The 56,215-nt window shown below is 73.0% G+C and carries 54 protein-coding genes, 1 tRNA gene and 4 pseudogenes (1 of these 59 cut by a window edge); 37 read left to right on the top strand and 22 right to left on the bottom strand.

The genetic code is table 11. From position 1 onward, the window contains the following. Positions 1-1,128, bottom strand: the 5' portion of a protein-coding gene (locus tag DEH69_RS05795; RefSeq protein WP_309302761.1) for a GDSL-type esterase/lipase family protein. Its footprint begins 225 nt before the window's first position; 1,128 of the gene's 1,353 nt are visible here — the first part of the coding sequence; it begins with the start codon at positions 1,126-1,128; the stop codon falls past the left edge of the window. A gap of 85 nt (positions 1,129-1,213) precedes the next feature. Between DEH69_RS05795 and DEH69_RS05790 the strand changes: the two genes are divergently transcribed. From DEH69_RS05790 to DEH69_RS05775, 4 genes are all read left to right on the top strand, one after another. Continuing rightward, positions 1,214-2,512, top strand: coding sequence for a DUF445 domain-containing protein (locus tag DEH69_RS05790; protein ID WP_113685788.1), 1,299 nt, complete (start codon positions 1,214-1,216; stop codon positions 2,510-2,512). Between the two features lie 42 nt (positions 2,513-2,554). After that, positions 2,555-2,638 (top strand) — tRNA-Leu (locus DEH69_RS05785). 121 nt (positions 2,639-2,759) lie between these two features. Continuing rightward, positions 2,760-3,188 (top strand): OsmC family protein, encoded by a 429-nt coding sequence (locus DEH69_RS05780; RefSeq protein ID WP_113685787.1) that lies wholly within the window; start codon positions 2,760-2,762, stop codon positions 3,186-3,188. Between the two features lie 239 nt (positions 3,189-3,427). Continuing rightward, positions 3,428-4,018: a DUF4185 domain-containing protein gene (locus DEH69_RS05775; RefSeq protein ID WP_258534465.1), complete on the top strand. Its 591-nt coding sequence runs from the start codon at positions 3,428-3,430 to the stop codon at positions 4,016-4,018. Positions 4,019-4,028: 10 nt separating this feature from the next. Here the strand turns inward: DEH69_RS05775 and DEH69_RS05770 are convergent, their stop codons facing one another. From DEH69_RS05770 to ehuB, 5 genes are all read right to left on the bottom strand, one after another. After that, positions 4,029-4,787, bottom strand: a complete 759-nt coding sequence (locus DEH69_RS05770; protein WP_113685785.1) for an IclR family transcriptional regulator — start codon at positions 4,785-4,787, stop codon at positions 4,029-4,031. Between the two features lie 139 nt (positions 4,788-4,926). After that, a complete protein-coding gene (gene ehuA / locus DEH69_RS05765) occupies positions 4,927-5,682 on the bottom strand; it encodes an ectoine/hydroxyectoine ABC transporter ATP-binding protein EhuA (protein ID WP_258534475.1) in 756 nt (251 codons plus the stop codon). 61 nt (positions 5,683-5,743) lie between these two features. Further along, positions 5,744-6,397, bottom strand: a complete 654-nt coding sequence (gene ehuD, locus DEH69_RS05760) for an ectoine/hydroxyectoine ABC transporter permease subunit EhuD (RefSeq protein WP_113685783.1) — start codon at positions 6,395-6,397, stop codon at positions 5,744-5,746. Further along, positions 6,394-7,137 carry an ectoine/hydroxyectoine ABC transporter permease subunit EhuC gene (gene ehuC / locus DEH69_RS05755; RefSeq protein WP_181727289.1) on the bottom strand — a complete coding sequence of 248 codons (744 nt, stop codon included), beginning with the start codon at positions 7,135-7,137 and terminating at the stop codon, positions 6,394-6,396. The genes ehuD and ehuC overlap by 4 nt, the downstream gene beginning before the upstream one ends. Positions 7,138-7,139: 2 nt before the next feature. Further along, positions 7,140-8,063 (bottom strand): ectoine/hydroxyectoine ABC transporter substrate-binding protein EhuB, encoded by a 924-nt coding sequence (gene ehuB, locus DEH69_RS05750; RefSeq protein WP_113685782.1) that lies wholly within the window; start codon positions 8,061-8,063, stop codon positions 7,140-7,142. Positions 8,064-8,372: 309 nt separating this feature from the next. Between ehuB and DEH69_RS05745 the strand changes: the two genes are divergently transcribed. Together DEH69_RS05745 and DEH69_RS05740 are read left to right on the top strand one after the other, a co-directional pair. After that, positions 8,373-10,598, top strand: coding sequence for an ATP-dependent RecD-like DNA helicase (locus DEH69_RS05745; RefSeq protein ID WP_113685781.1), 2,226 nt, complete (start codon positions 8,373-8,375; stop codon positions 10,596-10,598). A gap of 139 nt (positions 10,599-10,737) precedes the next feature. Then, positions 10,738-12,063 carry a citrate synthase gene (locus DEH69_RS05740; protein ID WP_113685780.1) on the top strand — a complete coding sequence of 442 codons (1,326 nt, stop codon included), beginning with the start codon at positions 10,738-10,740 and terminating at the stop codon, positions 12,061-12,063. Positions 12,064-12,366: 303 nt separating this feature from the next. On the opposite strand, the gene DEH69_RS05735 is transcribed toward DEH69_RS05740, so the two are convergent. Continuing rightward, a complete protein-coding gene (locus DEH69_RS05735) occupies positions 12,367-12,579 on the bottom strand; it encodes a heavy-metal-associated domain-containing protein (RefSeq protein WP_113685779.1) in 213 nt (70 codons plus the stop codon). Between the two features lie 248 nt (positions 12,580-12,827). Here DEH69_RS05735 and DEH69_RS05730 point away from each other — a divergent pair, with 248 nt between their 5' ends. Then, positions 12,828-13,454 carry a DedA family protein gene (locus DEH69_RS05730; RefSeq protein WP_113685778.1) on the top strand — a complete coding sequence of 209 codons (627 nt, stop codon included), beginning with the start codon at positions 12,828-12,830 and terminating at the stop codon, positions 13,452-13,454. 23 nt (positions 13,455-13,477) lie between these two features. On the opposite strand, the gene DEH69_RS05725 is transcribed toward DEH69_RS05730, so the two are convergent. From DEH69_RS05725 to iolC, 5 genes are all read right to left on the bottom strand, one after another. After that, positions 13,478-14,974 (bottom strand): CoA-acylating methylmalonate-semialdehyde dehydrogenase, encoded by a 1,497-nt coding sequence (locus tag DEH69_RS05725; protein ID WP_113685777.1) that lies wholly within the window; start codon positions 14,972-14,974, stop codon positions 13,478-13,480. 62 nt (positions 14,975-15,036) lie between these two features. Continuing rightward, entirely contained in the window at positions 15,037-16,953 is a 1,917-nt protein-coding gene (gene iolD / locus DEH69_RS05720; RefSeq protein WP_113685776.1) for a 3D-(3,5/4)-trihydroxycyclohexane-1,2-dione acylhydrolase (decyclizing), read from the bottom strand. Next, positions 16,950-17,843, bottom strand: coding sequence for a 5-deoxy-glucuronate isomerase (iolB, locus tag DEH69_RS05715; RefSeq protein ID WP_113685775.1), 894 nt, complete (start codon positions 17,841-17,843; stop codon positions 16,950-16,952). The genes iolD and iolB overlap by 4 nt, the downstream gene beginning before the upstream one ends. 85 nt (positions 17,844-17,928) lie before the next feature. Beyond that, the gene (locus tag DEH69_RS05710; protein ID WP_113685774.1) at positions 17,929-18,828 is read right to left on the bottom strand and encodes a deoxyribose-phosphate aldolase; all 900 of its coding nucleotides are present in this window, start codon (positions 18,826-18,828) and stop codon (positions 17,929-17,931) included. Then, positions 18,825-19,817, bottom strand: coding sequence for a 5-dehydro-2-deoxygluconokinase (iolC, locus tag DEH69_RS05705; protein ID WP_113685773.1), 993 nt, complete (start codon positions 19,815-19,817; stop codon positions 18,825-18,827). The genes DEH69_RS05710 and iolC overlap by 4 nt, the downstream gene beginning before the upstream one ends. 168 nt (positions 19,818-19,985) lie before the next feature. Here iolC and DEH69_RS05700 point away from each other — a divergent pair. The 6 genes and pseudogenes from DEH69_RS05700 to DEH69_RS05675 all read left to right on the top strand — a co-directional run. After that, positions 19,986-20,636, top strand: a pseudogene (locus DEH69_RS05700) (substrate-binding domain-containing protein); the annotation flags it as partial. Between the two features lie 97 nt (positions 20,637-20,733). Next, the gene (locus tag DEH69_RS05695; protein WP_113685771.1) at positions 20,734-21,621 is read left to right on the top strand and encodes a sugar phosphate isomerase/epimerase; all 888 of its coding nucleotides are present in this window, start codon (positions 20,734-20,736) and stop codon (positions 21,619-21,621) included. Positions 21,622-21,702: 81 nt separating this feature from the next. After that, positions 21,703-22,731 carry a Gfo/Idh/MocA family protein gene (locus DEH69_RS05690; protein ID WP_113685770.1) on the top strand — a complete coding sequence of 343 codons (1,029 nt, stop codon included), beginning with the start codon at positions 21,703-21,705 and terminating at the stop codon, positions 22,729-22,731. Between the two features lie 4 nt (positions 22,732-22,735). Further along, the gene (locus DEH69_RS05685; protein WP_113685769.1) at positions 22,736-23,479 is read left to right on the top strand and encodes a GntR family transcriptional regulator; all 744 of its coding nucleotides are present in this window, start codon (positions 22,736-22,738) and stop codon (positions 23,477-23,479) included. Between the two features lie 45 nt (positions 23,480-23,524). Then, the gene (locus tag DEH69_RS05680; RefSeq protein WP_113685768.1) at positions 23,525-23,779 is read left to right on the top strand and encodes a type II toxin-antitoxin system Phd/YefM family antitoxin; all 255 of its coding nucleotides are present in this window, start codon (positions 23,525-23,527) and stop codon (positions 23,777-23,779) included. Then, entirely contained in the window at positions 23,776-24,027 is a 252-nt protein-coding gene (locus DEH69_RS05675; protein WP_113685767.1) for a type II toxin-antitoxin system RelE/ParE family toxin, read from the top strand. Before DEH69_RS05680 ends, DEH69_RS05675 begins: the two co-directional genes overlap by 4 nt. Here DEH69_RS05675 and DEH69_RS32400 read toward each other — a convergent pair. Next, positions 23,990-24,268 (bottom strand): type II toxin-antitoxin system VapB family antitoxin, encoded by a 279-nt coding sequence (locus DEH69_RS32400; RefSeq protein ID WP_258534464.1) that lies wholly within the window; start codon positions 24,266-24,268, stop codon positions 23,990-23,992. The two genes, DEH69_RS05675 and DEH69_RS32400, sit on opposite strands and share 38 nt — an antisense overlap. A 208-nt stretch (positions 24,269-24,476) precedes the next feature. Between DEH69_RS32400 and DEH69_RS05665 the strand changes: the two genes are divergently transcribed. Beyond that, positions 24,477-24,731, top strand: a complete 255-nt coding sequence (locus DEH69_RS05665) for a TOBE domain-containing protein (protein ID WP_181727279.1) — start codon at positions 24,477-24,479, stop codon at positions 24,729-24,731. Here DEH69_RS05665 and nhaA read toward each other — a convergent pair. From nhaA to DEH69_RS05650, 3 genes are all read right to left on the bottom strand, one after another. Further along, the gene (gene nhaA / locus DEH69_RS05660; RefSeq protein ID WP_113685765.1) at positions 24,704-26,059 is read right to left on the bottom strand and encodes a Na+/H+ antiporter NhaA; all 1,356 of its coding nucleotides are present in this window, start codon (positions 26,057-26,059) and stop codon (positions 24,704-24,706) included. The genes DEH69_RS05665 and nhaA overlap by 28 nt on opposite strands. A gap of 152 nt (positions 26,060-26,211) precedes the next feature. Then, the gene (locus tag DEH69_RS05655) at positions 26,212-26,745 is read right to left on the bottom strand and encodes an NAD-binding protein (RefSeq protein WP_181727278.1); all 534 of its coding nucleotides are present in this window, start codon (positions 26,743-26,745) and stop codon (positions 26,212-26,214) included. A gap of 258 nt (positions 26,746-27,003) precedes the next feature. Beyond that, positions 27,004-27,303, bottom strand: coding sequence for a WXG100 family type VII secretion target (locus DEH69_RS05650; protein WP_113685763.1), 300 nt, complete (start codon positions 27,301-27,303; stop codon positions 27,004-27,006). Between the two features lie 303 nt (positions 27,304-27,606). Here DEH69_RS05650 and DEH69_RS05645 point away from each other — a divergent pair, with 303 nt between their 5' ends. The 14 genes from DEH69_RS05645 (at position 27,607) to DEH69_RS05585 (ending at position 43,956) form a co-directional block, all read left to right on the top strand. Next, positions 27,607-32,139, top strand: a complete 4,533-nt coding sequence (locus tag DEH69_RS05645; protein WP_113685762.1) for an FtsK/SpoIIIE domain-containing protein — start codon at positions 27,607-27,609, stop codon at positions 32,137-32,139. Between the two features lie 192 nt (positions 32,140-32,331). Further along, entirely contained in the window at positions 32,332-32,724 is a 393-nt protein-coding gene (locus tag DEH69_RS05640; RefSeq protein WP_113685761.1) for a helix-turn-helix transcriptional regulator, read from the top strand. A gap of 10 nt (positions 32,725-32,734) precedes the next feature. Beyond that, positions 32,735-33,145: a VOC family protein gene (locus tag DEH69_RS05635; protein WP_113685872.1), complete on the top strand. Its 411-nt coding sequence runs from the start codon at positions 32,735-32,737 to the stop codon at positions 33,143-33,145. Between the two features lie 232 nt (positions 33,146-33,377). Further along, a complete protein-coding gene (locus DEH69_RS05630; protein ID WP_147255445.1) occupies positions 33,378-34,316 on the top strand; it encodes a hypothetical protein in 939 nt (312 codons plus the stop codon). A gap of 180 nt (positions 34,317-34,496) precedes the next feature. Then, positions 34,497-35,189: a hypothetical protein gene (locus tag DEH69_RS05625; protein ID WP_309302760.1), complete on the top strand. Its 693-nt coding sequence runs from the start codon at positions 34,497-34,499 to the stop codon at positions 35,187-35,189. Between the two features lie 19 nt (positions 35,190-35,208). Further along, positions 35,209-36,234 carry a DUF3824 domain-containing protein gene (locus tag DEH69_RS05620; protein WP_258534463.1) on the top strand — a complete coding sequence of 342 codons (1,026 nt, stop codon included), beginning with the start codon at positions 35,209-35,211 and terminating at the stop codon, positions 36,232-36,234. Continuing rightward, positions 36,231-37,532 (top strand): CpaF family protein, encoded by a 1,302-nt coding sequence (locus tag DEH69_RS05615; protein WP_113685758.1) that lies wholly within the window; start codon positions 36,231-36,233, stop codon positions 37,530-37,532. The genes DEH69_RS05620 and DEH69_RS05615 overlap by 4 nt, the downstream gene beginning before the upstream one ends. Before the next feature lie 7 nt (positions 37,533-37,539). Continuing rightward, positions 37,540-38,496 carry a type II secretion system F family protein gene (locus DEH69_RS05610; RefSeq protein WP_113685757.1) on the top strand — a complete coding sequence of 319 codons (957 nt, stop codon included), beginning with the start codon at positions 37,540-37,542 and terminating at the stop codon, positions 38,494-38,496. Continuing rightward, positions 38,493-39,458, top strand: a complete 966-nt coding sequence (locus DEH69_RS05605; protein WP_113685756.1) for a type II secretion system F family protein — start codon at positions 38,493-38,495, stop codon at positions 39,456-39,458. The genes DEH69_RS05610 and DEH69_RS05605 overlap by 4 nt, the downstream gene beginning before the upstream one ends. A gap of 47 nt (positions 39,459-39,505) precedes the next feature. Further along, positions 39,506-39,739 carry a hypothetical protein gene (locus DEH69_RS32395; RefSeq protein WP_258534462.1) on the top strand — a complete coding sequence of 78 codons (234 nt, stop codon included), beginning with the start codon at positions 39,506-39,508 and terminating at the stop codon, positions 39,737-39,739. Positions 39,740-39,741: 2 nt separating this feature from the next. Continuing rightward, positions 39,742-40,179 carry a TadE family protein gene (locus DEH69_RS05600; protein ID WP_258534461.1) on the top strand — a complete coding sequence of 146 codons (438 nt, stop codon included), beginning with the start codon at positions 39,742-39,744 and terminating at the stop codon, positions 40,177-40,179. A 3-nt stretch (positions 40,180-40,182) separates the two neighbouring features. Further along, positions 40,183-40,608, top strand: a complete 426-nt coding sequence (locus DEH69_RS05595) for a TadE/TadG family type IV pilus assembly protein (RefSeq protein WP_113685754.1) — start codon at positions 40,183-40,185, stop codon at positions 40,606-40,608. Further along, on the top strand, positions 40,605-41,042 hold the full coding sequence (locus DEH69_RS05590) for a TadE/TadG family type IV pilus assembly protein (protein WP_113685753.1): 438 nt from the start codon (positions 40,605-40,607) through the stop codon (positions 41,040-41,042). The genes DEH69_RS05595 and DEH69_RS05590 overlap by 4 nt, the downstream gene beginning before the upstream one ends. Before the next feature lie 46 nt (positions 41,043-41,088). Further along, a complete protein-coding gene (locus tag DEH69_RS05585) occupies positions 41,089-43,956 on the top strand; it encodes a hypothetical protein (protein WP_113685752.1) in 2,868 nt (955 codons plus the stop codon). Positions 43,957-44,332: 376 nt separating this feature from the next. Here DEH69_RS05585 and DEH69_RS05580 read toward each other — a convergent pair whose 3' ends face one another. Next, a complete protein-coding gene (locus DEH69_RS05580; protein ID WP_113685751.1) occupies positions 44,333-46,081 on the bottom strand; it encodes an ABC transporter ATP-binding protein in 1,749 nt (582 codons plus the stop codon). A 190-nt stretch (positions 46,082-46,271) separates the two neighbouring features. Between DEH69_RS05580 and DEH69_RS05575 the strand changes: the two genes are divergently transcribed. Genes DEH69_RS05575 through DEH69_RS05550 form a run of 6 tightly spaced genes read left to right on the top strand, consistent with a single transcriptional unit; the run spans position 46,272 to position 51,614 of the window. Continuing rightward, a complete protein-coding gene (locus DEH69_RS05575; RefSeq protein ID WP_113685750.1) occupies positions 46,272-47,807 on the top strand; it encodes a sensor histidine kinase in 1,536 nt (511 codons plus the stop codon). Beyond that, complete coding sequence (locus DEH69_RS05570; protein ID WP_113685749.1) at positions 47,804-48,223, top strand: roadblock/LC7 domain-containing protein; 420 nt, start codon at positions 47,804-47,806, stop codon at positions 48,221-48,223. Before DEH69_RS05575 ends, DEH69_RS05570 begins: the two co-directional genes overlap by 4 nt. A 41-nt stretch (positions 48,224-48,264) precedes the next feature. Then, complete coding sequence (locus DEH69_RS05565) at positions 48,265-48,612, top strand: DUF742 domain-containing protein (protein WP_113685748.1); 348 nt, start codon at positions 48,265-48,267, stop codon at positions 48,610-48,612. Next, the gene (locus DEH69_RS05560; RefSeq protein ID WP_258534460.1) at positions 48,590-49,189 is read left to right on the top strand and encodes an ATP/GTP-binding protein; all 600 of its coding nucleotides are present in this window, start codon (positions 48,590-48,592) and stop codon (positions 49,187-49,189) included. Before DEH69_RS05565 ends, DEH69_RS05560 begins: the two co-directional genes overlap by 23 nt. Continuing rightward, a complete protein-coding gene (locus DEH69_RS05555; RefSeq protein ID WP_258534459.1) occupies positions 49,186-50,457 on the top strand; it encodes a cytochrome P450 in 1,272 nt (423 codons plus the stop codon). The genes DEH69_RS05560 and DEH69_RS05555 overlap by 4 nt, the downstream gene beginning before the upstream one ends. After that, on the top strand, positions 50,400-51,614 hold the full coding sequence (locus tag DEH69_RS05550) for a cytochrome P450 (protein ID WP_113685747.1): 1,215 nt from the start codon (positions 50,400-50,402) through the stop codon (positions 51,612-51,614). Before DEH69_RS05555 ends, DEH69_RS05550 begins: the two co-directional genes overlap by 58 nt. Here the strand turns inward: DEH69_RS05550 and DEH69_RS05545 are convergent. After that, on the bottom strand, positions 51,587-52,027 hold the full coding sequence (locus DEH69_RS05545; protein WP_258534458.1) for an MMPL family transporter: 441 nt from the start codon (positions 52,025-52,027) through the stop codon (positions 51,587-51,589). The two genes, DEH69_RS05550 and DEH69_RS05545, sit on opposite strands and share 28 nt — an antisense overlap. Positions 52,028-52,485: 458 nt before the next feature. Between DEH69_RS05545 and DEH69_RS05540 the strand changes: the two genes are divergently transcribed. Next, positions 52,486-53,268 (top strand): SGNH/GDSL hydrolase family protein, encoded by a 783-nt coding sequence (locus DEH69_RS05540; protein ID WP_113685746.1) that lies wholly within the window; start codon positions 52,486-52,488, stop codon positions 53,266-53,268. 51 nt (positions 53,269-53,319) lie between these two features. Here the strand turns inward: DEH69_RS05540 and DEH69_RS32390 are convergent. Together DEH69_RS32390 and DEH69_RS05530 are read right to left on the bottom strand one after the other, a co-directional pair. After that, a pseudogene (locus DEH69_RS32390) lies at positions 53,320-53,478 on the bottom strand (short-chain dehydrogenase); the annotation flags it as partial. Between the two features lie 360 nt (positions 53,479-53,838). After that, entirely contained in the window at positions 53,839-54,135 is a 297-nt protein-coding gene (locus DEH69_RS05530) for a hypothetical protein (protein WP_113685745.1), read from the bottom strand. A gap of 122 nt (positions 54,136-54,257) precedes the next feature. Between DEH69_RS05530 and DEH69_RS05525 the strand changes: the two are divergent. Both DEH69_RS05525 and DEH69_RS05520 read left to right on the top strand, forming a co-directional pair. Beyond that, a pseudogene (locus DEH69_RS05525) lies at positions 54,258-54,596 on the top strand (helix-turn-helix domain-containing protein); the annotation flags it as partial. Between the two features lie 52 nt (positions 54,597-54,648). After that, entirely contained in the window at positions 54,649-55,080 is a 432-nt protein-coding gene (locus DEH69_RS05520; protein ID WP_113685744.1) for a PPOX class F420-dependent oxidoreductase, read from the top strand. 20 nt (positions 55,081-55,100) lie between these two features. On the opposite strand, the gene DEH69_RS05515 is transcribed toward DEH69_RS05520, so the two are convergent. Together DEH69_RS05515 and DEH69_RS05510 are read right to left on the bottom strand one after the other, a co-directional pair. Continuing rightward, positions 55,101-55,655: an NUDIX hydrolase gene (locus DEH69_RS05515; protein WP_113685743.1), complete on the bottom strand. Its 555-nt coding sequence runs from the start codon at positions 55,653-55,655 to the stop codon at positions 55,101-55,103. Between the two features lie 49 nt (positions 55,656-55,704). After that, a pseudogene (locus tag DEH69_RS05510) lies at positions 55,705-56,215 on the bottom strand (transcriptional regulator); the annotation flags it as partial.

Here is a 56,215-nt window from a genome sequence, read left to right as displayed (position 1 = left end):
GCGGACCCGCTCGCGCCCCGGGTCGTCCGCCGCGTGGCCGCCGAACGGGCCGAGCGTGGCGCCCACCACCCGCAGGCCCGCCGCGCGCCCTCGCTCGGCCGCGGCACGCAGACCGGCGATCACGGCGTCGGGGCCGTCGCGCGGCTCGAACAGGATGTCGTTGATCCCCAGCTGGATCACCAGCGTCCCGGCGCCCGGCGCGGTCAGGGCGTCGTCGGGGAGCCTGCGCAGCCCGGCCGTGCCGTTGAACGAGCGGTCGGGCAGGGCGTCGCGCAGCAGGCGGTTCCCGCTGATCCCGAGGTTGAGGACGCCGAGGGCGGGCGCGCCCGGCTCGTCGCGCAGGCGGGTGGCCAGGGCGTCGGTCCAGCGGCGGTTCTCGCCGGGTGTGGAGAGCGCGCCGTCGGTGAGCGAGTCGCCCAGCACGGCCACGGCGCCATCGGCCGCGTCGGTGAGCACGTGCACGGCGGTCACATAGCGCCAGGAGTCGAACGGCTCGGTGAATGCCGCCCCCGAGGCCGAGGCCGCGTGGTTCCCGGCCGCGGCCCAGCTGGTCTGCTGCGCGAGCCGGTGGTGGGTCACGGGGCCCGATGGATCGGGCGTGTGGAACGACACCAGCAGGTCGGCCGCGGGCGGCACCGCGAGGGGCGCGGGGTCGCTGACGGCCGAGCCGCCCGGTGGCACGGTGACCGAGTCGCGCCCGTCGAACGTCAGCGCTCGAAGCGTTTCGGGGCGCGCGTCGGGGCCGCCGCGCGCCGAGAGCGCGACCGTGGCGTCCGTGAAGGTGACGGGCGCGGTGCCATAGCGGTTCGACAGCTCCACGCGCGTCTGCTCGCCGCCGATGGAGGTGCGGACGGCGTTCCGCAGCGAGCGGCCGGGGAGGCCGTCGCGCGTGCCGGGCTCGGGGCCGCTCGGCGCCGCCGACCACGTGCCCACCCAGAGGGGCCGCGCCGGGTCGTCGTCGGCCGGGCTGGCCTCGCTGGCCTCGTGCGCGGGCGCGTGCGTGGGCGGCGGGGGCACCGGCTCGCGCCGCGCCTCCCGCCCCGTCCCGATCCCGACCGCCACTCCGAGCAGCACGGCCAGCACGCCTGCCAGCAGGGCGAACGCCCGTTGGTGGCTCACCACTCCCACCCACTCATGATCCCACGATCGGATCAACGGGGCTCACCCGCCCGGCTCAGCCGGTGACCGCTGCGGGAACCGGGACAATGGACCCATGGCAGAAGCGACGCGGACGGCGCGGACGGCCGGGCCGGGCCTGCTCACCGAGGCGGACGCGGACAAGCTCCGCGGCCTGACCCGGATGAAGGCGCTGGCGACCGGGCTGCTGGTGTTCGTGGCGGTGGTGTACGCGCTGGCCACATGGGCCGAGCACGCGGGCGCGGGCGCCTGGGCCGGGTATGTGGCGGCGGCGGCCGAGGCGGGCATGGTGGGCGCGCTCGCGGACTGGTTCGCGGTCACGGCGCTCTTCCGCCGCCCGCTCGGCCTGCCCATCCCGCACACGGCGATCATCCCGACCAAGAAGGACCAGCTCGGCCAGTCGCTCGGCGACTTCGTGGGCGAGAACTTCCTGTCCGAGGACGTCGTGCGCCACAAGCTGCGCTCGGTCGGCCTCGGCGCCCGCGTCGGCGCGTGGCTCTCGCGCCCCGAGACCGCCGAACGCGTCACCGCCGAGCTGGCCACGGCCCTGCGCGGCGGGCTGACCGTGCTGCGGGACGCCGATGTGCAGGCCGTGCTCGCCGAGGCGATCACGCGCAGGGCGCGGGCGCAGGAGATCTCCCCCGCGCTCGGCAGGCTGCTGGAGAAGACGGTCGCGGACGGCGGGCACCGCCGCTTTGTCGACCTGATGTGCGCCCAGGCCGCCGAGTGGCTCGGCAAGCACAGGGACGCCGTGCTGGCCGCGGTCGAGGGCGGGGCGCCTGGCTGGACGCCGCGCTTCGTGGACCGCAGGGTCGGCGACCGGGTCCACCGCGAGCTGCTGCGCTTCGCCACCGAGATGCGCGACGCCCCCGACCACCCGGCGCGGGCCGCGCTCGACCGCTTCCTCACCGACTTCGCGGCCAAGCTCAAGGACGACGAGGAGACCAGGGCCCGCGTCGAGAGGCTCAAGACCGATGTCATCGGCCGCCCCGAGGTGCAGGAGCTGATCGCCTCCGCGTGGGGCGCGCTGCGGTCGATGATCGTCACCGCGGCCGATGACGAGCGCAGCGCGCTGCGCCGCCGCGCGTCCGAGGCGGTGCTCACGCTGGGCGCGCGCCTGTCGTCGGACGAGCGGCTGCGCGACAAGCTCGACGGCTGGGCGGCCGACGCGGCCGTGCATGTCGTCTCCGGATACCGCGCGGAGATCACGTCGCTGATCACGGACACGGTCGCCTCGTGGGACGCCCGCACGACGTCGCGGAAGATCGAGCTGCACATCGGGCGCGACCTCCAGTTCATCCGCCTCAACGGCACGGTGATCGGCTCCCTCGCGGGCCTGGTGATCCACGCCGTCACGGCGGCCGTGGGCGGCTGAGGCCCGGCCGGTCGGGCCCCGGCCGGTAGACTCGGACGGCGAGCGGCCGTGATGGAATTGGCAGTCATGCTGGGTTTAGGTCCCAGTGCGTTCACGCGCGTGAGGGTTCGAGTCCCTCCGGCCGCACCCCGATCCACGACGCCGGTCCGCGGCGGTCACACACCGCGCGCAGCGATAGCGTGTAGGCGTACGGCCCGTACGACCCGTACGTGACCTGCTGTTCATGTCCTCCAGGAGGATCGACCACATGGCAACCACACGCATCGCGACGACGAACTGGGAAGGCTCCCTCATGGAGGGCGCAGGGAACGTCTCCCTTGACTCCTCGGGGGTGGGCAAGTTCGACGTCACCTGGGCCTCGCGGGCCGAGGACCCCAACGGGCGGACCAGCCCGGAGGAGCTCATCGCCGCGGCGCACTCGTCGTGCTTCTCCATGGCGCTCTCGCACGGCCTCGCGGGCGCCGGGACGCCCCCCGAGTCGGTGCAGACGCAGGCCAGCGTGACGTTCCAGCCGGGCCAGGGCATCACCGGCATCGTGCTGAGCGTCAAGGCGCGCGTGCCGGGGCTCTCCTCGGAGGACTTCGCCGCCGCCGCGCAGACCGCCAAGGAGAACTGCCCGGTCAGCAAGGCCCTCGCGGGCGCGCCCATCTCGCTCGAGGCCGAGCTGCTCGACTGAGCGGGCCACCCCGTCCGGCCCCGTCGCGACGGCGGGGCCGGACGCGTTCAACGGGCGTGTGCCGACCGGGTATTGACCGACCGGGTATTGACCGACCGGGTGTTGACCGCCGCCGCGCCGTCCGTTGTCCTTGAGTCCATGTCGTCCCCCAAGCCGCCAAGGGGCCGCCGCCCGCCCCGCGTGTCCCGTTCCGCGTCCTGCGCGCCGCCGCCGGTGCCGCCCTCGGGGGCGGCCTCGCCGTGGGCGGCGCGACCGGCGCGCGGGCCGAGGGGGGCCGGGCCGCCGCGCTCGGCGTCACCAAGGTCCGCGACCTGACGGGCCCGGGGCTCACCACGGCGTTCCGGATGAACGACGGCTTCGTCTACGTGTATTCGACGGGCTTCCAGCGAAACAAGCCGATCATCCTGCACCGGGTCCGCGGCGACCGCCTCACCGACCTGGCCGCGTACGAGCCATGGGGCTGGCGCGACGGGGTGTGGGCGTGGGGCCACCCGCCCACGCCGATCCTGGAGGGCGCCTTCGGCGAGCTGTGCCTGCGGCCTCTGGGCGGCAAGTGGATCCTGACCTGGTTCAACGCGGGCGACTACCGCATCGACGCCATCGTGATGGACACCCCGACCTCCAACCTCTACACCGCGCACCGCCAGACGCTCATCTGGGGCGGGGCGTGGGGCCAGGAGGACGACAGCCATGTCGCGCAGCTCTACGGCGGCTTCATCATCCCCGGCTCGACGCTCAACGACCTCCATCTGTCGGTCAGTCAGTGGAACACCGAGGTGAACTGGCCCTACCGGGTGATGCAGCACCGCGTCACCGGGCTCTGGCCGTAACGCCCGCCGCTCAGAGGGCAAGTGACAGCAGCGCGGGCGCCGCGCGGCGGCCCAGGGACTCGGCCGTGCGGCGCAGCCGGTGCGCCTCGCTGATCGGCAGCGACAGCCCGAGCGCGCCCGCCGCCGAGCCCGCGGTCAGCGGCACCGCGGCGCACAGCGTGCCGACCGCGTACTCCTGGAGGTCGAGCACCGGCATGGTGGCGGGCTGCCGGTCGAGCGCGCCGAGCAGCGCCTGCTGGTCGGTGATCGTCCGCGACGTCAGCCGCGCGGCCCGGTGCCGGGTGAGGTGGTCGTGCCGCCCGTCGTGGTCGAGCTGGGACAGCAGGCACTTGCCGAGCGCGGTGGCGTGCGCGGCCGACCTGAAGTCCACCCACTCGTTGACCAGCGGGGTGCCGGGGGCGTCGGACGTGTGGGTCAGCTCCAGCTCCCCCTCGGTGTAGCGCGCCAGGTAGACGGCGGCGCCGAGCGCGTCGCGCAGCGCGTCGAGCGCGTCCTGGAGCCTGGAGTGCCGCAGCCGCCGCCGGTTGGCGTCCGAGCCGAGCACCAGCAGCGTCTCGCCCGCCGTGTACGCGCCGTCGGGCAGCCGCCGCAGATAGCCCTCGCGGCACAACATCCGCAGCAGCGGCGGGAGATGCAGCGGGGGCAGGCCCGTTCTCCTGGCGATGTCGGCCTCGCGCAGCCCCTCGGGGCGCCCGGCGACCGTCTCCAGCACGCGCAGGGCCTGACGCACCGACTGGTAGGGGGCGGTCCTGCCGGACGTGGTGGCCACGTGATCCTCCTGCGGGAGCGGATAGGACCAGCCTAGCCAGGAACGCGGCGTCGGCGGCGGGGCGTTGACATGGGGCTTGCGGGGCCCGGTGGGTTCGGCTAGCCGCGCCCACCGGGCCCCGCGAAGGCCGGTGGGCGCCTCACAGCACGGTGCTCAGGAACTCCCTGGTGCGCTCGTGCTCCGGCTCGCTGAACATCTTGTCGGGCGGCCCCGACTCGACGATCCGCCCCTGGTCGAACATCAGGACGGCGTCGGAGATGTCGCGCGCGAAGCTCATCTCGTGGGTGACGCACAGCATGGTGATGTCCGTCGTGTGGGCGATGTCCCGCAGGACGTCGAGCACCCCGGCGACCAGCTCGGGGTCGAGCGCCGATGTCACCTCGTCGAGGAGGAGCACCTGGGGGCGCATGGCCAGCGCGCGGGCGATCGCCACGCGCTGCTGCTGGCCGCCCGAGAGCTGGCTGGGGTACTTGTCGAGGTGGTCGGAGAGGCCGACCAGCTCGATCAGGCCCTTGGCGCGCTCGACCGCCTCGTCCTTGGGGAGGCCGAGCACATGGACCGGCGCCTCGGTGACGTTGCGCAGGACCTTCATGTTGGGGAAGAGGTTGAACTGCTGGAAGACCATTCCGATCTTCTTGCGGACCTCGCGCACATGCTTCTCGCCCGCCTTGACCAGCGTGCCGTCGCGCTCCTCGTGGTTGAGGTAGGCGCCGTCGACGGTGATGGTGCCCTCGTCGGGGGTGAGCAGCGTCATCAGCAGCCGCAGGATCGTGGTCTTGCCGGACCCGGACGGGCCGATCAGGGTGACGTGCTTCCCGGTGGCGACATGGAAGTCGAGTCGGTCGAGAACGGTCATATCGCCGAAGCGCTTGGTGACATTGTCGAAGCGGACCAGCTCCGAGCCGCCTGCCCGGGTGGTCTCTCTGGTCTCGGGGTCGGGGTTGGTCTGCGGGGTGTCAGCTGGTGAGGGCAAGGCGGCGCTCCAGAAGGCGAATCAGCAGAGAGGCGGGATAGGCGATGACGATGAAGGCGACGCCGACGATCGTGTAAGCCTCGGTCGTGAACGTTTCGTTGCTGAAGCCCTCGGCCTCTCCGAACATTTCCAGTGCCCCGATGACCGCGATCATCGGGGAGTCCTTCAGCATCGCGATGACGTAGTTCCCCAGGGCGGGCACCACCCTGCGGATGGCCTGCGGCAGGATCACGGCCGTCCAGGTGCGGGTGCGCGGCAGGTTGAGGGCGGTCGCCGCCTCCCACTGCCCCTGCGGGACGCCGCCGATCCCGGCCCGGTACACCTCGGCGGTGTACGTCGAGTAGTGCAGGCCGAGCCCGATGATGCCGGTGGTGAGGGGCGACATCGAGGGCCCCCACTCCGGCACCACATAGAACAGGAAGAACAGCTGGACCAGCAGCGGGGTGTTCCTGACGAACTCGGTGAACACCGTCACCGGCCAGCGGATCGCCTTGAGGTCCGAGCGCTGCGCCATGGCCCACACCAGGCCGAGGGTGAACGCGATCAGGCTGCCGAGCACGAGCGCCTGGAGGGTCAGGGCGAGCCCGTCCCAAAAGCGCGGCATAAAGTCGTCGACGACCTCCCAGTCCCAGCTCACCGGGCCGCACCCCCCGCCGTCAGGGCCCCCGAGCCCTCACCCGCGCTCTCGCGCAGCGCGAGCCGGGACCACAGGCCGCCGCGCGGCGGCGCCTGCCCGATCCCGGCCTTGGCGTAGCGCTCCACCACGCGCATGCCCCGGGTCAGGACGAAGGCCATCACGAAGTAGATGACCAGCAGCAGCGTGTAGACGGGCGCGCTCTCGTTGCTGCCGATGCGCACCAGGTTCCCGGCGTAGGTCATGTCCGCGACCATGATCGTGGAGACCAGCGCGGTGCCCTTGAGCAGCTCGATCAGCAGATTGTTGAACGGTGGGACCATCTCGGGCCACGCCTGCGGGAGTTCGATCCTCCGCAGCCGCTGGAACGGTGTGAAGCCCAGTGCGACCCCCGCCTCGCGCTGAGCCACCGGCACGGCGGCGAGCGCGCCGCGCACCACCTCGGAGCCATAGGCGCCATACGTCAGCCCCAGCGCCAGCACGCCCGCGTACATCGGAACGAACTGCCACCTGAACATCAGCGGCACCGCGAACACCAGCCAGAACATCAGGATCAGCGCCGACGTCCCGCGGAACAGCTCGAAGTAGACCCCCGCGACGAAGCGGACGATCCACAGCCGCGACGTGCGCAGCGTGCCGACGATCAGCGCGACCGCCGCGGCGAGCGCCGCGCTGAAGAGGGTGACCTGGACGGTGACCCAGACGCCGGGCAGGAAGTAGTTCTCGAACATCCCCTGCGTCATCATCAGCACAGCTCCTCTGCCGTCATGTCCGTCATCTCCGTCTCGGTGAACCCGTACGGGGCGACGATCTCCAGCAGCTCTCCGCTGTCCTTGAGCTTGTGCAGCTCCTCGTTGAAGGCGTTCCTGAAGTTCCGCTCGGAGAGCCGGAAGGCGAAGCCGCCCGCGCCGTACGCGGGCTCGCCCGCGAGCGTCGGCTGGAACGCCTCGATGGCCTCGACGCGGTCGTTGCCCTCGACGGCGGTCTTGACGGTGACATTGGTCCCGGCGAACGCGTCGGCGCGGCCCTGCTGCACCGCCTCGAGCCCGGCCACCTGGTCGGGCAGGATCAGCAGCCCCGTGACCCCGGCGTCCTCGGCGTAGGCGATCTCCGCGTACGCCTGGCCCGTGGCCAGCCGCAGGCCCTGCTCCGCTATCTGCTGGTAGGGGTTGACGCCCTCCTCGGTGCCGAGGCCGTGGGGGTTGCCACGGGGGACGATGAACGAGTCGAGCATCAGGTAGTCGGGGTCGGCGAAGAGGACCTGGGCGCACCGGTCGGGGTTGATGAACATCCCGGCCGAGACGACGTCGAACTGCCGCGCCTTGAGCCCGGGGATCAGCGCGCTGAACTCCACGGGCACGGGCGTGATGGTGTCGATGCCCAGCTCCCTGAAGATCACCTTGGCGATCGCGGGGGCCTGCCCGTCGGGCTCGCCCTCGTCGTTGATGTAGCCGAAGGGGATCTCGCTCGCGATGCCGATCTTGACGGAGCCGCTGTCCCTGAGCCGGTCGAGCAGGTCACCGCCCTCGACCGTGCCCTCGGCCGCGACCCGGCTGCACCCGGCCGCACCGGCCGCACCGAGCGCGGCGGCTCCGGCGAGGAGTGAGCGCCGACTGATCCCTCCCGTACTCCTGCTGGATGTCGCGTGTCTTCTCTGTGGTGGAGCCATGGGCGCGCGGCTACCCAGACTCGCCGGGTCCACACCTCCCCCGTGGCCCGACCGCAACCGTCCCGTGCCGCTCCCGTGACCGGATCGCGGCGCGTCATACAACCATCGCGGTGCGTCGCGGGTCTGGTGTGGGTGAGGAGGGCGCGAAGGGCCTGCGGGGGGCGGGCCCTTCGCCGTTCACGCCGGTGCCGAACGCCGGTGCCGAACGGTGCCGAACGACGGTGCCGAACGCCGTGGGGGCGCCCTGCCGAACGTCCCGCGGAGGCCGTGCCGTTCGTCCTGTCGGCGCCTGGCGCTACGGTCGGAGGCATGACGCAGCCCGCGGTGCTCGAAGCCGTTCTCGAGCGGATCACCTACGCCAACGCGGAGACCGGATACACCGTCGCCCGGGTGGACGCCGGGCGCGGCGGGGAGCTGCTGACGGTGGTGGGCGCGCTGCTGGGCGCGCAGGTGGGGGAGTCGCTGCGGATGACGGGCCGGTGGGGCTCGCACCCGCAGTACGGGCGCCAGTTCACCGTGGAGAACTACACGACCGTGCTGCCAGCCACCGTGCAGGGCATCCGCCGCTATCTGGGCTCGGGCCTGATCAAGGGCATCGGCCCGAAGATCGCCGAGCGCATCGTGGACCACTTCGGCGTGGAGACGCTCGACGTCATCGAGGCCGACCCCAAGCAGTTGATCAAGGTCCCTGGGCTCGGCCCCAAGCGCACCGCGCTCATCGCGGGCGCGTGGGAGGAGCAGAAGGCCATCAAGGAGGTGATGGTCTTCCTCCAGGGCGTCGAGGTCTCCACGTCCATCGCCGTGCGGATCTACAAGAAGTACGGCGACGCCTCGATCTCCGTCGTGAAGAACGAGCCCTACCGGCTGGCCGCCGAGGTGTGGGGCATCGGCTTCCTGACCGCCGACCGGATCGCGCGGGCCGTGGGCATCCCGCACGACAGCCCCGAGCGGGTCATGGCCGGGCTCCAGTACGCCCTGTCGCAGGCCACCGACCAGGGCCACTGCTATCTGCCCGAGGAGCGGCTGATCTCGGACGCGGTCAAGCTGCTCCAGGTGGACACGGGCCTGGTCATCGACTGCCTGGGCGAGCTGGCCGCGCGGCCCGAGGGCGTCGTGCGCGAGTCCGTTCCCGACCCGGAGGCCGCGCCCGGCTCGGGGGAGCGGGTGATGGCCGTCTACCTGGTGCCCTTCCACCGGGCGGAGCTGTCGCTCGCCGGGCAGGTGCGGCGGCTGCTCGACGGGCCCGACGACCGGCTGGCCGCGTTCGCCGACGTGGACTGGGACAGGGCGCTCGCCTGGCTGGCCCGGCGCACGGGCGCGGAGCTCGCGCCCGAGCAGCGCGAGGCGGTGCGGCTCGCGCTGACGTCCAAGGTGGCGGTGCTCACAGGCGGGCCCGGCTGCGGGAAGTCGTTCACCGTGCGCTCGGTGGTCGAGCTGGCGCGGGCCAAGGGCGCGGAGGTCGTGCTGGCCGCGCCGACCGGGCGCGCGGCCAAGCGGCTGGCCGAGCTGACCGGGGCCGAGGCGTCCACGGTGCACCGGCTGCTCGAGCTCAAGCCGGGCGGCGACGCGGCCTACGACCGCGACCGGCCGCTCAAGGCCGACCTCGTGGTGGTCGACGAGGCGTCGATGCTCGACCTCCTCCTGGCGAACAAGCTGGTCAAGGCCGTCGCCCCCGGCGCGCACCTGCTGCTGGTCGGCGACGTGGACCAGCTGCCGTCGGTGGGCGCGGGCGAGGTGCTGCGCGACCTGCTCGCACCGGGGGGCCCGGTGCCCGCGGTGCGGCTGACCAAGATCTTCCGGCAGGCGCAGCAGTCGGGCGTGGTGACCAACGCGCACCGGATCAACGCCGGGGCGCCGCCGATCACCCAGGGCCTGGACGACTTCTTCCTCTTCGTCGAGGACGACACCGAGGAGGCGGGCCGCCTGACCGTCGATGTCGCGGCACGGCGCATTCCGGCCAGATTCGGTCTCGATCCACGCCGGGATGTCCAGGTGTTGACCCCGATGCACCGGGGGCCCGCGGGCGCCGGGGTGCTCAACGGGCTGCTCCAGCAGGCCGTCACGCCCGCGCGCCCCGGCCTCGCGGAGAAGCGGTTCGGCGGAAGGGTCTTCCGGGTGGGTGACAAGGTCACTCAGATCCGCAACAACTACGACAAGGGGGCGAATGGAGTCTTTAACGGAACGGTCGGCGTCGTCACCGCCCTTGACCCGGTCGATCAGCGGCTCACCGTGCTGACCGACGAGGACGAGGAGGTCGCCTACGACTTCGGGGAGCTCGACGAGCTGGCCCACGCGTACGCGGTCACCATCCACCGCTCGCAGGGCAGCGAGTATCCGTGCGTGGTCGTCCCTGTCACCACGAGCGCCTGGATGATGCTCCAGCGAAACCTCCTGTACACGGCCGTGACACGGGCGAAACGGCTGGTGGTGCTCGTCGGCTCGCGGCGTGCGCTCGGCCAGGCGGTGCGCAGCGTCTCGGCGGGCCGCCGCTGCACCGCGCTCGACGTCAGGCTCGCCGGGGCGATAGCTCCCTGATGTCCGGAAAGGGGCGGCACCCGGTGCCAGAAAATGGCCCAATGGCCGACCCCGAGTGCACATTGTGGCCCCGGATGGGGGACAGTGGAGGGAGTCAGGGCACCTCGAAGAAGAGGCACAACCGTCGGTGAGGGATCACGTGAGCGAAAACCGCTACGGCGACAGCGCGGACAACAACGCAGACAACGCGGTGGTCGTGCGTTACGGCGACGACGAATACCGCTACCCCCTGGTCAACAGCACGGTCGGGGACCGGGGTTTCGACATCGGCAAGCTGAGGGCCCAGACCGGGCTGATCACCCTGGACTCGGGCTTCGGCAACACCGCGTCCACGACCTCGGCCATCACCTACCTGGACGGCGAGAAGGGCATCCTCCGCTACCGGGGCTATCCCATCGAACAGCTCGCGGAGCGGGGCTCGTTCCTGGAGACGGCGTATCTGCTGATCAACGGTGAGCTGCCCACCGTGGACGAGCTCGCGGGCTTCAGGGAGGAGATCTCCCAGCACACCCTGCTGCACGAGGACGTCAAGCGCTTCTTCGACGGGTTCCCCACGGACGCCCACCCGATGGCCATGCTGACGTCGGTCGTCAGCGCGCTCTCGACGTTCTACCAGGACAGCCACAACCCCTTCGACGAGCGCCAGCGGCACATCTCCACGATCCGGCTGCTCGCCAAGCTCCCCACGATCGCGGCCTACGCGTACAAGAAGGCGATGGGGCACCCGATCGTCTACCCGCGCAACGACCTGGGCTACGTGGAGAACTTCCTGCGGATGACGTTCTCCGTGCCCGCCGCGGACTACGACGTCGACCCCGTGGTGGCGAGCGCCCTGGACAAGCTGCTGATCCTGCACGCCGACCACGAGCAGAACTGTTCGGCGGCCACGGTCAGGATCGTGGGGTCGTCCCAGGCCAACCTGTTCGTCTCCATCTCCGCGGGCATCAATGCCCTGTGGGGGCCCCTGCACGGCGGCGCCAACGCCGCGGTGCTCGAGATGCTCGAGGCGATCCAGCGCGACGGCGGGGATGTCGACGCGTTCATCCGCCGGGTGAAGAACAAGGAGCAGGGCGTCCGGCTCATGGGCTTCGGGCACCGCGTCTACAAGAGCTTCGACCCCAGGGCGAAGATCATCAAGGCGGCGGCCCACGACGTGCTCTCCGCGCTCGGCAAGTCCGACGAGCTGCTGGACATCGCCCTGCGCCTTGAGGAGCACGCGCTCAGCGACGACTACTTCGTCTCGCGCAACCTCTATCCGAACGTCGACTTCTACACCGGCCTGATCTATCGGGCCATGGGCTTCCCGACCAGCATGTTCACCGTGCTGTTCGCGCTCGGCAGGCTGCCGGGCTGGATCGCCCAGTGGCACGAGATGATCACCGACCCGACCACCAGGATCGGCCGCCCGCGGCAGGTCTACACCGGCGTCGTGGAGCGGGACTACCTGCCGGTCGAGCAGCGCTGACGACACGCCCTACGGTGTGACGCAGGTCACGCCACGACGTGTGCAACCTTTGATGATCCCGTGGGTCTAACCGGTCGACGTTGGCGCGGATTCGGCTGGATCCACGCCGACGGCCGTCCAGCCGGGGTCCCGTGGGGGGACGCTCTGAGCGGGCGGCAGGAAGCGCCCCGCGCCGGGCCCTGTGGGGGGACCCGCCAGCGGGGCGCTTTTCCGTGTCCCTTTCCGTGTCCCTTTTCGTGTCCTGGGCGTTCTTCTTCGGGCGCCCGCGCGTGGTCGGCTTCAGTGCCCGCGCGCGGTCAACGCTCAGGCGCGGCCGACCAGTTCGTAGCCCGCCTCGTCCACGGCCGCGCGCACGGCCGCGTCGTCAGGCTGGCTCTCGGTGACCACGGTCACCAGGCCCGTCGCCGCCACGGCCTTCACCTCGGTGACGCCGGGGATCGCGCCGATCTCGGCCTTCACCGCGCCTTCGCAGTGCCCGCAGGTCATGCCCGTGACCTGGTAGGTGGTGGTGCTCATGCTGCTCTCCTTCCCTGGGGTGCGCCCCCGCGGCAGCAGCATACCCCATGGGGGTATCTTGAGCATGTCCTGGGCCCGCCCGCCGTGGGGTGGCCGGGAATCGCGCGGCGCGGCGTTCCGTTGCCCCCCCTAAGGGCTGTCCCGGGAATGCTCCTGACGCCCTTTCCCACGGGCCCTCAACATGTCAGGTTTGACTGACAGGTTGGGCCGACCGCGGGGTCTCGGCCCCGGGACGAAATGGATACGGCATGGACGGCGCACTGTGGATGTACGCCCTGCTCGCCCTGACCACCGCTCCCCCGCTGGTGCCCAACGCCGCCCTCATCGCCTCGGCGGGCGCCCTCGCCGAGCGCGGCGAGCTGAGCCTGCCCCTCGTCCTGCTGGTGATCGCCGGGAGCGCCCTCGCGGGGGACGCCGCGATCTACGGCATCGGCCGCATGGCCAGCGGGCGCGCCATCGGCTGGCTCTCCCGCACCGCCCGGCGCAAGGCCGCGCTCGCCTGGACCGGCGACCGCATGCACGCCCACGGCCTGCCGTTTGTCGTCGGCGTCCGCTTCCTGCCGAGCGGGCGGCTGATCGGGGGCCTGACCGCCGCCATCGTCCGCTATGGCTCGAAGCGTTACCTCCTGGGCGCCGGCATCGCCGAGGCCGTGTGGGCCTCCTACAGCGTCGCCCTCGGATACTGGGGCGGCTCCGCGCTCGACAGCACGTGGGGCGCGCTGGTGATCGGCACCGGGGTCTCGCTCGTGGTCGCCGCCGTCGCCCAGGTGCTCAGCAGATCCGGCCAGCGCGGATCCGGCTTGCGGGGCCCGCGCGCGTCGCTCGCCCCCGGGGCGAGCGACGCCCAGGGCGCCGAGCCGCCCGCCGCCGCGTGAACGCGCCCGCGCGCGGGGGGCGTTCAGCCGTTGCGCGGGAAGCCCAGGTCCACGCCCCGGTCGGCGGGGTCGGGCCAGCGCGTGGTGACGACCTTGCCGCGCGTGCAGAAGCGCACGCCGTCGGTGCCGTAGATGTGGTGGTCGCCGAAGAGCGAGTCCTTCCAGCCGCCGAACGAGTGGTACCCGACCGGGACGGGGATGGGCACGTTGACCCCCACCATCCCCGCGGCGACCTCGAGTTGGAAGCGGCGGGCCGCGCCGCCGTCCCGCGTGAAGACGGCCGCGCCGTTGCCCCAGGGCGAGGCGTTGATCAGCGTCAGCGCCTCGTCGTACGAGCCCGCGCGCACGACGCACAGCACCGGGCCGAAGATCTCGTCGCGGTAGGCGGCCATCCCCGGCGTCACGCGGTCGAGCAGCGAGACGCCAAGGAAGAAGCCGCCCTCGTGGCCCGCCACCGTGTACCCCGTGCCGTCGACCCGCACATCGGCGCCCTGCTCGCGCGCGCCGCGCACATACCCCGCGACGGAGTCCCTGTGCTCCGCGGTGATCAACGGGCCCATCTCGGACGCCGGGTCGGTCCCCGGGCCCACCCGCACCGCCGCCGCGCGCTCGGCGAGCCGCGCCACCAGCGCGTCGCCGGTCTCCTCGCCCACCGCCACCACGACCGAGACGGCCATGCACCGCTCGCCCGCCGAGCCATAGGCGGCGCTGATCGCGGCGTCGGCGGCCACGTCCAGGTCGGCGTCGGGGAGCACGAGCATGTGGTTCTTGGCGCCGCCGAGCGCCTGCACGCGCTTGCCGTGCTCGACCGCGGCCCGCTGGACCGCGCGCGCCACGGGCGTCGACCCGACAAAGCTCACCGCGGCCACGTCGGGGTGGGCGAGCAGCCGGTCGACGGCCTCGCGGTCGCCGTTGACGACGTTGAGCACGCCGTCGGGGAACCCGGCCTCGGCCGCGAGCTCGCCCAGGCGAAGGCCGGCCGATGGGTCCTTCTCGCTCGGCTTGAGCACGAACGCGTTCCCGCACGCGAGCGCCACGGGGAACATCCACAGCGGCACCATCGCGGGGAAGTTGAACGGCGTGATGCCCGCGACCACGCCGAGCGGCTGCCGGATCGAGGCCACGTCCACGCCCGTGGAGACCTCGGTCGACAGCTCGCCCTTGAGCTTTTCCGGGATGCCGCAGGCGAGTTCGACGATCTCGAGGCCGCGCGCCACCTCGCCGAGCGCGTCGCCGTGCACCTTGCCGTGCTCCGCGGTGATCAGAGCGGCGAGCTCGTCGCGGTGCGCGAGCAGCAGCTCGCGGTAGCGGAACAGCAGCGCGGTGCGGCGGGCGAGCGACGCGTGCGCCCACGTCCGCGCCGCCTCCCTCGCCGCCGCGACCGCGCGATCCACCTCGGCGGCGTCGGCCAGCGCCACGCGCGAGCGCTGCTCGCCGGTCGCCGGGTCCCACACCGGGCCGAACCGCCCGGAGGCGCCCTCGACGGCCTTGTTGTCGATGAAGTGGCCGATGGTCCTCATGTGAATGCTGACCTCTCTCGCGGTGGTGGGCTCGCGGTGTCGGACGTGGGCTCGCGGCCCGGTCACAGGTGGCGGCGGCGGCCCGCCGCGGCCCGCTCGTAGGCCGCGCGGGCCGTGCGCGCCTCCGGGCGGGTGGCGGTCTCGGCCACCGGCACGTCCCACCACGCGTGCGCGGGCGGGGCGGTCGGCGCCGGGTCGGTCTCAACGTAGACGCAACTGGGCCGTTCCTCCGCGCGCGCCGCCTCAAGCGCGGCGCGCAGGTCCGCCCATGTGCCGGCCCGGTGGACGGAGAGCCCGAGCGAGGCGGCGTTGGCGGCCAGGTCGACCGGGAGCGGGTCGCCCGTGTAGGAGCCGTCGGGCGCCCTGAACCGGTAGGCGGTGCCGAAGCCCTCCGCGCCCGTCTCGCGCGAAAGGCCGCCGATGGACGCATAGCCATGGTTCTGGACCAGGACCAGATTGATGTTGATCCCTTCCTGAACGGCCGTGACCAGTTCGGTGGGCATCATGAGATACGTGCCATCCCCGACGAGCGCCCACACGGTCCGGTCGGGCGCGGCGAGGCGCACGCCGATCGCGGCGGGGATCTCATAGCCCATGCACGAGTAGCCGTACTCCAGGTGGTACTGGCGCCGGGAGCGGGCGCGCCACAGCTTGTGCAGGTCGCCCGGCATCGACCCGGCCGCGTTGATCACCACGTCGTCGTCGCCGACGACCGCGTCGAGGGCGCCGATCACCTGCGTCTGCGTGGGCCGCGCCCCGGGGTCGCCTGGCACGAACGCGGCCGTGGTGACCCGTTCCCAGCTCTCCTTGCCCGCCCGGTAGCGCGCGGCGTACGCGGGGGCGACCCGGTGCCCCGCCAGCGCCTCCGCCAGCGCGTCAAGGCCCGCGCGGGCGTCGCAGAGCAGGGGCAGCGCGCCCATCTTGTGCGCGTCGCGCGCGGCGATCGACAGGCTGACGAACCGCACGCCGGGGTCGGCGAAGAGCGTGCCCGAGGCCGTGGTGAAGTCCGTGAAGCGCGTGCCCACGCCGATCACCAGGTCCGCCTCGCGGGCCAGATCGTCGGCCACGGCCGTCCCGGTGTGCCCGATGCCGCCGACCTCGCACGGGTGGTCGTGGCGCAGCGCGCCCTTGCCCGCCTGCGTGCAGGCGACCGGGATGCCGGTGGCCTCGGCGAGCGCGCGCAGCGACTCCTCCGCCTCGCTGTGGTGCACCCCGCCGCCCGCGACGATCAGCGGGCGGCGCGCGGCCCGCACCGCCTCGGCCGCGGCGGCGAGCGCGGCGGCGTCGGGCGCGGGGCGCGGCACGCGCCACACGCGGGGCGCGAGGAACGCCTCAGGCCAGTCGAACGCCTCAGCCTGCACGTCCTGCGGCAGCGCCAGCGTCACCGCGCCCGTCTCGGCCGGGTCGGCGAGCACGCGCATCGCCTCCAACGCGGCGGGGATCAGCGCCTCGGGCCGCGTGACGCGGTCGAACCAGCGGCTCACCGGGCGCAGCGCGTCGTTGACCGACACATCGCCCGCGCCCGGGTGTTCGAGCTGCTGGAGCACGGGGTCTGCGGGGCGGGTGGCGAACGTGTCGCCTGGCAGCAGCAGGACGGGCAGCCGGTTGACGGTCGCGAGCGCGGCGCCGGTGACGAGGTTGGTCGCGCCAGGGCCGATGGAGGTGGTGACGGCCTGGGCGCTCAGCCGGTCGCGCTGGCGGGCGAATCCGACGGCGGCGTGCACCATGGCCTGCTCGTTGCGGCCCTGGAGGAACGGCAGCTCGGCGCCCGGGCCCTGGCCCGCCTCGACCAGGGCCTGGCCGATCCCGGCGACGTTGCCATGGCCGAAGACGCCCCAGCACGCGTGGATCAGCCGGTGCCGCCGCCCGTCGCGCTCGGTGTACTGGCGGGCGAGGAAGCGGACCAGGGCCTGGGCGACGGTGAGTCGGGTGGCCGGATTCCTGCCCTGGGTCTGCGGCGTGTTCGGCGGAGTGGTCAACGCGGTACCTCCGGCGGGGAGTTGTACAGCGGAAGCCTGGGGTCGGCGCGCTCGTCGTCCCAACGGGCCCTGATCCAGGCGTGGTCGGGGTGGTCGGTGATGAGCCAGGCCCGGTCGGCGCCGGGCCCGGCCATCACATTGAGGTAGTACATGTCGTGCCCGGGCGCGGCGATGGACGGGCCGTGCCAGCCGTCGGGGATCACCACGGCGTCCCCCGTGCGGACTTCGGCGAGGAGCCCCTCTCCCGCGCCCGCCCTCGACGGGGTGACGCGTTGGTAACCGACGCCGTCCGCCGCGGGGTTGGCCTGGGCGCCCGCGATCTCGTAGTAGTAGATCTCCTCCAGGTCCGACTCCTCGCCGGGCCGCGCCTCGTCGTGCTTGTGCGGGGGATAGGAGGACCAGTTGCCGCCGGGGGTGAGCACCTCGACCGCGATGAGGCGGTCGGCGGCGAACGCGTCGGCGGCGGCGAAGTTGTTGACCTGCCGTGAGCACGAGCCCGCGCCGCGCAGCTCGACGCCGACGCCGGAGGCCGGGCCGTGGCGAGCCGCCAGGCGCGTGGTGCAGCGGGCGCCGCACAGCGCGAACCGCCCGCCTCCCTCGGACGCCACGGTGACCGTGGCGTCCCTCGGCACATAGGCGAAGTCGCTCACGCCCGTGAACACATCGGCGCGCCCGGCGAGTTGGAGCGTCGCCCCATCCACGGTCACGGCGCACGCCCCGGCCAGCGGCAGCACGATCCACTCGCTGTCGCCCGTGGCGAACGTGTGCCGCCCACCGGGCGAGAGCGGCAGCACGCGCAGCGAGGCGTGGTCCAAGGGGGCCCGCCCTGGGGAGATGTCAAGCGTGTAGGGGCCGTTGCCCGCGGTCCCCGCGGGGAGATGGGTGCTCACGATGCCCTGCCCTTCAGCGGTGGTCCCAGGGGTCGTCCCCGTGGTCGTCCCCCTGGTCGTTCCCGTGGTCGTTCCAGGGGGCATCTCAGGGGCCACCGATCAGTCCGACGGCGGCGTCCACGGCCTTTCTGACGTCGCCGTCCGCCGGGTAGAGCAGCGAGCGGCCCACCACGAGGCCCACGACGGTGGGGAGTTCGAGGGCGCGCCGCCAGCGGGCGAAGGTGGCGCCCTCGTCGCCGCGCACGTCGCCGCCCAGCAGCACGACGGGCAACGTCGTGGCGGCCAGGGCGCGTTCCATCGCGTCGGGGTCGGCGGTGACGGGCACCTTGAGCCACGTGTACGCGGACGTGCCGCCCAGGCCGGAGGCGATGGCGAGCGAGGTGGCCACCGCCTCGGGGCTCAGGTCGTTGACCAGCCGCCCTTCCACCCGGTGGCACAGGAACGGCTCGACGAAGACCGGGAGCCGGCGCGCGGCCATGTCGTCGATCGCGCGGGCGGCGGCGTGCAGCGTGGTGAGCGACCCCGGGTCGGAGCGGTCGATCCGCAGCAGCAGCTTGCCCGCGTCGAGGCCCCACCGTTCGATGTCCTGGGCGCGGTGGCCCGTGAAGCGGTCGTCCAGCTCGAACGCCGCTCCCGCGAGGCCGCCCCTGTTCATCGACCCGACCGCGACCCGGTCGTCCAACGCGCCGAGCAGCAGCAGGTCTTCGAGGATGTCCGCGGTGCCGAGCACCCCGTCGACGCCGGGCCGTGAGAGCGCGAGGGTGAGCCGCCCGAGCAGGTCGGCCCTGTCGCCCATGGCGAGGGGGTCGCCGCCCACGGCGAGCGCGCCGCGCGCGGGGTGGTCGGCGGCGATGATCAGCACCCGGCCGCCCGGACCCACCAGGGGCCTGCGCCGCCGCAGCGCCGCCGCCTCGGCGATGGCCTCGGGGCGCCGGGCGCGCGTCCCGGCGAGCCCCGCCGCGTCTATGCTCGGCGCCCGGCTCAACGCGCCACCCCCGCACCGCCGTCGGGGCCGCCCCGCGCGGCGAGCAGGGTCTCGACCTCGCTCGGGTAGGGCATCGCGGACGAGCAGGCGAGGCGGCCCGCGACCAGGGCACCCGCGGCGTTGGCGTACCGCATCGTGCGCCCAGGCGGCCAGCCCGCGAGCAGCCCGTGCACCAGCGCTCCGCCGAACGCGTCGCCCGCGCCGAGCCCGTTGACCACATCGACGGGGTGCGCCGGGACCTCGGCCGCCGTGCCGTCGCGGTGCAGCGCGAGCACGCCGTCCCCGCCCCGCTTGACGACGGCGAGATCGACCCCCGCGGCGAGCAACGCCTCGGCGCACGCCAGGGGTTCGCGTTCCCCGGTGGCGGCGGCGCACTCGTCGACGTTCCCGACCGCGACCGTGGCGTGGGCCAGCGCGGCCTCGTAGTGCGGGCGGGCCGCCTCGGGCGCGCCATCGGGCCAGAACATCGGCCGCCAGTCCAGGTCGAAGACCGTCACCGCGCCGCCGCCCCTGGGCCGCGCCGCGAGCGCGGCCAGCGTGGCGCTGCGGCTCGGCTCCTGGCACAGACCCGTCCCCGTCGCCCAGAAGACGCGCGAGGACGCGATCGCCGCCAGGTCCAACTCCTCGGTGCGGATGACCAGATCGGGCGCGGTGGGCAGCCGGTAGAAGTACAGCGGGAAGTGGTCGGGCGGGAACACCTCGCAGAAGGTGACGGGCGTCGGATACGCGGGCACCTCGCTCACCCAGCGGTCGTCCACGCCGAACTCCCGCAGCGCGTCATGGCAGTACACGCCGAACGGGTCGGCCCCCGTGCGGCTGATGACGGCCGCGCTGCGGCCCAACCTGGCCGCGGCGACGGCCACGTTGGTGGGTGAGCCGCCGAGGAATTTCCCGAATGTCTCCACGCGCGGCAGTGGCACACCGGTCTGGAGCGGGTAGATGTCAACGCCGATGCGTCCCATGGTGATCAGGTCCAGTGGTCCGGCCATACCTCACAGGTGTAGGCCCGGAGGGATCACCTGTCAATATATTGTCCTGACAAAGGATTGACACGTCGCGCGGCCGGGAGTTCGCTGCCGGTCAGCAGTGCCGCCCGGCCTCGACCCCCGATCTCTCACAGCCCCCCCGACTTCTCACAGCGAAGTGAGGTACCCGACGTGAAACGCGCCCATCGCACCGCCCTCGCGGCCCTGGTGGCCGCGGGCGCCCTGCTCACCGCCGGCTGCTCAAGCGACTCCGGGGGCAGGGCGGCCCAGGAACGCGCGGAGGAGGGCGAGGCCGGACAGGCCAGCACCCCCCGGATGACGGTCGCGCTGATCACCCATGGGGCGCCGGGCGACACCTTCTGGGACACCGTCCGCGAGGGCGCCGAGACGGCCGCGCACAAGAGCAACGCCGAGCTGATCTACGCGAGCGACCCCAGCGTCTCGGGCCAGGCCAACCTCGTCCAGAACGCCATCGACCAGGACGTGGGCGGCATAGCCGTCTCGCTGGCCAACCCCGAGGGGCTGTCGGGCGCGATCGCGCAGGCGCGGGAGGCCGGGATCCCGGTCGTCGGCCTCAACTCCGGCGTGGACGCCTGGCGCGGCCTCGACCTGCTGTCCTTCTTCGGCCAGGACGAGGTCGTCTCGGGCCGGGCGTTCGGCGAGCGGCTCAACGAGATCGGTGCCGAGCACACCGTGTGCGTCATCCACGAGCAGGGCAACGTCGGGCACGAGGCCCGCTGCGCCGGGGTCGCCGAGACCTTCCAAGGCGAGACCGAGGTGCTGTATGTCGAGGGCGCGGACATGCCGTCGGTCCGCTCCACGAATCGCCCTGGCGGCGATCCGCCTTTCCCCGCCCTGCTCCGCGGGAGCTTCGTTTCCTCCCCGGCCTGAAGGCCGGAGTATCCACGAAGGAGACCAGATGACGATCCGTGTCGGCTCAGCACCCGACTCCTGGGGTGTGTGGTTCCCCGACGACCCCCAGCAGGTCCCCTGGGAGCGCTTCCTCGACGAGGTCTCCGAGGCCGGGTACTCGTGGATCGAGCTCGGCCCCTACGGCTATCTGCCCACCGACCCCGCCCAGTTGGGCGCCGAGCTGGCCGCGAGGGGGCTGCGCGTCTCCGCTGGCACCGTCTTCACCGCCCTGCACCACGGGCCCGCGGTGTGGGAGTCCGCGTGGGAGCACGTCTCCCGCGTCGCCGCGCTCACGCGCGCCATGAACGCCGAACACCTCGTGGTCATACCCGAGTTCTGGCGCGACCCGGCGACGGGCGAGGAGACCGAGCCCGGGCACCTCGGGCCCACCCAGTTCGCCCACCTCGTCAGCGGCATGGACCGCCTCGGCCGCCGGCTGCGCGAGGAGCACGGCCTCACCATGGTCGTCCACCCGCACGCCGACACCCACATCGCCACCGAGGAGAACGTCGCCCGCTTCCTGCACGCCACCGACCCCGGGGCCGTCAGCCTGTGCCTCGACACCGGCCACTACGCCTACTGCGGCGGCGACAACCTCGAGCTCATCCAGAGCTTCGGCGAACGCATCGGCTATCTCCACCTCAAGCAGGTCGACCCCGCAGTCCTCGCCCAAGTCCACGAGCAGCGGCTGCCGTTCGGGCCCGCCGTGCGGCGCGGCGTGATGTGCGAGCCGCCCGAGGGGATCCCCGCGCTGCCGCCGATCCTGGACGCGGCCACATCGCTCGGCGTGGACCTCTTCGCCATCGTCGAGCAGGACATGTACCCCTGCCCGCCCGACCGCCCCCTGCCCATCGCCCGCCGCACCCGCCGCTTCCTGGCGTCCTGCGGCGCCTGACGCCCGCACGGGCACGCGAGCACCACGGGCACGCCAGCACCACACGTACCACGTACCACCGCACAGCGAGGAGTCGTATCCATGACCACCACAGCCGCCGCTGAGCTCGGCGTGGCCGTCATCGGCGCGGGCAGCATGGGCGCCGACCACGTCCGCCGCATCGACCGGCTGATCAGCGGCGCCAGGGTCGCCGCCGTCGCCGATGTCGATGGCGACCGCGCGGCGGCCCTGGCCGATGGCATCGACGGCTGCTCCGCGCACACGGACCCGGGCGCGGCCATCGCCGCGCCCGGGGTCGGTGCCGTCCTGATCGCCTCGCCCGGCCCCGCCCATGAGGAGACCCTGCTCATGGCGCTCGAACGCGATCTGCCGATCCTGTGCGAGAAGCCCATGACGCCGGACGCGGCGGGCGCCCTGCGGGTGGCCGAGGCCGAGGAGAAGCTGGGCCACCGGCGCGTGCAGGTCGGCTTCATGCGCCGCTACGACGCCGAGTACCTGCGTCTCGCCAGGCTGCTCGCCGACCGGGAGCTCGGCCGCCCGCTGCTGCTGCACTGCCGCCACCGCAACGTCTCCGTCCCGCCCTACTTCACCGACGCCCACCTCGTCAACGACTCCGTCTCCCACGAGTTCGACGCGGCCCGCTGGCTGCTCGGCCAGGAGATCACCGCGGTCCGCGTGCACAGGCCCGCGGCCGGGTCCGCCCCCGAAGGGGGCCTGAACGACCCGCAGTTGGTGGTCTTCGAGACCGACGGCGGCGTGCTCGTGGACGTCGAGATCTTCGGCAACTGCGGCTTTGGCTACCAGGTACAGGCCGAGGCCGTGTGCGAGCGCGGCACCGCGCGGATCGGCGAGGCGCACGGCCTGACGACCAACGCGGCCGGGCGCTGGGGCGGTTCGATCGACCAGGGCTATCTGAGCCGCTTCGCCGACGCCTACGACCGCGAGGTGCGGGCGTGGGTGGACGCGACGCGGCGCGGTCAGACCACGGGCCCCGGCGTGTGGGACGGCTACGCGGTGGCCGCGGCCTGCGAGGCGGGGGTGGAAGCGCAGCGCACCGGGCGGCGGGTGGCGGTGGAGATGGCGGAACGGCCGCCGTTCTACCGGCGATAGGGTCATGGCCGTGGACGCGCAGTTCAGCATCGACCGCACCAGCCCGGTGCCGTTGTACTTCCAGCTCTCTCAACAGCTCGAAGCGGCCATCGAACAGGGGGAGTTGCTGCCCGGCACGCTGCTGGTGAACGAGATCGACCTCGCGGGCCGCCTCGGGCTCTCGCGCCCGACGGTCCGTCAGGCGATCCAGGCGCTGGTGGATAAGGGGCTGCTGGTGAGGCGCCGCGGCGTGGGCACCCAGGTTGTGCACAGCCAGGTGCGGCGGCCGCTGGAGCTGAGCAGCCTCTACGACGACCTCGCGGCGGCCGGGCAGCGCCCCGGCACCCGCGTCATCGACCTCGGCACCGTCCCCGCGCCGCCCGAGGTGGCGGCGGCCCTCGGCGTCGGCGAGGGCAGCGAGGTCCAGCGCATCGAACGCCTGCGCCTCACCCATGGCGACCCGCTGGCGTTCCTGCGGAACTACCTCCCGCCGGGGCTCCCCGCCTTCACCCGCGCCGACCTGGAGTCCACGGGCCTCTACCGCCTTATCCGCGCGGGCGGCGTCACGCTGCACAGCGCGAGCCAGTCGATAGGCGCCCGCGCGGCCACCGCCGACGAGGCGACGCTGCTGTCCGAGCCCTCGGGCGCCCCCCTGCTGAGCATGCGCCGCACGGCGTTCGACGACACGGGCCGCGCGGTGGAATACGCCACCCACCTCTACCGCGCGTCGCGCTACACGTTCGAGCTGCGCCTGCTGATGCGCTCATGAGGCCTTGACCGCCTTGCGGCGGTACAGGAGTGTACAGTTCTCGACATGAGTGACATCTATGGGATGACCGAGGCCCGTGCGAAGTTCGGCACGTTGGTGCGGCGCGCCGCTCACTCTCACGAGCGCATCACCATCACGGACCATGGGCACCCGGCCGCCGTACTGATCAACGCGCAGGACCTCGCGGACCTGGAGGACGCCTTGGCCGTCGCCGAGTATCGGCAGCGGGTGGCGGACGGCACGGCCGTGTTCATCCCTCACGAGGAAGTCCGCAGGCGGCTCGGGCTGGAAGCCGGGTGAGCCACGAGATCATCTGGGAGGAAGCCGCACTCAATTCGGCGGCGGGCTTCCTCAAGACCGATCCGGACGAGCTGGCCCAACTCCTCGTCTCGGTCGACGCGCTCGCCGACGATCCGCGACCCCAGGGGAGCTTCCCGTATGGCTCGGAGGCATTGAGGCGCATGCGCGTCGGCAGGTTCCGCGTCCTCTACGAGGTCGTCGACAGCACCGTCACCATTCTGATCCTGCACCTCGGGCGCACCCCTTGACCCCAGCCGGGCCGACCGCGGGATCGGCCCGGGGGCCGCGTGACGTTCCGTCGGTGAGGTAGGTGTCGAAGTCTCCTCGATCCGCCATCTCGCCCAGGCGCTCCAGCGCTCTCGCCCGCCGCAGGCGCAGCGCGGCGGCGCGGAGCGCCGCGTTGACCGTGTCGCTCGCCGTCCTCGTCCCGAGCGCCAGGGCCGCGTCCGCCAACGCCGCGCTGTCGATGTCCACCAGCAGTTCGCTCATCGGGGATTCTCCTGTCCCGTAGGGACCGCTGTGGTCCGTCACCGCCGATATCCGGCGTGCCGGAGGGCTTCGCGCCGGGGGCTCTGGCGGGTAACTCCCGATCACGAACCCGCTGCACGGCGAGGCCCGCGCGGGCGGCCGGGTCGCCGTCGGCCCTGCCGAGCTGCCTGGCCCCCCCGGCGCCGGGGCGCTCGCCCCGGGCGACGCGGTGGTCTACGGGGTGCGGCCCGAGTATCTGGCGTATGCCGCCGCGCCCGCCAAGGGCGCGCTCTCCGGCGATGTCACCGTCGTCGAGAACCTGGCCAGCGCCCAACTCGTTACCCTCGAAGGGGAGTCGGGGACCGCGCAGGTCGTGGTCGCCGAGGACGCCGAGGACGCCGAGGACGCGCCCGGCACCACCGCGTGGGCGGTGCCGCGCCCCGACCGCGTCCTGCCCTACCGCGAGGGCGCGCTTGTCTCCTGACCTCCGGGGCCGCCGTCCCCGTCGCCGTCCCCGTCCCCGTCCCCGTCGCTGTTCCCGTCGCCGTCCCCGCCGCCCGCCGCGGTCCTCAGGTGGCGGCGCCCGCGCGCGAGCAGCACGACCGAGGCGGCCGCCGCCGAGCACAGCGACCCGGCGAGCACCGCCGCCTTGACCTGCTCCTCGAGCACCGGGGCGTCGGCGAACGACAGCTCGGTGATCAGCAGCGACACCGTGAACCCGATGCCCGCGAGCAGCGCGCCGCCGAACACGTCGGGCCAGGTCAGCGACGGGCTCAGCCGGGCGCGGGTGAAGCGCGCCACCAGATAGGTGGTGCCGAGGACACCGATCACCTTGCCGAGCAGCAGCCCGAGCGCGGCGCCCAGCGGCTCGGGCTCGCTCACGAGCGAGGACAGCGTGTCGCCCGAGACGGGCACGCCCGCCGCGAAGAGCGCGAACAGCGGCACCGCGATGCCAGCGGAGTAGGGGTGGACCAGGTGCCCGACGCGTTCGGCGGGGGACTCCTTCTCCAGCGGGCCAGGCACGCTGCGCAGCAGCATGCCCATGGCCACCCCCGCGATGGTGGCGTGGATGCCGCTGTTGGCCATCAGCACCCAGATGGCGAGCGCGAGCGGCACATACACGTACCAGGCGCCGTGCCAGCCGCGGATGCCCCTGTGGTGCAGCAGATGGAAGAGGACGAGCCCGGCGACGGCCCCGGCCAGCGCCCACAGGTCGAGGCCCGCGGTGAAGAAGATGGCGATGACGATGATCGCGATGAGGTCGTCCACCACGGCGAGGGTCAGCAGGAACACCCGCAGCGCGGACGGCAGATGGCGGCCCACCACCGCGAGGACGCCGAGCGCGAACGCGATGTCGGTGGCCATCGGCACGGCCCAGCCGCCCTGGTCGCCCCCGCCCACGCCGTTGACCGCGACATAGATGAGCGCGGGCACGGCCATGCCGCCGATCGCGGCGACCACGGGCAGCACGGCCGTGTCGAAGCGGCGCAGCTCCCCGGCGACCAGCTCGCGTTTGAGCTCGATCCCCGCGACGAAGAAGAAGACGGCGAGCAGCCCGTCCGAGGCCCAGTGGCCCACGGAGAGGTCGAGCCCGAGCGCAGGGATCGCCAGGTGGTGGTCGCGGACGTCGGCGTAGGTGTCGTCGAGCGGCGAGTTCGCCAGAACGAGGGCGACGGCGGCGGCGATCAGCAGGAGCAGCCCGCCCGAGACCTCAAGGCGAAGGAACTCGGCGACCGTTCTGCGGTTGCGCTCCTCATCGGCCTTCGGGTCGCCCGGCGGGCGCGGGAACGACAGGGAGTCCTGGGAAGTCATGGTGGCGGGCCTTTCAGCGGGTATGGGCAGGTCGCGTCACATCGCCGACCAGACTTCCCGGCACACCACGGCGGCGGACCCCTGCCCTGTCCCGTCCTGCTGGTCGGGGCGAGCGGCCCGCGCCGGTCCTGACACCGTACCCCGGGGATTCTTTACGCGTCGTTGACGCCGAGCGTCGCGGTGATCACATCGCCCAGCGCGGTCGCGTCGGAGGCGTCCACCGGGCGGGCGCCCAGGCGGCGCGCCAGCGTCGCGCGGTGCGCGCCTGGGGCGTGCACCCACACATCCGGAATGCCTCCCTCCACCAGCTCGGAGGCGACCACGAGCCCCGCGAGCCCGCCCGCGCCTAGGGCGACGACGGCGCGGGGGAAGGTGCGGGGGAACGCGCCGGGGAGCGCGCCGTGCCCCGCGAGCCCGAGCCGTTCGCGCTCCCCCGGGTCGGTGACGTCGGCCACGGCCACGCGCGCGAGCGTGGCCCGTCGGGCGGAAACGGCCTGCTCGTCGGCGTCGACGCCGAGCACATCCAGGCCCCGCCGCGTCAGCTCGTCGGCCAGAGCCCCGCCGCGTCCGCCGAGCCCGATCACCGCGACGCGCCGGTCCTGCGCGCCCGGCGCGCCACGTCGCCGCGCGCCCTCGGTGAGTCCTCGGGCGCGGGTGCGGCGCAGCGCGTGCAGGGGAGTGGCCATGGCTCCATCCTCTCTCGGTCCCTGGCTGCCACGGGGGCCGCACACGATGCGCCCCATCGGCACGGCATTCGCCCCGGATTCTCACGTGCGAACGGCCCCTTCCGCCGCGAGGCGGCCGACTCCGAGGCTGCCGATTCCGAGGCGGCCGTATGCGATGCGGCCGAAAAGGCCCTTGAGGAAACGCCCTTGAACAGCCGAAAGGGCGGCGCCCGGCGCGCGGATCGCGCCCTGGCACCGCCCCGCGGCGGATGCGGGGGGTCAGCCGCCCCGGATGGAGCTCTCCAGACCCGTGTCGGTGTCCTCCATGGCCTGGGCGGCGGTCTTCAGGAAGTTGCCCATGCCCTGGAGGCCCTCGAGGACCTTCTTGGCGCCCTGGGTGAACTCCCGGTAGGACTCGTCGAAGGCGCCGGAGGAACGCGAGGTCGTGTAACCGGCTGCCAGCAGGCCATCGATGTACGACTGAAGCTCGTCGAGCTTCTGGTCCATCAGCTCGTACTCGGAGATGAGCCGATCGCCCGCCTCCCGCATGTCGTCATATGTGACGTCGATATCCGCCATGACGATTCCCCTCCTCAGGTAGGGCGGAGGGTCATCCCCCCGCTGGTGTCCGGCCGGTGTGGGCGCCGGGGTCCCGCGTGTGGCGGCGCCACAGGCAGTCAGCCTACGTCCACGAATGCACGGGACGGTACCCCAGGTCAAGAGGGCGTGAAGCACCCGTCCCGAGCGCCTTGGCGACACCTAGGACGCTGGGCTCCGATGTGCGGTTGCACCTTCTCCCACACCCGTTGTCACGCACACGCAAGATGCGATTATGGTCATGTCCAGCGAAGCACGTTGCTGTGTCACAACGGGAGGAAGAGCGTGCGCCTGACCCTCACAGTCGTCGACCCGGTCGGGGGGCACCGGGCCGACACCGTGGTCGATGCCGCCCCCGAGACGCAGGTCGGCGACCTCGCCCCTGAGTTCGTCCGCTCCGTCGGCGGCGGGTACGGGGACCAGGGGCCCTCGGCCCACCTGTTCGTGAGCGGCGAGTACCTCGATCCCTCGCTCACCCTCGCCCAGTCGCCGCTGCGCGAGGGCGCCGTCGTGAGCCTGCACAACCCCAGCGGCTGCTGGCCAGGCGAGCCGAGCGGCGTCATCGAGTTCCGCGTGGTCGGCGGCCCGGGCGCGGGCGCCGTGCACCGGCTCGGCGTCGGCAAGGTCGAGATAGGCAACGGGCAGCAGGTCCACATCCGCGTGGACGACCCCACGCTGCCCGAGCGCGCGATGACGCTGCGCGTCGCCGCCGACGGCACCTGCAAGGTGACCGTCTACAGCGAGTCCCAGCCGACGATCGACGGCGAGCCCTTCAGCCACACCGAGGGCGACCGTTCCGACTGGAAGCTCGGCAAGCAACTGGCCGTCGGCGACTCGCTGTTCGAGCTGACCCCCTACTTCCCCCCGGACGCCGCGCTCAAGGTGTCCGAGGACGGCGCGGGCCTCGACTACAACAGGCCGCCGCGGCTCCTGCCGCCCGAGCGGCAGACCAAGTTCATCCTCCCCAAGCCACCGGGCGACCGCGAACGCCGCCCGATCCCCTGGCTGATGGCCATCCTCCCGGTGGTCGGCGCGGTCGCGATGGCCAGCATCACGGGCCGCTGGATCTTCCTGATGATGGCGTTTATGAGCCCGCTCATGCTGCTGTCCAACTACTTCATGGACAAGAAGCGCGGGCGCGTCTCGCACGCCAAGCGGGTCGAGGAGTACAACGAGCGCAAGGCCCGCATCGAGAAGGACGCGCGCGACGCGCTGATCGCCGAGCGGTTCGCCCGCCGCCACGCCGCCCCCGACCCGGCCACCGTGCTCAACCAGGCCACGGGCCCCCGCACCCGCCTGTGGGAGCGCCGCCGCACCGACGAGGACCACCTGCTGATCCGCGTGGGCACCGTGCAGCTCGACTCCGAGGTCGTCCTCACCGACCCCCAGCAGGACGAGCACAAGCGGCAGGTCTTCTGGAAGATCGCCGACGCCCCCGTGACGCTGCCCCTGCGTACCCTCGGCGTCATCGGCTTCGCTGGCCCGGGCGACACCGCGAGGGCGCTCGCGCGCTGGAGCGTCAGCCAGATCTCGGTGCTGCACAGCCCGGTCGACGTGCAGTTCTTTCTGCTGACCGACGGCTCTGGCCAGTACAGCTGGGACTGGATGCGCTGGCTGCCGCACACCACCCCGGGGCCCGAGCACGAGGTCAACGCGCTCGTCGGCACCGACGCCGAGACCATCGGCGCCCGCGTCGCCGAGCTGACCGCGACGCTCGACGCGCGGCAGAAGGCGGCCAAGGAGGCCAGGGCGCAGAACGCCACGTTCAAGGACCCCGACATCGTCGTCATCTTCGACGGCTCGCGCCGGATGCGTTCGCTGCCCGGCGTCATCCGCCTGCTGCGCGAGGGCCCCGCGTCCTCCATCCACGCCCTGTGCCTCGACGACGAGGAGCGCTTCCTGCCGGGCGAGTGCCAGGCCGTCGTCATCGCCGAGCCCAACCCCGACCGCCCCGCGCACGGCGGCCCCGCGCGCAACCCCGGGTACGCCACCGGCTTCCACACCTTCCTCGCCGTGCCGGGCGGCGCGGCGCCAGGCGCCGTGGCGGGCGCCGCGCCCACGCTGGCCGCCGACCGGCTGCGCGTGGAGCAGACCGGCGCGTGGCGCATCAGGGGCGTGCGCCCCGACTGGGTCAGGCCCGAGTGGTGCGAGCTGCTGTCCCGCGCGCTCTCCCCGATCCGCGACATCAGCGGCGAGTCCGAGGACGCGGCGCTGCCATCGGCCAGCCGCCTGCTCGACGTGATCGAGATGGAGCCGCCGACCGCGGGGGCGATCGCCGCCCGCTGGCGGCTTGGCGGCCAGTCCACCGAGGCCGTCATCGGCGAGTCCTACGACGGCGCCTTCGCCATCGACATGCGCCGCGACGGCCCGCACGGCCTGATCGCGGGCACGACGGGGTCCGGCAAGTCGGAGCTGCTCCAGACGATCGTCGCGTCGCTCGCGGTGGCCAACACCCCGGAGAACATGACGTTCGTCCTCGTCGACTACAAGGGCGGCTCGGCGTTCAAGGACTGCGTCCAACTCCCGCACACCGTCGGCATGGTGACGGACCTCGACAACCACCTGGTGGAGCGGGCCCTCCAGTCGCTCGGCGCCGAGCTGACCCGCCGTGAGCACATCCTCGCCGAGGTCGGCGCCAAGGACATCGAGGACTACCAGGACCTCATCAGGCGCAATCCAGGTCGCCTGACGCCGATGCCCCGACTCCTCATCGTCATCGACGAGTTCGCCTCGATGGTGCGCGAGCTGCCCGACTTCGTGAAGGGCCTGGTCAACATCGCGCAGCGGGGCCGCTCCCTCGGCATCCACCTGCTGCTCGCCACCCAGCGCCCCAGCGGCGTCGTCTCGCCCGAGATCCGCGCCAACACCAACCTCCGCATCGCGCTGCGCGTCACCGACGCCAGCGAGTCGTCCGACGTCATCAACGCGCCCGACGCGGGCTTCATCGCCAAGTCGACGCCGGGCCGCGCGTTCGTCAGGCTCGGGCACTCCTCGCTCGTGCCGTTCCAGTCGGGCCGCGTCGGCGGCCGCAGGCCGGGCGCCGTCGACCCGGCCGTCGCCAGGCCGTGGACGGGCGTCCTGGAGTGGAACGACCTGGGCAGGGGCAAGCTCAAGCGGCCCCCGGGGCAGAAGTCCGAGGAGGAGGAGATCACCGACCTCAAGGTGCTGGTGGACTCCATCATCGAGGCGGACCGGCAGCTCGGCTTCGCCAAGCAGCACAGCCCGTGGCTGCCCGCGCTGCCCGAGCAGGTGCTGCTGCGCGACCTCGAACACCCGGTCCCGCTCGGCGCGTTGCCCGCCGCCCCCTATGGCGTCGAGGACCTGCCGGTGCAGCAGGCGAGGCGCTCGGTCGCGGTGGACTTCAAGTCGTTCAGCCACATGATCGTCGCGGGCACCGCGCGCAGCGGCCGCTCCCAGCTGCTGCGCACGATCGCGGGCTCGCTCTCCTGGATCCACTCCGCGGCCGATGTCCACATCTACGGCGTGGACTGCGGCAACGGCGCGCTCAACGCGTTGACCAAGCTCCCCAACTGCGGCGCGGTCGTCAACCGGAACCAGACCGAGCGCGTCCGCCGCCTGATCCGCCGCCTGCGCGCGGAGCTGGACCGGCGCCAGGAGGTGCTGGGCAACGACGCGCTGGCCGACATCGGCGAGCAGCGCGCCGCCGCGGCGAACCCCGAGGACCGGCTGCCGCACATCGTGGTGATGATCGACCGCTGGGAGGGCTGGGTCTCCACCCTCGGCGAGATCGACCACGGCGCGCTGACCGACGAGATCTATGTCATCCTCCGCGAGGGCGCGAGCGTCGGCATCCACCTGGTGATCACGGGCGACCGCTCGGTGCTCTCGGGCCGCATCGCCGCGCTCACCGAGGAGCGTTACACGCTGCGGCTCTCCGACCGCGCCGACTACTCGCACATCGGCATGCCCGCGCGGAAGGTCCCCGAGGAGATCCCCGACGGGCGCATGTACCGGAACCAGGTGCTCACCGAGATCCAGATCGCGGTGCTCGCCGAGGAGCTGTCCGGCCAGGCGCAGGCCGCGGCCCTCGGGGCGATCGGCGACTGGGCGACGCAGCGGGACGCGGCGGTGCCGCGCGCGAAGCGGCCGTTCCGCGTGGATGTGCTGCCCAGCCGCCTGACGTTCGCGGACGCGTGGGAGATGCGCGACCCGGAGGCGTCCGAGTCCCGCCTGTGGGGCCTGATCGGCGTCGGCGGCGACGAGCTGATGGGCTACGGGCCCGACCTGGCCAAGGGCGCCCCGGTGTTCATCGTGGGCGGCCCCGCGAAGTCGGGCCGTTCCACGGTGCTGACGATGCTGGCCAAGTCCTACCTGGCCCAGGGCGTCCGCATCGTGATCGCGGCCCCGCGCCCCTCGCCGCTGCGCGACCTGGCGGGCCAGCCCGGCGTGATCAACGTCTTCACCGGCGACGACCTGTCCGAGGACCAGGTGCGCGAGTCGATGAGCGACGCGTCGCTCGAGAACCCCATCGTGTTCGTGATCGACGACGGCGAGGACCTGCGGCGCTGCGACGGCGGCGACGAGCTGAAGAACATCGTGACGAAGGGCGCCGAGCTGGGCCAGTACATGGTGCTCGGCGGCGACGAGGCGGACCTGTGCACGGGCTTCTCGGGCTGGCAGGTCGACGCGAAGAAGGCGCGCCGCGGCGTGCTCCTGTCCCCGTCGAGCCACCGCGTGGGCGAGCTGGTGGGCGTGAAGCTGCCGCGCAGCGCGGCGGTCGAGCAGCCCACCCCAGGCCGCGCGATCCTGCACCTGGGCGACGGAGTCCCCTTCACGGTCACGACCCCGGCCCCGTAACGGCGGCCAGGGCACGACGCCCCTCGCGACACCCCTCGCCGGGGAGGCGAGGGGGGCGGTGGCGCGGCACTAGCGCGGCCAGTAACGCGGCGGTGCGACGAACGGATCGACGAGATCGAAGCGGTGCGTGCCACCGGGGTTCAGTCCCTTGATGTGGACGAGGATGTCGGTGGCGGGGGCGATACTGGGTGGGTGGAGATCGAGGACCTGGTGCGGTTGCGGCGGGCGCGGGATCGGATGGACCGGGATTACGCCCAGCCGCTGGATGTCCCGACGCTGGCCCGCGACGCGCTCATGTCGCCCGGCCACTTCTCGCGCGCCTTCCGCGCGGCGTTCGGCGAGAGCCCGTACCAGCACCTCATGACGCGGCGCGTCGAGCGGGCCAAGGCCCTGCTGCGGCGGGGCGATCTGTCGGTCACCGAGGTCTGCATGGCCGTGGGCGCCACGTCGCTGGGCTCGTTCAGCAGCCGGTTCACGGAGCTGGTGGGCGAGTCGCCCAGCGCCTACCGGGCCCGCGACCACTCGGCGGCGGCCGCCATTCCGCCCTGCGTGGTCAAGAACGCCACGCGACCGGTCCGGACATAGTGTGACCGACATGGACATCACGCTGTCGCAGTGCTTTATCTCTGTGAACGACCATGACGCGGCGCTCGCCTTCTACCGCGACGGTCTCGGCCTCGAGGTCCGCAACGACGTGGTCTTCGAGGACATGCGCTGGGTCACCGTGGGCTCCCCTGCCCAGCCGGACGTGGACATCGTGCTGGAGCCCCCCGGCGTGAACGTCGGCGCGTCGCCCAAGGACCGGCGCGTGATGGCCGAGCTGCTGGCCAAGGGCGTGCTGCGCGGCGTGATCTTCGCGACGGACGACTGCGACGCGACGTTCGACCGCGTCGCGCGCATCGGCGGCGAGGTGGTCCAGGAGCCGATGGACCAGCCCTACGGGGTCCGCGACTGCGCGTTCCGCGACCCCGCGGGAAACCTCCTGCGCTTCGCGCAGCGGCGTTAGGCCCCGCGAGGTGACGCGGGCGCCCCGGTCATCCGGGCGCGCCCGCCCGCCCGTTGGGGCGGGGACCGGCCGGTGTGGCGCTTGAAGGGGACCGCGCTTGAAGGGGACCGCGCTTGAAGGGGACGGCGCTTGAAGGGGACGGCGCTTGAAAGGACTCGGCACTGTTCCAAGTCGGTAGCAGTGCCATGGATCGCGTGGTGCCATGGCGCGGGGCGGCCCTACCGTCGTTCGCATGACATCGGACGACAACCCCTACCTGCGACCCGGGTACCACTCCGCGCCGACCCAGCCGAGCGGCTTCGGTCCCGTAGGGTCGCGGCCGCCGACCGGTGGGCGGGGGCCGGGGAGGCGGTCGGTTATCCTCGTCGCCGCCCTGACGGCGCTGTGCGTCGCCGCTCTCGCGGTCGGGGCGTGGCTGTTCTTCGGCGGCGCCGACGACGAGGGCGATCCGGTCGCCGAGCCGAGCGCGAGCCAGAGCGCGACCCCGAGCGCCGAGCCGGACCCGTCGGATGAGCCGTCCGCCGCGCCCGACGACCCGCGTGGCTCGGTGTTTGAGACCCCTGACCCCGTCGTGGGGCCCGACTGGCAGGTGCAGACCAACACCACGCGCCTCAACGCGTTCGACGTGCCGCCCGACGGATGGAACGTCGGCGGCAACGACTTCGTCGTCGGCTACGAGATCCTGGCGGAGGGCGAGGAGAGCGACGGCATCCCGGACATCGCCGTCTCGGGGACCGCGCTCTACCAGGAGGGCTGGTGCCCCGAGGACGACGACGGGCTGAGCTTCCGCGCGATGGCGGGGACCAGGAGCGCGCAGGGCCCCGGGTACACCTCGACGGAGGAGTCGGCCGTCACCGAGGCCGACGCGTGGGCGGTCGCCGCCTTCGACCAGACCGAGCGGGGCGACATCCAGGTGTCTCAGGCCGAGCCGTTCGAGAGCGCGCACGGCCTGGTCGGGCACACCGCCACCGCCACCGTCACGGGCGCCCCCGACAACCCGAGGGACGCGTGCGGGACGAGCGAAGGGCGCGTCGTCACCGTCTCCTATGTGACCGGCGACGGCGACCAGGCCACCTGGGTCCTGGTCGCCGACACCGGGCACCCCGAGGCGCTGGACGACGCCGTGATCGAGAGCATGATGAGCAGCCTGCGCCACCTCCAGGAGGGGTGATGCGCTGGAATCCGGCCATTGAAGGCGGTCAGAAGTGGCTGATAAGTTCGGGCGCGGCCGTTGCCACCCGGCCGCACGGGGGTCGACTCGGGGGTCGAGAAGAGTGAACGCATGAGGACTCAGGACCGCGCTTCAGCCGCGCGGACGTCCATGGCGGCAGGGCCCGTTCCTGGAGAGCGGTTGCCCACGCCGCCGCGCGAGCGCAGGCCCGCGCTCGCGGCGCTCGCCGCGCTGCTCGTGCTGGCGGGGGCGCTCGGCGCCACCGTGCTCGTGCTGCGCGCGGGCGACCGCGTCGAGGCCGTGCGGATCACCGAACGCGTGCCCGCGGGAGAGCGGATTCCCGAGTCGGCCATGGAGTCGGTGCTGGTCGCCGACGACTCCGCAGTGAACTATGTGCCGTGGGGCCAGCGTTCCCAGGTGGCCGATGACCTGCGGTCCGTCACGGACCTGGTGCCCGGCACCGTGCTCGTCGGCGAGATGCTCACCGGCGAGGCGTCGCTGCCGCAGGACGAGGTGCTGGTCGGCGTCTCGCTCCAACCCGGCCAGTACCCCTCGGGGTTGGAGGCGGGCGACGCCGTCGCCGCCTACTGGGTCGGCGACGACGAGGCGCCGGACTCGGGCTCGGACTCGGGCTCTGGCTCGGGCGATGAGGGCTCGGGCGATGAGGGCTCGGAGAGCGCTCCCCCGCCGATCGGCGACGACGTGATCGCGGACCGGGCCACCGTCGCCGCGGTGCACGGCGGCGACGGCGTCGGCGGCAACAGCGCGCTCCCCGTGACCCTGAGGGTCGGCGCCGACGCCGCCGCCGCCCTGACGCGCGCGGCGTCGAACGGCGAGGTGTCCCTCGTCATCGTCGCGCCCCCGGGCGAGTGAGCCGGGGAGGGGCAGACCCATGGCGTTGATCGCGCTGGCCGCCGACAAGGGCGCCCCGGGGGTCACCACCACGGCCGTGGCCCTGGCCGCGCTGTGGCCGCGCCGCGTGCTGCTGGCCGAGACCGACCCCGCGGGGGGCGACCTGGTGTACCGGTCGGTCGGCGAGGGCGGGCGGCCCCTCGACCCCGGCACGGGCATGCTGTCGCTGGCCGCGACGGCCCGACGGGGCATCGCCGCCGAGCAGTTGTGGGACCACGCGCAGCGCGTCTCGGGCGGGTTGGACGTGCTCGTGGGGCTGGCCGCCTCCGAGCAGGCGGGCGGCCTCACGGGCCAATGGGGCGCGCTGGGGCGGGCGTTCGCCGAGCTGGCGCAGTCCCCGCACCAGGACGCGGCGGCCGATGTGCTGGCCGACTGCGGGCGCCTCGACGCCGGTTCGCCGCTGCTCGCGCTGCTGCCGCACGCGGCGGTGCTGCTGCTGGTCAGCCGCGTGCGCCCCGAGAGCATCGCGCATGTCCGCGACCGCGCCGCCGCGTTGCGCGCCAAGCTGCACGGACAGGGGCGCGGCACCGCGCAGTTGGCGCTGCCGAGGATCGGCGTGCTGCTGATCGCCGACGCGCAGTCGGGCGGCCGGATCGCCGGGCAGGTCAACGAGATGCTGATCGCCTCGGGCAGCGGCTCGTCCGTCGTGGGGCTGATAGCCGAGGACGCCGTCGGCGCCGAGCAGTTGGCGGGGCGGCGGCGCGGGCGCCTGGACCGGTCGCTGCTGGTGCGCTCGGCCCGCAAGGTGGTCGCCGACCTGCACCAGACGTACCGCGCCGAGCTGGTGCCCGCCACCCCGCCCGCCGCCTACGACGGTCAAGGCCCGCGGTTCGGCCAGCCGTTCGGGCGGCCGCCCGCTCCGGGCCAGGCCCCGCCGCACTACGGGCCGCCGCACTATGGCCCGTCGCCCTATGGCCCGTCGCACGAGGCCCCGCCCAACTACGGTGCGCCAGCGCCGAGTGCGGGCCCGCAGACGCCGCACCACGGCCCCGGGGTCGCGGGATGAGCGAGGTCAACCACCAGCTGGTGAAGCGCCTTCGGCAGGAGGCGGGGGACCGCATCGCCGAGCAGCGGCGCATCGACCAGGCGAGCGGCGTGCGGCCGATGACGTCGGAGGACGAACGCCACTACGCGCGGGCCGTCATCGCCCAGGTGCTCGAGGAGTACGCGCGCGCCGAGATCGCCGATGGCAGAGCGCCGCTGGATGCGCGGGCCGAGGAGGGCTACGCGTCCGCCGTGCACGCCGCGCTGTTCGGGGTGGGGCGGCTCCAGCCGCTGCTCGACGACCCCGACGTCGAGAACATCGACGTCAACGGCTACGACCAGGTGTTCATCGGCTACGCCGACGGCCGCGAGGAGCGCGGCGCCCCCGTCGCCGAGAGCGACGAGGAGCTGGTCGAGCTGATCCAGATACTCGGCGCCTACTCGGGGCTCTCCTCCCGCCCCTTCGACTCCGCCAACCCCCAGCTGGACCTGCGGCTGCCCGACGGCTCGCGCCTCTCCGCGGTCATGGACGTCACGCGCCGCCCCGCGCTCTCCATCCGCCGCGCCCGCCTCGGCAAGGTGTTCCTCGCCGACCTGGTCGGCAACGGCACCCTCACCCCCGAGCTGGGGTCGTTTATGACCGCCGCCGTCAGGGCCCGCAAGAACATCATGATCGCCGGGGCCACCAACGCGGGAAAGACCACCCTGCTGCGGGCGTTGGCCAACGAGATTCCGGCCGACGAGCGGCTGATCACCGTCGAGCGCGCCCTGGAGCTCGGCCTTGACCAGTTCCCCGAACTCCACCCGAACGTCGTGGCGTTCGAGGAGCGGCTGCCCAACTCCGAGGGCCAGGGCGCCATCGGCATGGCCGAGCTGGTGCGCCGCTCGCTGCGCATGAACCCCTCGCGCGTCATTGTCGGTGAGGTGCTGGGCGACGAGATCGTCACCATGCTCAACGCCATGTCCCAGGGCAACGACGGCTCGCTCTCCACGATCCACGCCAACAGCTCGCAGGAGGTGTTCAACCGCATCTCCACCTATGCCCTCCAGGCCAGCGAGCGGCTGCCGATCGAGGCCAGCCAGATGCTCATCGCGGGCGCGGTCAATTTCGTCGTCTTCATCGAGCGGCGCAACACCTACGCCCAGGGCGGCCGCCTGCGGCGCTTCGTCTCCTCGGTCCGCGAGGTCAACGGCGTGGACGGGCGCGTGCTCTCCAGCGAGGTGTTCGCCGAGGGCGCGGACGGCATGACCAGGGCGCACGCCGCCCTGTCGTGCGCCGACGAGCTGGCGCAGTACGGCTACCGCGGCGGCTGGGGGTGAGCGGCCGATGAACGGTGGCGGCCTCTTCTCGCCCGCGTTCGCGCTCGCCCTGCTGTGCGGCGTCGCGATCGGCGGCGGCCTCGCCCTGCTGATCGCCGCGATCCGCGGCCTGCCCCCGCGCTCCCCCGAGGAGCGCGCCGGGCGGCAGCGAAGACGCGCGGAGGTCGTGGCGTTCTTCGGCCGCCGCGGCACCGTCGCCGCGGCCGTGGCCCTGCTGGTCCTGCTGCTGACCCGCTGGCCCGTCGCCGCGCTCGCCGCCGCGCTGCTGGCGTTCACGTGGGACCGGCTGTTCGGCGGCGCGGGCGAGGAGCGGGCCGGGATGCGCCGCGTCGAGGCCCTGGCCGGGTGGACCGAGTCGCTGCGCGACACCATCGCGGGCGCGGTCGGCCTCGAACAGGCCATCCCCGCCTCCGCCCGCGCCGCGGCGCCCGCGCTGCGCGGCCCACTGAACAACCTGGTCGACCGGCTGCGCGCCCGCACCCCGCTGCCCGACGCGCTCCAGGAGTTCGCCGACGAGCTCGACGACTCGTCGGCCGACGTCATCATCGCCTCGCTCATCCTCAACGCCCGCCTGCGCGGCCCCGGCCTGCGCGACGTGCTCGGTGCGCTGGCCAAGTCGGCGCGCGAGGAGGTCGACATGCGCCAGCGCGTGCTGGCCCAACGCGCCTCCACGCGTCGCAGCGTGCAGATCGTCGTCGGCGTGAGCGTGGCGTTCCCCCTCGGACTCGCCCTCTTCAACCGCGACTTCGTCGAGCCCTTCGGCGACCCGCTCGGGCAGGCCGTGCTCTCCGTGGTGTGCGCTCTGTTCGGGCTCGGGTTCTGGTGGATGCGGCGCCTGGCCAGGATCGAGCTGCCCGAGCGCTTCCTCACCCGGGGCCGCCCCGAGACGGCGCTGCGCCCGCGCGAGGCCCCGCTGCCCGAGGGCCCGCACCGGCCCGACACCCCGAAGGGAGCCCGCGCGTGAACTCCGACATCACCACCGCGGTCCTCGTCGGAGCCCTCTTCGGGCTCGGCCTCTACGCCCTGGTCAGGGCGCTGCTGCCGACGCGCAGGGGCCCGGTCTCCACGGTCGCGCGGGTGGACGCGCTCCGCGCGCGCGGCGGCGCGGGCGCCCCCCTGGCCCCCTCCGCGCCCTCCGCGCCCTCGGGCGCGCCGGTCGCCAAGGGCGGCGTGAGCGGTCGTCTTGCCGAGCTGCGCGAGCGCACCGGGGGCCGACTGGCCGAGCTGTATGTCCAACGCGGCTGGGAGCAGCGGTCGTTGCGCGCCGACCTCGCGCTGCTCGACAGGACATGGGAGTCGTTCCTGGCCACCAAGGTCGTGCTGGCCGCGACCGGCCTCTTCTTCGGCCCGTTCCTCTTCTCCCTCGGCTGGATGCTCGGCATGGGCGCGAGCCCCGTCGTGCCGGTGTGGCTCGCGCTCGCGTTCGCCGCCGGGTTCTTCTTCCTGCCCGACGTCGAGGTGCGGCGCGACGCCAAGGCCAAGCGGCGCGACTTCCGCCGCGTCGTGGCCGCCTACCTCGACCTGGTCGCCATGAGCCTGGCAGGGGGCCGCGGCCTGCCCGAGGCGCTCAAGGCCGCGGCCGAGGTCAGCGACGGCTGGGCGCTGCGCCGCATCCGCAGCGCGCTGGCCGACGCGCGGATCACCGGGCTCACCCAGTGGCAGGCGCTCGGTCGGCTCGGCGACGAGGTCGGCGTCGACGAGCTGAAGGACCTCTCCGCCTCGCTCGCCCTGGTCGCCGACGACGGCGCCAAGGTCCGCGCCTCGCTCTCGGCGCGCGCCGAGACGATGCGCCACCGCGAGCTCGGCGAGATCGAGGGCAGCGCGGGCGAGAGGTCGCAGTCGATGCTCATCGCCCAACTCCTGCTGTGCATGGGCTTTTTGATCTTTCTCATCTTTCCGGCCGGGATGCGGGTGTTCCAGGCATGAGGTCCGCACGCACCACCCGTCCTGCGTCAAGTGGAGGTAGTAGCACCATGGTTCGTCATCCGGTAACGGACTTCCTGATCGCGCACCTGCGCGCCCGCGTGGCACGCGCCAGGTCCGCCGAGACCGACCGCGGCGCGTCCGCGATCGAGTGGGTCATCATCGCCGCCATCGTCGTCGGCGTGGTCGCGGGCGTGGCCGCGGTGATCATGAACGCCCTGAACGACCGCGCCGACGATGTGAGCGACTGCATCGAGGGCGTCCAAGACTTCCAAGACTGCTGACCGTGCGGCGGCTCGCGGCGTTCGTGCGCCGCCGCGTCGGCGAGGGGGCCGACGGCGGCAGTTCGGCGATCGAGTTCGTCGTGCTCACGCCGGTGATGTTCTTCATGATCTTCGGCGCGGTGCAGTTCGCGCTCTACTCGTTCGCCGAGCAGGTCGCCAAGGCCGCGGCGCAGGCCGGGGCCCGCACCGCGCGCGCCGAGGCCGACGCCGACCCGGACGGCTGGCGCGCCAAGGCCGAGGACAAGGCGCACCAGTACATCGAGCAGCTGGGGCCCGGCATGTTCACCGCCCGCCCCGACGTCACCACGGCGCGGCCCGCCGAGTTCACCGTCCGCGTCGAGGTGACGGGGAACGTGCCGTCGATCCTGCCCGGCGTGGACCTGACGGTCGAGGCGGCGAGCGAGGGGCCCATGGAGCGCTTCGTGCCGGACGGGGAGTGAACGATGCGACGCGTGAGCTTGCGGGCGGGCCGCTTGGACGGCGGGATGACGACCGTCGAGGTGGTGATCCTGGCGCCGCTGATCATCGCGTTCATCCTCGTGCTCGTCGCGTTCGGCCAGCTGGTCTCGGGGCGCGGCGCGGTCAACGGCGCGGCCAGGGACGCGGCGCGCGCGGGCTCGCTCGAACGCAGCACGCAGGCGGCGATGCGCGAGGCGCGCGCCGTGGCCGAGGCCCAGCTCGGCGACGTGTGCGTGGGCGGAACGGTCCGCGTCGAGGCCACCACCCCACCGGGGCACCGCCCCGGCACGCTCTTCGGCATCGAGGTGACATGCCGCGTGCGCGGCCTCGACCTGCTGGGCGTCCCGGTCACCAACACCATGAGCGGAACGTCGAGTTCGCCCATCGACCCCTATCGGAGGTCGGGATGAGAGAGCGCGATCCATGGCCGGGCGGCGACCGGGGATCCGGCGCGCTCGCGCTGATCTTCTTCGCCCTCGTGGTGCTCGGCCTCGCCGCGTTCGTGGTGGACGGGGGGCTGTCCATCTCGCAGCGCGAGCGTGCCGCCGACATCGCCGAGCAGGCCGCCCGCTACGCCGCGCAGGACCTCGACGTCGAGGCGCTGCGCGACGGCGTGCGCCCCGTCCCCATCAACTTCGGCAACTGCGAGGCGCGCGTCACCGAGTACGCCACCTCCGTCGGGATGGACGCCGACGACATCGCCGCCGCCGAGTGCTCCGAGGAAGCCGTCAACCGCGTCACCGTCCGCATCAGGCTGACCTATCACCCCATCTTCACCGGCCTCGTCTACGACCGCCCCCTCACCGTGTGGGGAACGGCGACGGCCGAGGCCCAGATCGGCTGAGAGACCGCTGAGAGACCGCTGAGAGATCGCTGAGAGGAACGACGACATGGCTCAGGTGAGGACAGGGCGCGGCGCGGGCGACGTGCTCAGGGCGCTGGTCGCCGTCATCGCCCTGCTCGCGCTGGTCGTCGGCGTCCCGCTCGCCCTGGCCAGCCTCATCGGCTGGCCGCTGCCCTCGTCGGCGCCCAGCCTCGACATGCTGACCGACGAGATCAGCTCGGACGCGTTCCTCAAGGTGCTCGCCGTGCTGGTGTGGGTGGCCTGGGCGCAGTTCACGGCGTGCGTCCTGGTCGAGGCAGCCGCCGCGATCTCGGGCGTCGGCATCCCGCGCCGGGTGCCTGGAGCCGGGCCGAGCCAGCTGCTCGCGCGCCAACTCGTCGGCGCCGTCCTGCTGTTGACATCGGCCGCCGCGTCGTTGACGCCGGGGCTCGGCCAGTTGGGCCCCGGCGGCCATGGCCCGGGGCAGGCGAACGTGGTGGCATCGGCCGAGCACATCCCCGGCGTGGTCGCGCGCTCGGCGCCCGACGGTCCGGGCAAGATGATGGACGACCGGCCCGCCGAGGGGGAGTTGGGCGCGCTCCAGTCGTCCGACGCGGGCGACCCGTCGGCGGCCACACCCATGGCGCCCGCCGACGCCACCAAGTTCTACCGCATCCAGCCGCCCGAGGGCCGCCACCACGACACGCTGTGGGGCGTCGCGGCGCGCCACCTGGACGACGGGCTGCGCTACCGGGAGATCTTCCAGCTCAACAAGGACCGGGTGCAGCCCGACGGTTCACGCCTCACCGAGGCAAGCCTGATCAGGCCCGGCTGGATCCTGGAGATGCCAGCGGACGCCCATGGCGGCGAACTGGTCGAGCTGCCAGGGGAGTTGGACCAGCTCACCGCCGAAGAGGCCGAGGAGATCGAGGAGTACCACGAGACGGGCGGCGGCGCGCCGCTCGCGCCCCAGCCGCCGCCCGAGCCGGACGAGGAGCCCGAGGAGGAGCCCGATGAGGACGGCCCAGGGCGACCGCTGCCGCCCAGCGGCGGCGGGGGGACCGTGCCGCCCGAGGACGGGCCCGAGGCCGAAGTGGCCGAGTCCGACGGCGGGTTGGGCCTGCCCCAGGCGCTCATCGGCGCGCCCCTGCTCGCCGCCGGTCTGCTGGTCGCCCTCGGCCGCACCCGCCGCGCCGCGCTGTGGCAGTCCGCCGCGGGGGCGCTGGGCCGCGGCGTCGGCGACGGCCTCGCCCCCGGCACGCGCGAGGCCGCCGCCGCCCGTGACGCGCTCCTGGTCGGCGCCGCGCCCCGCGCCGTCGCGTTCCTCGACCGCGCCCTGCGCCACCTGGCCGCCGCCCTCGACGCGGACGGCAAGCCGCTGCCCCCCGTCTACGCCGCCTGGCTCGGCGAGAGCACCCTCCACCTCCAGCTCGCCGCCCCATCGGGCCGCCCGCCCGCGCCCTGGAACACCAGTGCCGACGAGACCTACTGGACGATCTACGAGAACGACGTCCCCGAGAGCGAGACGAGCGCCGAGGCCCCCTACCCCGGGCTGGTTAGCCTCGGCACCCGCGACCAACTCCGGCTGCTGCTCAACCTGGAGGCCGTCCCCGGCGCGGTCGCCCTCACCGGCGAGCCGCACAGGCGCGAAGCCGTCCTGGCCTCCCTCGCCGCCGAACTCGCCACCAGCGGCTGGTCGGACCGCATGACCGTCACCCTCGTCGGCTTCGGCGACGACCTCATCCCCCTCGCCCCGACCCGCGTCCGCCATGTCGCCGACACGGCGGGTCTTTTGGAGGTCATGGAGAACGAGACCCGCCTGCGCATGAACCGCCGCACCGGCGCCGCCGCGCACCTCGTCCTGATCGGAACGCCGCCCACGGCCGAAGAGGCCGAACGCCTCGGCGCGCTGGCCGCCGTCTCCGCCCAGGTCGGCATCGGCTATGTCGTCGCCGCCGACAGGCCCGGACTCCCCGGCACCGCTTGGCAGTTCGAGATCACCCCCGAAGGGCGGCTGCACGAGCCGACCATGGGCCTCGAGCTGGCCGCCCAGCAGCTGCCCGCGCCGTCGCGGGCGGCCGTCGTCGAGCTGTTCGCCGGACTCACCAGGGGAGGCGGCGCCCTCGACGAGGAACGCGCTCCCGCGCCCGGCACGCCCGAGGTGTCCATCAGGCTGATGGGCGACTACGAGATCGCCGGGCTCCCCGAGCCCGAGCCCGAACGCGCCGAACAGCTGCGTGAGGCACTGGCGTTGCTGCTGCTCCACCGCGAGGGCGTGCACCCCCGCGTCCTCGGGGCGGCACTCTGGCCGCGCGGGGCGACGGACGACGTGCGCGAGGCGTTCACCGGCCGCCTGCGGGCCTGGCTCGGCCCGCACCTGCTCGCCGAGCCCGGCGGGCGGCTGACCCTGGCCCCCACGGTCGGCTCCGACTGGGACCGGCTCACGGCGCTCCACCACGCCACGGTGGCGCGCGGCGGCCGCCTGCCCGCGGACGAGCGCCTGCGCCTCCTCATCGAGGGCCTTGCCCTGGCCCGCGGCCCCCTGCTCGCCGAGCGCCGCGAACGCTACGGCTGGCTGGCCCATGAGATCGTCGACGCCCAATATCCGCTGGTCGTCGCGGAGTTGGCGCTGACGCTGGCCGCGGAGCAGCGCAAGGCCGGCGACGCGCAGGGCGCCTACACGGCGATCCGCACGGCCCTGGCGTCCGCCCCCGCGGACGAGCGGCTGTGGAACGAGCTGCTGCGCGCGGCGCATGCGACGGGGCGCGAGGAGTGGCTCGCGGGCGCGGCCAGCTGGCTGCTCGGCCACCACGCACGCCTCTTTGGCCCGACCCGCCCGCTGCCAGCGGCGACGGAATCCCTGCTCGACGAACTTCTTGCCTCCCGCAGGGGTGCGCCTCCCGCGGGGTTCGACGCGCCTGCGGCGCGGGGGTAGTGCGGGCCATGGCGCGAGCGCGAAGTGCCTGCGGCGCGGCACGGTGCCTGCGGCGCGGGGGGTGGTGCGGACCGGGGCCCGGGCGCGGGCCCCGGGGGCGCTTCGCGCCCCGGGGGGTTCCCCACCCATCCACCCTTTTTCGCCTACGGCGAGGGGGTAGCGCGCGCCGCCTTGCGGGGCGCTCGGGCCATGGCCCGCACCGCCCCCGCGCCGCAGGCGCACGTCCGCGCCGAAGGCGCGCCGAACCCCGCGGGAGGCGGGTGGCGGCGAGCCCTGCGGGAGGCGGGTGGCGCCGAGCCCCGCGGGAGGCGACCCCGCGGGAGGCGACCCGCACCACCCCCGCCGAAGGCGAAATCCGCACACCGCGCCGGAGGCGCTACGCGCTGGCCGTCAGGAACTGCGTCGCCGCCAGCTCGGCATAGAGCTCGCTGCCCGCCACCAACTCCCCGTGGGTGCCCACCGCGAGCACGCGCCCAGCGTCCATCACCACGATGCGGTCCGCCGACGTCACCGTCGAAAGACGGTGCGCCACCACCAGGACCGTCGTGTCGCGCGCCGCGGCCGTCACCGCGTCGCGCAGGGCCGCCTCGTTGACCGCGTCGAGCTGCGACGTCGCCTCGTCGAGCAGCAGCAGGCGTGGGCGTCGCAGCAACGCGCGGGCGATCGCGATCCGTTGGCGTTCACCGCCCGACAGCTTGGTGCCGCGGTGGCCCACCAGCGTCTCCAGGCCCTCGGGGAGCCGCCGCACCAGCCCGTCGAGGCGCGTCGTCTCCAGCGCCCTCGCCACCGCCTCGTCCGTCGCGTCGGGCGCGCCGAACAGGAGGTTGTCGCGCAGCGAGCCCGAGAGGACAGGCGCGTCCTGCTCCACATAGCCGATCTGCGCCCGCAGCTGCGCCACGTCCCACTCCGCCACGTCGCGCCCGTCGACCAGCACGCGCCCAGCGGTCGCGTCGTAGAAGCGCTCGATCAGCGCGAACACCGTCGTCTTGCCCGCGCCCGAAGGGCCCACGAACGCCGTCATCCCGCGCGGCGGTATCTCGAACGTCACCCCGTGGTGCACCGGCGGCAGCTCGGGCGTGTAGCGGAAGTGGACGCCCGAGAACGCCACGGACGCGGGCGGCTCGTCCCCCGTGGGGAGCGGCGACGCGGCGGTCCGCTCCGGCTCGCTCGGCAGCTCGCGCACCTCCTGGATGCGGCTGATCGCCGCGGAGCCCACCTGGTACTGCGTGATGGCGCTCACCACCTCCTGGATCGGCGCCATGAGATAGAAGACATACAGGAGGAACGCCACCAGCGCGCCCACGTCGATCGCCCCGGTCGCCACGCGCGCCCCGCCCACCGCGAGGACCGTGATGAACGCCACCTGCGTCGACAGGCCAGCGGTGTTCCCGGCGAGGGCACGCCACTTGGCCGCCCGCACGCTCGCGCGCCACGACTCCTCGGCCGCCGCGTGCACCGCGCGCCGCTCGCGTTCCTCGGCGCCCGACGCCTTGACCGTGCGCAGCGCGCCCAGCACGCGTTCGAGCGCCGCGCCCATCTCGCCGACGGAGTCCTGCGCGCGCTTGCTCGCGCGGTTGATGACCGGCACGATCAAGCCGATCACGACGCCCGACACCGCGATGACGCCCAGCGTCACCAGCAGCAGCACGGCGTCGACCAGGCCCATCATCACCAGCGTCGCGACCAGTGTCAGGCCGCCCGTTCCAAAGCCGATCAACGACTCGGTCGTCATGGCCCGCAGCAGCGTCGTGTCGGACGTCGCCCTGGCCAGCAGGTCGCCCGGCTCGCTCGCGTCCACCGCGGAGATGCGCAGCCGCATCAGGTACGACGTCAACGAGCGGCGCGCGGTGAGGACGACGGACTCGGCGGTGCGCTGGAGGACATAGCCACCGAGGGCGCCGATTGCGGCGTTGGCCAGCACCAGCGCGCTGAGCAGCACCAACGCGCCCGAGATGGACTCGTCCCTGGTGAGGTTCCCGATGAGGTCCTGGGCGACGAGCGGCAGCGCGAGGCCGGTGGCGCCCGTCGTCAGGGAGAGCAGCGCGCCCGCGGCCAACGCCCCGCGGTGCGGCCGCACATACCCGAGCAATACACGCCATGCGGACTGTGGTGTGTCGGTTGGCACGGCTTCACCCTACCTACCGATTGTCACGCCCTCCGCTTGCGGAGTGACATCGGCGCCTGCTTGACTGCGGCCTGCCGCTTCTGCGGACCGAGCAACAAGCCGAAGACCTCGGAGGTTTGGCGCCCGCACGGTGCCACGCCGTGCGTCCGTGCTCCCCGGGTTCGCCCCAACGGTATTGAGGTGCACGCGAATGGAGATACCGGCGGCATGGGCCGTCTGCCTGATGGCCGGGAGCGCGCTCGCGGTGGTGCTCGCGGGACTTCAGCTGCGCCAGCGAAGGAGCCAGCGCCGCGCCGAGGCCCGTCAACGGCAGCACCTGTCGGCCGTGGAGGCCGAGCTCGACGCGCTGCGCGGCCAGGTCGCCGAGCTGCTCGCGCGTGAGCGGATGCTGGCCGAGGAGGCCGAACACCTGGCGGTGAAGCGGCTGCCCGCGGTGGCCAAGGCGCTGCGCCACTCCCATGTGAAGGTTCCCGAGCCGCTGCACGCCAACCTCAAGGAGAGCGCGGGCGGCAAGGCGCTCGCCTCGGTGGTGTCGGGCGTCTCCGACGCGCTGGTCAGCGAGCGGCGCCGGGTGGACGGCGCGGCCCAGGCGGCGATGCGCGGCGCTACGACCAAGCTTCAGACAATGTGCTATCAGATGCAGACCACGGTGGACGAGCTCCTCCACAAGTACGACGACCCCGACCTGGCGGAGCAGCTGTCCGCCCTCGACTATCTGAACGAGCAGATCCTGCGCCGCCTCCAGGTGACGCGTGTGGTGTGCGGCGCGGGCGCGGGCCTGGTGCGGACCAAGTCGCCGCTGCGCGCCCTGGTGATGGGCGCCAGCTCCCGCATTCCCAGCTATGAGCGCGTGCAGATCGTGGACCACCTGCCGCGCGCGGTCGCCGTCGTGGACCGCGCGGCCGAGCCGGTGGCGATCATCGTGGCGGAGCTGATGGCCAACGCCGTGCATCACTCGCACGGTTCACTGCCGGTCGAGGTCTCGCTGCACCAGGCGCACAATGGCGCGGTGATCGTGGTGAACGACGCGGGCATCGGGATGAACGCCGACGAGTTCGGCTGGGCGCGGCGGTTGCTGTCGGGCAGCGACCAGATCCACCTCGCCGAGCTGGGCGACCCCCCGCGTTCGGGGTTCGCGGCCATAGGGGAGCTGTGCCGCCAGTTCGGCATCGGCGTCTCCGTCGAGCCATCGCAGTACGCGGGCGTGAAGGCGGTCGTGTTCGTGCCGAGCGAGCTGCTTGCCGAGGCGGACGAGGACGAGCTGCCCATTCCCGCCCCCGCCGCCCGCCCCGCGCCGCCCGCCGCCGCGGTCGGCCCAGGGGCGAGCGCGCCCCCGCTGCCGCAGCGGCGCCACCGGCGCGCCGACGAGGACCGTGAGCGGCTCGCGCGCCCCTCGCGCTCCCGCCGCGCGGGCGCCCCCGCCGCCTCCGGCGCTCCCGCCGCCTCCGCTAGCGCGGGCGGCGCGAGCGGCGCGGCCGACCGGCGCTTCCGCGATCCCGACGAGGCGGCGGCCCGCATGGGCGCGCTTCAGCGCGGGATGGCCAAGGGCAGGGCGGCCAGGCCCGACGAGGGCGACGCGGCGGGCGGCTCGGCCGACCAGGCCGCCGACGGCGGACCCGACGGCGTCGACGACGGTCGCGAACCGCCAGGCGGCCACGAGCTTTCCACCGGCCACGACCCGTCAGGCCAGGGCTCCGAGGACGACAGCGAAAGGGATAGCCGATGAACGCCCGAGTCCCCGTCACCAAACCGAGGATCGACCTCTCGTTCGTCCTGACGCCCATCCTTGAGGTGCCGGACGTCCAGCACGCCATGGTGGTCACGGCGGACGGGTTCTTCGAGGCGCACTCGGGCCTCGACAACGAGACGGCGGAGAAGCTGTCCGCCGTGCTCGCCTCCCTCCTGGCCTCAGCCCGCGGCACGTCGCTCACCTACTACGGCGAGGACTCGCCGCTGCGCCAGGTGATGGTCGAGGCGTTCGACGGCTATGTCTTTGTGATCCCGGCCGCCGAGGGCACCTATCTCGCGGTGTTCACCGGGCCCGGTGTGGCGATGGACAACGTCTCCTACGAGATGCAGAAGCAGGTACAGACACTCGGCAAGGCCATGGTCAGCCCACCGAGGACCGACACCGCGCGTTGATCCCCGGCCGGTCCCGTCGCCACACGCAAGGGAGACTCTCCATGAACCGGCGGCTCATTCCGCCCTATGTGTGGACCGGTGGCCGGACCCGTCCGACCCGGAACGTCCTCGACCGGCTGACCGTGCTGAGGGCGGCGGTCGAGACGATCCCGGCCGATGTGTCGCCCGCCGAGCAGCGGGTGCTCGAGATCCTCGGGGACGGCGCGCTGCCGCTCGCCGAGGTGGCGGCCCACCTCTCGCTGCCCGTCAGCTTCGTGAAGGTCCTCGCCAGCGACCTGGTCGACCAGGGGCTGCTGATCGTGCGCGCGCCCGCGGCGTTGATCCTCGACGAGCAGCCCGACACGCAACTCCTTGAAAGGGTGATCCGTGGTCTCCGCGCCCTCCAGTAGAGGCATTCATCTGCGCAATCCCGACCAGGAGTTGGTCAAGGTCATCGTCAGTGGCCCCTTCGGCGTCGGCAAGACCACGATCATCCGCACGCTGTCGGAGATCCCGCCGCTCAAGACGGAGGAGGTCATGACGGCCACGGGCGCCGTCGTGGACCACCTGCACGGGGTGCGCGACAAGACCACGACGACCGTGGGCCTGGACTACGGCCGCATCTCGCTGGGGGACGACCTGGCGCTGTGCCTCTTCGGCACGCCGGGCCAGAAGCGTTTCCACGCCCTGTGGCAGGACCTCACGCGGGGCGCGCTCGGCGCCCTGATCCTCGCCGACACGCGCCGCATCGCCGACTCCTACGAGGTGATGGGCATGATCGAGGAGCAGGGCATCAAGTACGCGGTCGCGCTCAACGAGTTCCCCGACTCGCCCGCCTATCCCGAGGACGACCTGCGCCAGGCCCTCGACCTGTCGCCCGACACCCCGCTGGTCGCGTGCGACGCGCGCGACCGCGCCACATCGTTGAACGCCCTGCTCGCGCTGGCCGAGCACCTGCTGAACCTTCCCGCCATGGAGCAGTCGTGACCACCGAGGCAACGCGCCCTGTGCCGCTGTACGGCCCCGATTACGCGGCCGACCCGTACGCCGTGTTCGACAAGCTGCGGGAGTTCGGCGCCTGCGCGCCCGTCGAGCTGGCACCAGGCGTCGTCGCGACGCTGGTGATCGGCTACCGCGCCGCGCTCGAAGTGCTCCAGGACCCGGAGACCTACTCCAAGGACCCCCGGGTCTGGCAGCACAACCTCCCGCCCGACAGCCCGGTCGCGCCGATGATGACCTGGCGCCAGAACCTCCTGTACAACGACGGCGAGGTGCACGCCCGTTACCGCAGGGCGATCAACGACAGCTTCGCGCTGATCGAGCCGTTCGAGCTGCGCGACCTGGTGCACCGCTTGTCGGACTCGCTGATCCAGGGCTTCGCCACCAGGGGCGAGGCCGACCTGCTGGCCGAGTACGCCAGGACGCTGCCGCTGCTGATCTTCAACGCGCTGTTCGGGATGTCCGACGAGTACAGCGAGCGCGTGGCCACGGCGATGGCCGCCTTCTTCGACGCGGAGTCCCCCGAGGCCGCCAACCACGCGATCATGGACTTCGACGGCTATCTGCGGGAGCTGGTCGAGCTCAAGAAGAAGGAGCCTGGCCAGGATCTGACCTCGTGGCTGCTCGAGCACCCGGTCGAGCTGACCGACCAGGAGGTCATCGACGAGATCATGATGACGATGTCGGCGGGGCACGAGCCGACGACCAACCTGATCGCCAACGCCCTGGCCCGCATGCTCTCCGACGACCGCTACTACCGCACGGTCTCGAGCGGCGCGCTGACCGCGACGGACGCCATCACGGACGTCCTGTGGAACAACCCGCCCATGCTCAACTTCTCGACCCACTTCCCACGCCGGGACGTGGACCTGCACGGCACGTGGATACAGGCGGGCACCCCCGTGCTGATCTCGTACGCCGCCGCCAACACCGCCCCTTCGGAGCTGCCCGCCGGGCCGCGCTCCGACACGGGCGCGCACCTGTCGTTCGCCGCCGGGCCCCACGCCTGCCCGGCCAAGCAGCCCGCCGTGCTGATCGCGGCCACCGCGATCGACCGGCTCACCAGCTGGCTGTGCGACATCCGCCTGACCGTTCCCTATGACCAGCTGACGTGGCGACCAGGGCCCTTCCACCGGGCCCTGACCGCTCTGCCCGCCCGCTTCACCCCGATCGCACCCGATCAGAAGGGAACCAACCCGTGGCACGAGAGCCGTTCGTCCTCGACCCCACCGCCAAGGACATACCCGGAGACATAGAGCGTCTGCGCGCCGCGGGCCCCGCGAGCCGCGTGGTCCTGCCCGGTGGCTACGAGGCGTGGGCCATCGTCACGCACGACCTCGTCAAGAAGCTGCTCGCCGACCCGCGCGTGTCGAAGGACGCGAAGCAGCACTGGCCCGCGTTCATGGCGGGCGAGGTGCCCCAGGAGTGGCCGTTCTTCTCGTGGGTCGCCGTCCAGAACATGTTCACGGCCTACGGCGCCGAGCACAACCGGCTGCGCCGCCTGGTCTCGCCCGCCTTCACCGCGCGCCGCACCAAGGCGTTGACGGGGCGCATACAGGCCATCACCGCCGACCTGCTCGACGGGCTCGCGGCCGGGCCGCGCGACGAGGCGGTCGACCTGCGGGCGGCGTTCAACCACCCGCTGCCGATCCAGGTGATCTGCGAGCTGATCGGCGTGCCCGACGAGGAGCGCGACGAGCTGCGGGACAGCGTCGAGGTGACGTTCAAGACCTCGGTGGCGCCCGAGGAGGCGTTGGCCAACTTCCAGGCGCAGATAGCCCAGATGACCCGCCTTGTGGCCCTCAAGCGGGAGCGTCCAGGCGACGACCTGACGAGCCTGCTGATCGCCACGCGCGACGACGAGGGCGACCGGCTCAGCGAGGAGGAGCTGGTCCACACCCTGCTGCTGATCCTCTCCGCTGGCCACGAGACCACCGTCAACCTGTTGGGCAACGCCGTTCACGCGCTGCTGCGCCACCCCGACCAGCTCGCCCTGGTCCGCGCGGGGAGGGCGAGCTGGAACGACGTGGTCGAGGAGTCCCTGCGCGCCGTCTCCTCGGTGACCGCGGTCCCGCTGCGTTACGCCGTCGAGCCCATCACCCTGGACGACGGAACGGTGATCGCCAAGGGGGACGCGATCCTCATCTTCTACGCGGCGGCGGGCACCGACCCGGCGCTGCACGGGCCCGACGCGCGGGAGTTCGACGTGACGCGGACCTCCCACGAGCACGTCGCGTTCGGCCATGGGGCGCACCACTGCCTGGGCGCGCCCCTCGGCCGTCTTGAGGCGGGCATCGCGCTGCCCGCCCTCTTCGAGCGGTTCCCCGATCTGCGGCTCGCGGAGACGGAGTTGACGCCGATCGAGTCCTTTATCGCGCACGGTTATCAGCGGATTCCCGTGTTGCTCGGCTGAGCCTCCTCGCGTTCCGCGGTGTTCCGGGTCCGCGGCTCACCGGCCGCGGACTCCTTCAGCCCCAACGTCCGGTGCACGCCCCGCAGTACGGGCGGCAGCCACCACATCGCACGGCCGCCGAGCCGCATCGCGGCGGGCGGCAGCGCGCCCCTGATGAGCGTCGCGTCCATGAGCACGGCGAGCGGCGCGCCGACGCCGAGGGCCTGCATGAACGAGATGTCCGAGATCGCGAATCCCAGGAACACCACGGACAGCACGACCGCGGCGGCGGTCACGATGCCGCCCATGCGCTGAAGGCCGAGGGCGACGGCCTCCGTGGGGGAGCCGGTGCGCTCGTACTCCTCGCGGATGCGGGAGAGCATGAACACCTGGTAGTCCATGCCGAGTCCCAAGGCGATCGCGAACAGCAGCACGGGGACCGTGCCGACGACCGTGCCGGTCTCGGTGAAGCCCGAGCAGCCCGGCGAGGTTGCCGTCCTGGAAGCCCCACACCAGCGCGCCGCCCCCCAGCGCGAGCAGCGCGGCGACGAGAAGCACGGCCCTGCGGCGCCTGGGCAGGAAGCCCGACAGTTTCGCGAGCATCGATGGTCTCTCCCTTGCGTTCCTTCCGACCGCCCGGCGGGGGTGCCCCGTCACGGGGGACGGCCCGTAGCGGGAGGGCCGTCACAGGGGTGACGGGCGCGCGGGGGCGCGTGTGACATGGCGGCGCGAGGGGGAGACGCGGATCACATGGCGATGATGGCCGCTTTGCGCCGTTGAAGCCTCTTGGCGTGCGCAGGACAATGGTGGGGCCACCGGAGGGGGCTGTGCGCGGGCCTACGGGACGGTTCGCGCGTCCGGCGGCGCTTCCTCCTGCTCAGGAGCGCCTTCGATGACAGCCCTTGCGACAGCCCTTGCCAGAAGTGCCTCTGGTTTTGCCCGAGTCGGCCTTGTTCTCGCCCTCTTCCTAGCCGTCTTTGCCACGGTCCTCGCGCCCTCGGCGCGCTCCGCCGAGACCCCAGCCGAGACGCCCGCCGAGGCCGCCGCCCCCTCGGCCACCCAGGCGCCGGTGCGGATCATGCCGCTCGGCGACTCGATCACCGGCTCGCCGGGCTGCTGGCGGGCCCTGCTGTGGCAGGACCTCCAGGCGGCCGGGTTCACGGATGTGGACTTCGTGGGCAGCCAGGCGCCCCAGGGCTGCGGCTTCCCCCACGACGGCGAGCACGAGGGGCACGGCGGGATCCTCGCGACGAACATGGCCGCGCAGAACCAGCTGCCCCCGTGGCTCGCGGCCGCCCAGCCCGATGTGGTGCTGATGCACCTGGGCACGAACGACGTGTGGAGCGCCAGGACGACCCAGGACGTGCTCGACGCGTTCACGGTGCTCGTCGGCCAGATGCGCGCGCAGAACCCCCGGGTTGTGGTGCTGGTCGCGCAGATCATCCCCATGGCGGCGAGCGCGTGCGGCCCCTGCCCCCAGCGGGTGGTCGAGCTGAACGCCGCGATCCCCGGCTGGGCCGCCGCCCTGTCGACGGCCGCGTCCCCCGTGACGGTGGTCGACCAGTGGACCGGCTTCGACACCGCGACCGACACCTATGACGGGGTCCACCCGAACGACGCGGGGACCAGGAAGATCGCCGACGCCTGGTTCCCCGCGGTGTCGGGCGTGCTGTGAGCCCTCCGCGGGCTCGGGAGCGCTGCAAGTGCCCGGCGCGGGACCCGGACCGCGGGGGTGGCCCTTGACCTCGTTGCGCCCGCCGGGACCGTAGCACTGGCCGCCAAGCGCGCCGGGGTCGGTGGCGGCGCGCGGGGTGGGCAGGGCGCCCATGGCGGGCGTCTGGCTGATCAGCGGCGCGAGCCAGGTGACGGGCGGGCGGAGTGCGGCCAGGCCGAAACCCCGTGCCTCTCGCGCTCGCCCACGAGCGCCGGTTCCCCCCCCTCAGGTCGGGGGCGGGACCGGTGGGGGAGGGGGCTGCGGCTTGGGCTCGGGGTGGTCGGGGCCCGGGGGCGTCGGCGGCACGGGATCGGGCTCCGGCGGCGGCATCGGCTCGGGCGGGGGCCCCGGCGGCGGCGCCGGGGGAGGCCCCGGCACGGGTCCCGGAAGCGGCCCTGGCTCGGGCCCTGGCCCCGGCGGGGGCGTCGGCTCCGGGGGCACGGGTTCGGGAGGTGGATGGGTCATCGCCCCCGGGTTCCCGTGCCCCCGCCCGTCAAACGCCGCCGCTCACGGCGTCGCCGTCGCCGCCGCTCAGGCCGCCGCGCCCGGCGCCTTGACCAGCTTCTCGAACAGGAACTCACGCTTGAGGAACGAGACGTCGTACTCGTGCCCCGGATACGGCGGGATCAGCTGCGCGGCCTGGATCAGCCGCCACCCGTCCCGCAGCGCCGCGACCCCGTCGGGGTAGGGCGGCTCGTCCCCGTCCCCCGTGGTCGGCGACGTGGCGCCCGTGCCGTCGTAGTTCGCCCAGCCCACGGTCGTGCTGTCGAGCGCCGACGTCGACAGATAGAGCACGAGCACCCGCTGACGCAGCTCCGTGCCCCTCATGAACGGTCTCCTTTCATCGACGGCTCGCGGCCTCAGGCGGCGGCGCGCGTCGGCCGGTTGGTCACCCGCGTCACCCAGTGGTCGAGATCGAACGTGTCGTCCCCGGTCAGCGCGCGGAGGGCGGCGGGCACCGGGCCGTGGCCGCGGCGATCGCCTCCATCGAGTCGCGCCTGGTCGAGCCGTTGACCGTGCCCGCGGTGGCCCGCGCGGCGGGCGTCTCGCACAACCACCTCACGCGCCTCTTCCGCGCCGAGACGGGCGACACGGTGGTGGCCCACATCAGGCGCCGCAGGATGGAGCGCGCGGGCCACCTGCTGCGCGCCACCACCCTCCCGATCCGCTCGGTCGCGGCGTCGGTCGGGATCGGTGACCTGCAGTCGTTCAACAAGATCTGCCGCCGCGGGCTCGGCGCCTCCCCCCGCGCGGTCCGCGCCCTCGGCACCCTTCCCCCGACCCCGTAGCCCCCGCGCGCCCCTTGGCCTTCCCACCGATGTGAGGGGCCATGATGCTCCCATGACCACCACCGCGTTCGACCCGCGCGCCCTGCTCGCCGAGAGCCGACTCGGCGTGCTGGCGACCATCAAGTCCGACGGGCGCCCCCAACTCTCGCCCGTCCAGCCCTTCTACGACCCCGACGCCGAGGTCATCCTCGTCTCGATGACCGAGGGCCGCGCCAAGACCGTGAATCTGCGCAGGGATCCCCGCGCCACCCTGGAGGTCACCAGCGCCGACGGCTGGTCTTGGGCCACGGCCGAGGGCGTCGCGACCCTGACGGGCCCGGGCACCGACCCCGCGGGCCCCGAGGTCGAGGCCCTGGTCGACTACTACCGCCGCGCCGCGGGCGAGCACCCGGACTGGGATGAATATCGCTCGGTCATGGTGTCCGACCGACGGGTCCTGATGACGATGACGGTGGACCACGTCTACGGCGCCCGCATCCGCTGATTCCCGCGCGCCCGCGGTGTTCAGCCGTTCGCTGATGCGCTCTGCCCGGAGCGCATGTGATGCAGCAGGAGCAGCGCCGCGGTGGTGTTCGCCGCGCGAATCTCCCCTCGGGAGATCAACGTTGGTATATCCGCCAGCGGCACCCACTCACGGCGCTCGGACTCGATCGCGTCAGCCGGTTCGCCGACATACTCAGCCCCTTCGCACCAGTACACGTGGTGGCGAGCGTCGCTGAACCCGTTCGACGGCTCGACGGTGATCAGGTGGTGCAACGGTCCGGCCGGTCGCCACCCGGTTTCCTCGACCACCTCTCTGGCCGCGGCAACCTGAATGTCCTCATCGTCCTCGACCACGCCAGCGGCGATCTCCCAGCCCCACGAGTCGGTGATGAAACGGTGTCGCCACAGCAGCAGTACCTCGTTTCGGTCGTTGACAGCCGTGGCCAGAGCGACCGGCCGCTGACGCAGGAGGTAGTGGTCGAGGTGTCGGCCATCGGGCAGCTCCACGTCGGCGAGCCGGACCCGAACCCACGGGTTCTCGTACACGGTGTGCTCGCTCAAGTTCTGCCACTGCACGTCGGTCGCCTCTCGTCCTCGGAGTGCCCATCCCAGCACACCAAGGGCTTCAGCTGAGCGGCACGCGCAACGTCTCGTCGATCATCTCGACGGAATCCGCAGCCGCGGCACCGCCCGCCCGCGACAGTGAGCGGCGCACGGACACCAACCGGTCACGAAGCCTTCGCGACTCCATCCCCTGTACGGTGCGCACCATCTCAACGGCGGTCGCGGCAGCCTGCTCGGCCTCACCGGCTGCCACCTCCGCACGGGTCAGTGTCGCCAACCGGTGGACCCGGCCTCGGGCATGCGCCTGCGTGTGCACAGCTTCAACGGCGTACTCCTGAGCGGGTTTCACGTCCCCCAGGCTCATCAGCGCCTCGGCAAGGTGCGCCTCAACCAGTCCAGGCTGGACGTATCCCGTCTCCGCGGGTTCTTCGTCTCTCCGGATCCTGGCGGCGGCAACCTCCGCGAGCCGCATGCACCGATGCGCCGAGGCGTGATCTCCCGTGCGCGCGAAGGCTTTGGCCTGCATGGCGTGCAAGTCGGTCGCGAGTGCGGGCGAGATGTGTGCTCCCGCC

The sequence above is a fragment of the Streptomyces sp. PT12 genome (assembly GCF_003311645.1).
Lineage (GTDB): Bacteria > Actinomycetota > Actinomycetes > Streptomycetales > Streptomycetaceae > Streptomyces.
This window is presented reverse-complemented; position numbering and strand designations above follow the sequence as displayed.

Bases quoted from the DNA above. Each gene is read 5' to 3' on its own strand.
- DEH69_RS05790 (WP_113685788.1), top strand. From the start codon at position 1,214: ATGGCAGAAGCGACGCGGACGGCGCGGACGGCCGGGCCGGGCCTGCTC.
- DEH69_RS05780 (WP_113685787.1), top strand. From the start codon at position 2,760: ATGGCAACCACACGCATCGCGACGACGAACTGGGAAGGCTCCCTCATG.
- ehuC (WP_181727289.1), bottom strand. From the start codon at position 7,137: ATGACGCAGGGGATGTTCGAGAACTACTTCCTGCCCGGCGTCTGGGTC.
- ehuB (WP_113685782.1), bottom strand. From the start codon at position 8,063: ATGGCTCCACCACAGAGAAGACACGCGACATCCAGCAGGAGTACGGGA.
- DEH69_RS05745 (WP_113685781.1), top strand. From the start codon at position 8,373: ATGACGCAGCCCGCGGTGCTCGAAGCCGTTCTCGAGCGGATCACCTAC.
- DEH69_RS05735 (WP_113685779.1), bottom strand. From the start codon at position 12,579: ATGAGCACCACCACCTACCAGGTCACGGGCATGACCTGCGGGCACTGC.
- DEH69_RS05730 (WP_113685778.1), top strand. From the start codon at position 12,828: ATGGACGGCGCACTGTGGATGTACGCCCTGCTCGCCCTGACCACCGCT.
- DEH69_RS05725 (WP_113685777.1), bottom strand. From the start codon at position 14,974: ATGAGGACCATCGGCCACTTCATCGACAACAAGGCCGTCGAGGGCGCC.
- iolC (WP_113685773.1), bottom strand. From the start codon at position 19,817: ATGGCCGGACCACTGGACCTGATCACCATGGGACGCATCGGCGTTGAC.
- DEH69_RS05695 (WP_113685771.1), top strand. From the start codon at position 20,734: ATGACGATCCGTGTCGGCTCAGCACCCGACTCCTGGGGTGTGTGGTTC.
- DEH69_RS05690 (WP_113685770.1), top strand. From the start codon at position 21,703: ATGACCACCACAGCCGCCGCTGAGCTCGGCGTGGCCGTCATCGGCGCG.
- DEH69_RS05685 (WP_113685769.1), top strand. From the start codon at position 22,736: ATGGCCGTGGACGCGCAGTTCAGCATCGACCGCACCAGCCCGGTGCCG.
- DEH69_RS05680 (WP_113685768.1), top strand. From the start codon at position 23,525: ATGAGTGACATCTATGGGATGACCGAGGCCCGTGCGAAGTTCGGCACG.
- DEH69_RS32400 (WP_258534464.1), bottom strand. From the start codon at position 24,268: ATGAGCGAACTGCTGGTGGACATCGACAGCGCGGCGTTGGCGGACGCG.
- nhaA (WP_113685765.1), bottom strand. From the start codon at position 26,059: ATGACTTCCCAGGACTCCCTGTCGTTCCCGCGCCCGCCGGGCGACCCG.
- DEH69_RS05655 (WP_181727278.1), bottom strand. From the start codon at position 26,745: ATGGCCACTCCCCTGCACGCGCTGCGCCGCACCCGCGCCCGAGGACTC.
- DEH69_RS05650 (WP_113685763.1), bottom strand. From the start codon at position 27,303: ATGGCGGATATCGACGTCACATATGACGACATGCGGGAGGCGGGCGAT.
- DEH69_RS05635 (WP_113685872.1), top strand. From the start codon at position 32,735: ATGGACATCACGCTGTCGCAGTGCTTTATCTCTGTGAACGACCATGAC.
- DEH69_RS05630 (WP_147255445.1), top strand. From the start codon at position 33,378: ATGACATCGGACGACAACCCCTACCTGCGACCCGGGTACCACTCCGCG.
- DEH69_RS05620 (WP_258534463.1), top strand. From the start codon at position 35,209: ATGGCGTTGATCGCGCTGGCCGCCGACAAGGGCGCCCCGGGGGTCACC.
- DEH69_RS05615 (WP_113685758.1), top strand. From the start codon at position 36,231: ATGAGCGAGGTCAACCACCAGCTGGTGAAGCGCCTTCGGCAGGAGGCG.
- DEH69_RS05610 (WP_113685757.1), top strand. From the start codon at position 37,540: ATGAACGGTGGCGGCCTCTTCTCGCCCGCGTTCGCGCTCGCCCTGCTG.
- DEH69_RS32395 (WP_258534462.1), top strand. From the start codon at position 39,506: ATGGTTCGTCATCCGGTAACGGACTTCCTGATCGCGCACCTGCGCGCC.
- DEH69_RS05595 (WP_113685754.1), top strand. From the start codon at position 40,183: ATGCGACGCGTGAGCTTGCGGGCGGGCCGCTTGGACGGCGGGATGACG.
- DEH69_RS05590 (WP_113685753.1), top strand. From the start codon at position 40,605: ATGAGAGAGCGCGATCCATGGCCGGGCGGCGACCGGGGATCCGGCGCG.
- DEH69_RS05585 (WP_113685752.1), top strand. From the start codon at position 41,089: ATGGCTCAGGTGAGGACAGGGCGCGGCGCGGGCGACGTGCTCAGGGCG.
- DEH69_RS05575 (WP_113685750.1), top strand. From the start codon at position 46,272: ATGGAGATACCGGCGGCATGGGCCGTCTGCCTGATGGCCGGGAGCGCG.
- DEH69_RS05570 (WP_113685749.1), top strand. From the start codon at position 47,804: ATGAACGCCCGAGTCCCCGTCACCAAACCGAGGATCGACCTCTCGTTC.
- DEH69_RS05565 (WP_113685748.1), top strand. From the start codon at position 48,265: ATGAACCGGCGGCTCATTCCGCCCTATGTGTGGACCGGTGGCCGGACC.
- DEH69_RS05540 (WP_113685746.1), top strand. From the start codon at position 52,486: ATGACAGCCCTTGCGACAGCCCTTGCCAGAAGTGCCTCTGGTTTTGCC.
- DEH69_RS05530 (WP_113685745.1), bottom strand. From the start codon at position 54,135: ATGAGGGGCACGGAGCTGCGTCAGCGGGTGCTCGTGCTCTATCTGTCG.
- DEH69_RS05520 (WP_113685744.1), top strand. From the start codon at position 54,649: ATGACCACCACCGCGTTCGACCCGCGCGCCCTGCTCGCCGAGAGCCGA.